This window comes from Sporosarcina luteola, from assembly GCF_007991495.1.
Taxonomy (GTDB): domain Bacteria; phylum Bacillota; class Bacilli; order Bacillales_A; family Planococcaceae; genus Sporosarcina; species Sporosarcina luteola.
On sequence record NZ_BJYL01000015.1, the window covers coordinates 57,672 to 115,342 of the forward strand.

Consider the following 57,671-nt stretch of genomic DNA (forward strand, 5'->3'; position numbering starts at 1 on the left):
AAGGGGCTTTAACGCCATAAGAAGCACCCGTTTTTCATTATCGGGCCAAGCAAAAGAGGGGGAGTATTGAAAGGTGCCGAAACATTATGTTGCAGTGACGTATGATCTCTGCAAGCACAACGATTTCTGTGTAGATATGAATGAGTATATTTTAGATGCTTCCGTTGACATGGAGAAGCAAGTGAGGAAATTCGCAGAAAAAGATGTGGCTTCCTTAGTTAAAGTTTATGAATCAGATACAAATGACATTGAGGAATTAAAAAAGTTTTGGGAATTAAAAATGTACAAGGAATATACATTTAGTGAGTATGAATGTGGTTGTGAACAGTAGTCCGCTAGGGTGTAATTGGACACGATTCTGGGATAGCATTTTCTGTGTAGATTGAAGCGGAAGACGTCAGCTCTCAATGCTTTGCTTTTGTTCGCGAAAGCCATGCTTCGTGACGACTATTCCGCGGGATTTAGCGTGAAAGAAAATGTTGATTGAACAGCGGGTTGCCGTGCCTCGTTCTCATCGGTTTTATACTATGAAAACTACAAAACCAGCTCCAATCATTAACGTAAAGTGATTGGATCCGGTTCTTTGCTTATGACGGATGCATATCCATTCACAAGGGCAGTTGTGCTTCTGTTTTAATCCTGTCGTTATGATAAATAAGTTGGACAACACCTGAAGAGAAAGGTTTTGTAGCAATTAATTTTAAATCAAGCTGTTTATTAATATTAGTAAACAAAGCTTTTCCTTCACCTAAGACAACTGGATGAACAGATAACCTGAATTCATCAACAAGATCTAGCTCAATGAAAGTAGTGATTAAGTTTGCTCCGCCGTATAACCAAATATCCTTTCCAGGCTCGTTTTTTAGTTTGTTTACTTCTTCGGCAATGTTTTTATTGATGTATTTTGTATTGCCGTCAGTTCTATTTTCAGTTTTGGAAAATACATATTTATCTTTACCGTGAACCAATCGCCACATTTCTATTTCATCATCTGTGGCGTTAGCTGGAGGGATATATTGCCCCCATTCGTCATAACTTTTTCTTCCGTATAAAATGGTGTCAATCTGATTTAGGAAATCTGTAAATTCCATTTCAGGATCCATAATGCACCAATCTGTCTCGCCGTTTTTACCTTCAATGTATCCATCTAGAGTCGTTGCTAAATCTAAAACGATTTTTCTTGGGTTTGATCTGGACATTGTTTACCTCCTCTGATTGATATGCATGATAGAAGAATTAATCGTATATCACATTTTTCCCTTGTTCACTTAACTTTTGTAAAGATGTCAGCATATGATTGATTTCTTCTTCAGAATGCCGGTCCCAAGAACCTAATTCAGCTATTATTTTCAAAGGAGATGTAGACCTATAGGAGCGTGTGGGGTTTCCGGGAAATCTTTTGTCAGTTACGTTCGGATCATTTTCAAAATCACCTAGTGGTTCTACGATATAAATTCTTTCTTTTGAATTTGATTTTGCTAATTCCGCACCCCATTTAGCAGCGTCTAATGTTGCAGTAAAATAGATATGGTTGGATTTTTTATCCTGATAATTGGAGGCATACAAAGGTTCAAGCAAATCTCCTATTTCCAGTTTTGCCTTTGTACCGTGAAAGAACGGACCGCGATCTAAAATACTTTTGTTGTCATTCATTTAGATACACCCCTTAATCTTATTGATTTGCGTATTACAGTATAAGGTAAGGGGTGGGTGGAAAAGTAGTCTATAAATAATTTTTGTACGATGTTATAATGGATGTAGAGAGTAAGATGTGAATCGTACCAATCCGGAAGAGTGGCATATGCTGCTCTTCTTTTCTTTTTCTTTGGAATCATGGTGCAGAAGGGTTACGGACAATAAAACCCCTCCACCGGCTTATCAAACAGCATAAAAATATCCTTGAAATACGTCTCATCCACTAACTTGTCCAGCACTCCCTTATAATACCCAGGCAAATTACGAACTACCTTCTTCTTTGTAGCCATCACTGTAATCATCAATGCACGATACGCAAGGTCCTCGAATACACGGTGATCATCTTTGTATATTTCATACTTCAACATACGTCCTGATATTGCCTTATGAATTCCGAAGAATTTACGGGCTAGTTTTGTCTCTCCAATTGTTGAGACTAACAAGTCTTTCATCCGACTGAATAGACTTGTGGATAACTTTGGCCATTCCGTAGGAGACGTGTAGTTAAGATCTTTAGATTTTAATAGAGATTTAGAAAGAAGAGCTTCGTCTACTGGAAGTTGCTTGTTTTCCTCGTCCTCATGCGGTTTGTCGTCGTGGTCACGGTCGATCATTTTCCCCTGGTCATCGAAAGGTAAAATGATGTAAATGTTAGCGCCAAGCCCGCTCATGACCGGTCGTATGTAGTGGACTTTCTCGATGATGCCTAGGTTGACAAGTTTGCGGATTGCACGTCGTACCGTCACGTTGGATTTACCGATCGCTTCTTCGATTGTTCCGTGTTTCAAATGAGCAGCCCCATATTTGACGGAGTAACGGCGGATGACGTCTAAGACTTGGCGATCAGACTTTGTCATTTCATCCCAATGGGTCATCAAATGCTGTTTAGCTGCAACGTCCATTTCCTCAATCGTATTAAAACGTGTGTATTCTTTCAGATAGTGTGTCATTTTAATTCCCCCTTTACCCTCTATATAGAGAGGAGGGGTCAAAAAGGATACTCTTCATAGCGAAAAAACTAATACAGTTCTAAATACCTATGATAATATCGTCTAAAATAATTTGTATTAGTCAGGCTTTGATTAGATGATATATACTTAAAAATAGGAATTAACTAAACTACTGCAAGGGTGGATGATAATAAATGATACGTTTTGAAAGTGACTATTTAGAAGGTGCTCATACACAAATTCTGAAACGACTACTGGAGACCAATGAAGGACAGACGCCTGGGTATGGCATGGATGACTATTGTGAAAGGGCCAGGGGGTATATTCGAGAAGCGTGTGATGCAGAGAATGCAGATGTACACTTCTTAGTTGGCGGAACACAAGCCAACACTACGATCATCTCTTCCATATTGCGCCCGCATCAAGGAGCAGTGTCTGCAATTACAGGTCATATCGCAGGACACGAAACAGGAGCAATTGAAGCTACTGGACATAAAGTGCTTACTTTGCCGAGTGATGATGGGAAGATTAAAGCAAAACAAGTAAAAGAATTATATGATGCCCATTGGAACGATGCTACTCATGAGCATATCGTTCAGCCAGGTTTGGTTTACATATCTCACCCCACCGAGAATGGGACGACTTACAGTAAAGCCGAATTGGAGGAATTAAGCAAAGTTTGTCGAGAATGTGGTTTGCCATTATTTATGGATGGCGCTCGATTAGGGTATGGTCTCGCTGCAAAAGGCAACGACCTATCTTTAAGCGATATCGCAAGACTTTGTGATGTGTTCTATATCGGCGGAACGAAAATCGGAGCATTGTTTGGAGAAGCTGTTGTCATCCTAAATGATGACCTTAAAAAAGACTTCCGGTATATGATCAAACAAAAAGGCGGGTTGCTCGCTAAGGGAAGATTATTAGGGATCCAGTTTGAAACTTTGTTTGAAGATGGCTTATACTATGAGATTTCTAAGCATGCGGTAGACTTGGCAATCATGATTCGGAAGGCGTTTGAGGAAAAAGGGTATTCATTAAGATATGACTCCAAGACAAATCAACAGTTTCCCATTTTACCGAATGATGTGTTGAGTGAGTTGAGTAAAAAGTATTCTTTTTCTTATTGGGAGAAAGTCGATGATACGCAAAGTGTTGTGAGATTTTGTACGAGTTGGGCTACAAAAAAGGAACATGTTGAACAATTGATTGAAGATATTAGTGACAGTTGCCTGTGCATGGTTGAATTCAGGTAATTCACTACAATTATATGAAAATAAGTTTAGAACATTTAGTTGGTTGATTTGTTTTTATTATTATTCTAATTGGTTGAATTTACGTGAATGTCTCTTGCACAGGTACGGGACATTGAATAAGGCTGTTTTACTGTTCTAGTGCTGTAGGATAGACATGAATGAAAATGTATTAAGAATGTGTCCCGTTTTTGGATGCAATCTTGATACTTTTTTTAATTATTTTCCGATTTGAATGGTGAATTAGTAATAGTGAATTACACCTAACCTGTTTCTAGAGAGGCCTAATAATAGCCATGTTAATGGAAGACGAGAATAATTATTGAATGTAGAGAACTAAGATTAGAGTAGATGATTGTCGAACTAAAACGAATTTCCCAAAGTTCTATTGGGAAAACTTGATAGGTATATGGGTAGGTGGATGAAAAAAATTATGATTTTATAATGAATTTAATTCGTTTTAACTAATGAAATTAGTGTTGACATAGTAAATAACTTGTATCTATAATTATGTTATAAATATTCAGAAATCAAGTTGCTTTCATTTATATTCACTCGTTTTGGTAGTTGGCTATGTATGATTAATCAAAGTAATGAGGAAAGAGGTTTTAGTAATGCCACTAGTAGAATTACAGCAAGTATCTGTGGTGAAAAAGGACAGAATCATACTGGATTTAAAAAACGTTGAAATATCGATTGAAAAAGGAGATAAAATAGGCATTATCGGAAGCAATGGATCAGGAAAGACGACGATGATTCGAGTGATTCTGAACTTAATTAATTACAAAGGCACCGTTCATCGGCATATTCAAACGAAAGACGTCGGTATACAAATGCAACACAATCAGTTCTCCGATTTAATGAAAGTTAAAGAGATCATTTCGCTCGTGTGTAATTGTTCTTTAGCAGATTCACGCATTCAAGAAGGGTTACAGCGATTTAATCTACAGAAGCTTGTAGATAAAAGACTCTCTTATTTGTCTGGCGGGGAAAAACAGAGACTAACGATTTTTCTAGTAATTTTCCACAATCCCGCTCTATTAATATTCGATGAGATTACATCAGGCTTAGACTTCGATAGTAGAAATTCAATTATTAAGCTCATACAATCACTCACCTCTGATAAAACACTCCTAATTGTTTCCCATTACTTTGAAGAAATCGAGAAATTGGCAGATAAGCTATTAATCTTAGATGATGGGAAATTGCTAGCCTTCGATACCATCGAGAATTTATGTGAAACCCATCAATTTTTCTCGGCAATCAGCATCGATCGGGATGTGGCATTCGAGAATTCATCGCTCCGTTTTGTACAAACTGATAGCCAGAAGATTTTTATGACGAAAAATCAAGAGGAAGAAGAAAAAGTCATGGAGAAATTGCGACATGACAATATTCCTTTCACTTATAAGCCGAAAGATATTAAGACGCTTTATACGTATATACGAAAACAGACTCAGAGAGAAATCGTATGAGATATTTACGATATATATGGATAGAGTTAAAGGTCATTTTGCTACGAATACCAATCGTATTATTTTTCAGTATACTTTTCCCCCTTATGATGATGGTGATCGTAGTGGGTAGTACTGGAAATATTGAAATAGGAGACGGTTTTCATCTCTCTGATAAATATATCATGATCGCTTCTGGAATCGGGTTAATTCCGTTATGTTTGGTTTCACTTCCTGTTTCAATTACAGCTGAAAGGGAGTCGGGCGTGATGGAGAGGTACCTTCTTTTTGGTATCAATCCGTTTGCGATTCTTGGTTCAAAAGTTGTCGTACACATGATGATCGCGATTATTCAGTTTGTCCTCGTCTGTGTGTTTGCAAAGATTGTTTTCTCGCTCACCATACCAGGAGGCTTGGCCTTGATTAGTTTCATCTTACACTACTTGCTCGCAGCCATTTTTACTTTGTCGTTAGGCGTTATGTTGGGACTCCTCACCGAAAGAGTACAAATCGTACAAGTTGCTGGGTTAGCGCTTATGTTTTCCATACTTGCTCTAACAGGCGGATTCAACGAATATAGCACGTTACCGGAAGGTGTCCAAAATGCAATGACCTATTTTCCGGTTAAGTATTTGATGAATGATTTCATCAATATCTGGTTTACTACTGACCTTATTTTAGAAGATTTCGTTCAAATGACGCTTCTGTATTTAGTTGTCATAGGAGTAGTTATTTATATGCTTATGCGAAAAACGTTTAAATTCCATTATAGTTTTCAATCATTAGGAAAAATAGATAAGTAACAGAAGGAATTTAAATGAATACCCATGTCTCTTTAAAGGAGGTGAGGTAAGTGGATGTGAAAGTTAGCACTATTCAGTCGCATAGTTTTCTAAGCACCGAAGAGCAGACTCAAGCACTGAACTACGCTGCTGGATCTTGTAGCTGTAGCTGTTCGTGTTCTTGCTGCTGTAGCTCGTCGTCTTAATTCATCATCATGAGAAATTACTATCAAAGGGGTGTCAGTTCCCTTGACTCTTTGTAATGAAGAGGGTCAAGGGAATAATTACATTGAAAAAAGAGGTGCTACCCATGAATATGAAACGCATTTCAGTTTCTTTTGTGTTGGCCATTATTATTACGATAGTTGGATTTTACTTTCTCATTACTTATGGTTACCAACAGGTCGATGTACAGAAACTTGAAAAGGATAAATCGTTAACAATCCTAGGTTTGGAATATTTCAGATTTGAACCAGTTGAAGGCTCTGCGGCACGTGGTATACCAAATAACTTTAATATGGCCCTAATAGGAATGGGAATGGGAATCCTTCTGTTTTTCTTCTTAGAAATTTGGGGTAGTCGGCGAAGAGGGGGAGGTGCTAAGAGATGAACAAAGGATTGATGAATCTTCACAGTCTTGTTTATGAGGACAGAAACAATATCGCGAACCTCTCTAATACGAAGTTGTTCGCCAATATCGTAAAAGGCTATGCAGATTCGAATGCATTTAACTACTTACTTGGCATGACCAATATAGGAATTAGTGATATCCGTTCTTTGAACTTTTTTAATGAAACAGGATTGGCAGATAAGATTAATGCCCAAAGAAGTATGGAAGAAGTTGAAGAGGATTCATCCATTATTGCATTACCTAAACCGAAAAACTTGAAAGGTTCACTTAGTCAGGCCTTAAAATCACGCCAAAGTACGCGAGAGTTCAGCAGTTACAGAATGAATTTGGATGAATTATCGACACTGCTAACCTATTCAGTTGGGATTAGTAATCGCTATTCAAAAGATGCGGAGGGGAATCGTTCCTATCGTCGCTATCATGGATCTGGGGGAGGAATCTATCCAATCTCAGTATATTGTGTTGTGAATGCAATTGAAGGCTTACGGAATGGTATCTATTTATATCGACCGTATACACATGCACTTAAAAAGATCACTTATACTGGCAGTCTTGAGGAACTCTATCAGAATGCCCCCATTGATACACAGAATGCCAATATGAGTTTGCTATTTTCGTACGAGCTTAATAGGAATTATTTAAAGTACGGAGAACTTGGTATGTTGTTGGCTTTTCTAGAAACAGGCATGATGGCGCAAAATATTCATCTTGTTACAAAAAGTGTGGGTTATAGCTCTTGTGATGTAGCAGGGTTTGATAAGAAATACGCGGAAAAATCAATCGGTTTAGATGGTGTGAATTCACATATCATCTATTCCATTATGGTTGGAAAGGAGCAGTAAACATGACAAGCATCCAAATTGAAGTACGAACAGGAGTTACGTATAAGAAAACGAAGGGCATTCAGATAACGAAAAATGGTACGGAGATTATTTTGAGAAAAGGTGCTCTCCATCAGACAGAGTTGGTAATCGATAAAGAGAGCAGTTCTCCAACATTTATTGAACTTCTTGAAGCGATATTGGATGGTGAGGAAGTGACGATTGAATCCAATCATATCCATCAAAATGATTTTAAAACGTTATACAATTATGGAATAATACGTAACAAGATTAACTCAGGCACAACACTTGTGATGGTTGAAGACCAGCAGGTGTTTGACATGGTCAAACAAAGCGTCCCAGGCAGTAACGTTTTCAAAAGATCAGAAATCATTTCAGACGTTGATATGGATTTACTCAGCTCTGGTACTAACTTTTTGAAGGTAGACGCTTTTATGGAAAAGGCCCGAGAAGTCTTTTCGTCGTATTCATCAGTGTATTATATAGCTACTCTTAATGAACGACGTAATGTACAAACCGTAAATAAGCTGTTGGTTACTTTAGATCAGAGCTTTTTTATGGCACTGTTTGATAATGAAAACTTTTTGTTGTTCGGTGTAGAACCCAAACTGACTGGCTGTTACGAATGCCTAGAAAAGAAAATTTTGTCTCGTCTTCAATATCAAGAAGAAACCCATTTTGTATATGATGATTTTGAAGTGACTAGTGCAGAATTGCTAGTTGGTTTAGGGTTGATGATGAAAAATATCGAGCAAACAGAAGTGAATGGAATGTCTATGCTAACGGGAGCTGTCCTCTATTATTATTTCCCAAACTTTGAGTATTCCTTTGACTTTAATCGAAGAACAATACTATGCAATACGTGCGCTGGTATTCACCAAGTAGATTTTGATGAACAGAATGTAGCATCAGTCAATATAACAAAGGAGTTACTTGCAAATGAAAATTAAATTGACTGATAAGAATATTGATGATCGTATGCGCCATTTCGATGGGAAAATTGCTGGACTGTGGAAATCTCCTGATAAGTTTTACCGACTACGGTCCTTTCCTTTGCCGGATTTTCATTTTATTACTTCTAATTATCCAAGCTTCGAAAAGTTTGTATATAATCAAGATATCCATTTTACCTATCACTTAAGCGGTTATGGCAAGTTATATAATGAGACAAGAATGTCGTTTTTAGGGGAATCAGCCGAAAGGTTTGCTTATGCTTCGCAATTTAGAGGGCTTCAGCATTTAGTAGTAAAAAGAGACTATGAAACGCTTAAAAAAGAGGTGGATGCTGGGGATCACATATGTCCACTTGAATATGTGAACTTACTATATGACGATCAAGATTGTCGTTGTATTCAGCCGACGGATGAACTATCATGGGTGAAAATGAATGCACTAAATGAGCCAGGCAAGTTTGTTTATATCCCATTGCAATTGATGGTATCAGGAACTCACTTTTTAAAGAAAGATGAAAAGATTGCTGCTCCGAATGCAGTGTCGACAGGAACTGCCTCTCATGAGACATTTGAACAAAGCCTTGAAGCTGCAATCATTGAAATTTTTCAATTGGATTCATACAATTTATATTGGTTTGGGGGATTGCGGTGTGAAGATATTACAGATACCTGGAGAGGATTAATCGATAAGATACTTGGCGATTCATCTTTTTATGAGTATTTTGATGTCAATATCATTGATATAACATTGGACAAGCCTATACCTATTGTAATGTGTGAAATAACATCTACTCTTCCCTATATGCCTAAATATACAGTTGGTATTCAAGGGTCCTATTCGCTAGAACGTGCAGTATATCGAGCATTGATGGAAACGCTTGCTATCGTAGAATATAATATGAATGCGAGTTGGACGCATACAAACACATTCCATTCGGTTTTGAATCAAAAAGTTTTTGACAACCTTGATGACAATGTTCTTTTTTATGCTAGAAAGGGAAAACCAGAAGTTCTAAACTTCCGAGAAAGTCCGATACCAACTAGCAGAAAGAGCGAAAATCTTAATGACTTATTAAAAAGTGTTCCAACCTTCAGTAAATATGCGGCGTTTTTAAACATCACCCCTTCTGATTTCATAGGATCTCAGCAAGTGATTACCCGAGTTGTCATACCAGAATTACTTCCTTTGTGTACACCGAGTTTTCCACAAAGATATCATCCAAGATACAAGGGTATCGGAGGCATTTTAAATGATCTGGTCCATCCTCTTCCATAGAATTGTTACCATACTCATCTTTTTTCCAGGCATTTTTTATTTACTCTTTGATAAAACAAATATCGCACGAAAAGGGACAACCGACAAATTTGTCTATGCGTTACTAAGTTCTATTTTTCTTAGCTTTGTATTTGTCAGGGATATGAATATTCTTCTATTGTTAGGTTTGTGTATCTTTATCCCTTCAGTTCAGACCATACTTGAACTGAACAGCGCGAAGAACTTTTTTAAAGCCTGTAAAGAGAAAAAGTTCCTTTTGCAAACACTTATCCTCATTCCAATATTAGAAGAATATATTTTTCGTTTTGTTATGTATGAGTTGCTTGCAGCTCACGAAATTCCACCCCTATTTTATATAATCTTTTCGTCTTTAGCATTCACATTTATTCATTACTTTCAGCTTAAAGCAAAAAGTTATTACAAATTAGTGTTAGGGATTATGTTGGCAATCGTCTATGTATATACAACTAATTTATTTGTTGTTATTCTTATGCATGTCCTATTTAATGTACTCGTTTATTTGTTTAAATACACCAATCATTACAGAGGCTTTCAGACGTAAACGATAGTCAAAAAAATGCAGCTGAATCTGTTCCGCGAATAATTCATTGGAAATCGGTGCTGCCCATTGCGCAAATGCAGTTTTTTCAGTAATCTTATCTATGTATATGTCCTTTATTTTGGGTTTAGATGAATTACTGCCTCCACCCCATTCTAAAGGACTTTTTTGTGGGGAAGAATAGTTAAAGAGTATTCAAAATACATCATTTCGGCTCATTATTTTGATGTATATGGCAATGAACAACAAGTGATGTAGGGGGAGAAACGGAGATGGGCAGGAAGAGAAAAACCTTACCGAAAAATTTTGATGAACTAATTGAGGCGGGTGACATAACAGCATTAAAAGAGGTATTTGCCCGATGCGAATTGGATGCCCGATTTGGATACAGTAAATCAACAGCTTTGAGCTTCAATATACCAAATGAATTGTTTCGGTGGCTCGTTGAACAGGGGGCTGACATTAACGCGGGGGACAATTACGGAAGAACGGCTTTACATAAACATGCGAGCAGTTGGTGGGGGAATTGCGAGTTGCTGCTTGAGTTAGGTGCAGAAATAGAAGCGCTCGATTATCAAAACGAGACACCTTTATTTGCCGCTGCAGGTTCTTTTAAGTCCAATGCAGTGCAAACATTGGTTGCTAATGCTGCTAATCTTAGCGCGGAAAATAAGATGAAACAGACGCCGTTAGAAAAAGCGTTGGCTATGTGTAGAAATATAGATATTGTTCATATGGCGGAAGTAGCCGATATTTTGCTAAATGCTGGAGCAACTGTAACGCAAAAAATGAAAGACTCGGTTAAGCGGATCGGGGATGTTTTTGAATTTCATAGAGAAGGATTTAATAAGGAATATTTGATCGAAACGGATGAGGCACTGTACCGTCTATATGAATTATTTGATGTTCCCCCGGTAGGGAAAAGGAAGACGCACGATGGAACATCTCCAATAACAGTTTCGACAAAGGGATGGCAGGCGCAGCATCATGAACTGTGGAATTACCTAATTCCTTCACAAGGACATGCGAACACCGTGCAAGGTGAGGTGATCCGTATTACCGGAAAAGTGTCCTATGAAGTTTTAGATAATGGTGGCATCAACTGGGATAATGAATTTCGACAGATGCTTAAGTGTTTGAACCATTACTTTAGCCTAGGTACGCCATTACATCCCACTGAACTTCAGGAAGCAGCAACATTAGTAAAAGAACTTCACAACGGCCATGGTAGTGATGAACCTGCGCGACTGTGCGAAATGGCAGTGCAATGGGTACTAAAAAATCCGAAACCAATTACGATGGAACGGCCCGATTATAAGCGATAAACAGAGTTTACCATCTGTGAAAAAAGCATAAGGATGAACACACAATCGAACGTAAAAAAGATCAACTTTGTGGGACGATCTTCAGAGCGTTCGTGTTATACATATTTTTCGGTACATTGCTACGATCTTTTGGTTTTCCATTTTCCATTCCTTGCTTCGCTTGGGAAGCTTGAATTGTTTTTCCATTTCGGTCATTAGACCTGCTAACAGTATATCCTTTTGCGGTTGGTCGAAAAAGATGATTCGTTCATATTCTTTTTGATAATCTGCTAGTGACTTGCCTGTCATTGTATTGCACCTACCTTTTGACCTTTTGCACTATCATCTATAACCAGGATAATAAATGTGGATTTTTCAACATTCCAAAGGAGAATTTAACATGATAATACGAGAAATTCAACCAACAGATAATGAAGCGATCAAAAAAGTCATTCAACGTTCTTTAGAAAAATTAGGTTTGAATGTACCCGGGACAGCTTACTTTGATCCTCAGCTAAGCGATTTATACAGTTACTACGCCAACTTAAAACACGCAAAATATTGGATTGTAGAAATGGAGAATACAGTGGTTGGTGGAATTGGTATTGCCCCTTTCGACAAAGAACATACGATTTGTGAACTTCAAAAATTGTATTTGGATGAAACTGCGAAAGGTCTAGGGCTAGGCAAAAAATTAGTGGAAATAGCCTTGTCGTTCGCGGAAGAGCATTATGAGCAATGCTATTTAGAAACGATGCATGAATTGAAAACAGCGTGTATTCTATATGAAAAACATGGATTTGAATTATTAAATAGTCCCTTATCAGGTTCTGAGCATTCCACAATGGACGCTTGGTATATTAAAGAGACTAAAGGTAAGAGGCTGACTAAAAAATGATGGATTATAAGGGTCCATAGTATAGGATCTGCTAACCTACGCTAACAAGAATGAAGAAGAGCTCGCTTTAAAAGCAAGCTCTTCATGAACCTGATCGGCAATTAAGTATCATATTGTTCATCATTCACCAAGCCTTTGATAAACGCCTCAAAATTAGCCGCAAGGAAGGTAATCTTATAATCATCTTCCTGATCGACATGAATAACTGCAGGTTCTCCATTTGTACCGCATGCCCGATAATCTAACATGACGACATCATGACCGGCTGAAGGACAATCACAGATCACCACGCCGATGTCAGGATATCCCCATTCCTCAACCATAAATGGACTGCCAAGATCCCCGCATAGTGAATAGCTTTTCTCGCGACCAATTCCCATAATCCCTGAGATGGCAATATGATCCTCTGCCCAGGAAGTCGATTCCTCTGTTGGAAAGTTGGTGTTCTTCGGCACTCCGCCATTCCGATGCTTCATCAGTTGGATATAAGAGGACGGAAGCTTGTAACCAAGCTCTTTCTCAATCGAATCAATTAGTTCATCCGTTAGCGGCTCAGATTGATAAGATTCTATTGCATACTCGCTGTCCTCCCAGAAATCGGTTAAAAACACTTCTGAAAAAAGATGGTTGTCTGCCTCGTTGCCTATACGCTTTTTTTCCATTTCTGCCTCCCAATAATATCTATTATAGTTGGTAGTTTCTACCTTCAAATAATAGTACCATTTACTATTGTATATCCAAAGCCGCTGATTTGGATTTAGGACAAGTGGCCTTTATTTATTTCATTCAATTTTGAGTATAATTAATAGATTACTAGACCAGGAAACAGGAAAAGATGGAGGGGAAATCATGTCGGAAGAAATGAACACTGCGGGATGGGACGCAATTGAAGAAGCTGTAACGAAGCTATACGGGGAGCAGGAACCGAAGCATTATGGCACCGCGATTCCTTATATGCTTGGCGGGCAAGATCCGTTGGATGGCTTGAGTGCGTATAAAGCGGAAACGCCTTCTCCGCACTGGTATATCGTGACGTTCGGTTTTTCGGAGCTTTATGAGAAGGAATCGGCGGATAGCGAATATAGCGGTTATGGGTTTGAGCTTTCTTTTCGGGTAGCCCGTAGTGAGGATGAGGAGGAGCCACCAGCGTGGGCATTGAACTTGCTCCAAAACATGGGGAGATATGTGTTTAGCAGCAACAATGTTTTCGCTCCTGGTGATTATTTGGATGCGAATGGTCCAATCTGCTTGGGAGCTGATACAGAGCTGACCGCTCTTGCCTTTATTCCCGATTCGGACCTAGGTACGTTAAATACGCCGAACGGACGCGTTGAGTTCCTTCAAATGGTTGGAATCACTGAGGATGAGTTGGAGGCTATGAAAATATGGAATACAAGAGGTTTGCTTGAAGCTGGAAAAGCGGAGATGCCGGGTTATATAACAGATTTATCCCGAACTTCCATGCTGCACAATCCTGCTGTTCAGGAAAGTGTCCAAGTAGGAATAGACCGTGACGGTTCAAGCACCGGGTTTTTATTCGTGGATCAATAGGGTTGGGAACCCGGTAAGAATGGGCTGTTCAAAAAGAAGCCGTCTGTGCTCACACTAGGAGCGAAGCAAGCAGATACGGTTGGAAAGCTGCTGCGCGGCCGACTGCTGAAAGGGAAAGAGTTGCGGTTAGTGAGCAATGATATTAGCGTAACATTAGAGCCTACTTCAACGACTAGTGTTAAAACAGAAGAGGGTGCGGTCCATCTACAACTGGATGAAACGGTTGTTAATGAACTCATGGGCAATCTACTCCCAAAAGAGGGGGAAATTCGTTTGACTTCTTATAATGATTTAATCATCCAAGTCGTTAAAACATATATTAAAGATCAAGATGGACAGGTGGTCTCTACTGTTGGGTAAGAGCATAAGAAATGACTGACTTAAAGTAGACACGATCGGCTAATCCAGTTGAGCCTTGGACACAATAGCCGGCATGATATAAGTGGCAACTTGCAACTTATATCATGTCGACTTATTGACGTAGTTTATTGGAAAAGCTGCATGCGCTGATTGAACAGGCTTCGGTAGGATAACAGGTCGTACTGTTGGAATTATGAAACTACTTTCGATCTCATTTCGTCTTAATTAATAAGGGCTTTCAGTGTGAATGGAGGTAAAGGTATTATGTGGTTAATCTTAGGACTGATAGCAATAATGGCAACTTGCATAAATCTATATCTGTACAGAGCCGGCAAAGATTATAAATTGGCAATGGCGATGGGGTTATCATTTACAGCACTAACACTTGTTGCAGATTACAGTATGGTCTCCAATTGGGTGAAGGCGGAAGATTGGGCTGCTTTATCAGATGTGGTGCCCACGATGGAAACTGCGTTATGGGTGTTAACGAGTATATCGATTTTATTGAATATAACTCCTATATTTTTAGAGAAAATCAAAAAATAACTATTTTACATTTGCCAGATTGAAGATTAATCAGTAATTATTCACAGGGAGTAAGCTACATTGTTACTTTAATAATATTTGCATCCATTCAAATAATACATATTGATGGGAGGGTCATATCCATGATTGAAAAGAGGAAACAGTCGACAGAAGGAACGGTCTATTATTGGACAAATAAAATAAACTCACCAACCGATGTTGCCATAGTGTTTTGCCACGGTCTAACCGCAGACCATACACTTTTCGATAAGCAAGTAAAATACTTAGCTGATGAATACAAATTGATAACATGGGATTGGCCATTACACGGAAAATCAAGAGCCTATAATAATTTCTCTTTCTCAAACGTCAACAAAGAATTGGTTGCTATCCTTAAACAGGAAAGTATAAATAAAATTATCTTAGTTGGGCAATCAGCAGGAGGATATATAGCGCAATCCTTCATTCGTGAGTATGGAAACATGGTAGTAGGGTTCATTGGGGTAGGTACAACTCCTTTTGGAAAAAGTTATTATAAAAACTCAGAGCTTTTTTGGATTAAACATTATTCTGCCATTGCGAAATTGTACCCTTATAGGTACTATTCAAAAGCTGGGGCAAAAGCCATTACGGTAACAGAAGAAGCAGAGACAAGCATGTACAATTCGCTAATCAAATTAGGCAAAAAAGGGGTGCTGACGGCAGCAAGTGCGGTCTACAGCGAGTTTTTGAAAGTTGAAGATGAAGTCCAGTTCAATTGTCCGGTCTTAATCACTTATGGAGAGCATGACAAGACAGGCTATGTTAAAAAATACTGTAATAACTGGTCGGATAAAACAGGTTTCCCATTAAAGGTGATAAGTAATGCCTCTCATAATGCAAATTATGATAACTATGAAGAATTTAATGAATTACTGATATCCTTTATTCAATCGTTATAAATAATATTCTACAAATGAAATTGTAGGTTTAGCTGGAAAGGAGAGAATCGTGAAAAGGAAAAAAGTAATGATAATAGCGATCACAATTATGTTAACGATTATGTTAATTAAAGTTTTCAAAAAAGACGTATGGGATGTGAATGAAGAACTTTTGAAACAAGAGGTAATGAATATTGGAAGTTCCGTTAAATACGTGAATCTATCCGATATCACTCCATTTGAATGGGATTTAGTGTATTCGTTTGACCCGTACACACCTAAAGATTTAATTTATCAAACCGTTGGCTATAAGTGGGATTCCATCAGTGAAACGGTAAACGGTGGTATGAATCAATTAGTATTTATGAAAAATGAAAAAGTGGTTTGTTATTTGTATGGTTATCCTGCAAATAATGGTTATGGAATCTTCTTTAGCAGCGAAGGTAAAGACGTCTCCGCTCCTGCTTCTATACTGAGCGTTGAGGATGATTTGATATTCCAAGTTGTAAGAGGGGACAACGTTATTCTTCTAACGAATAATGAATGACAGGTCTGCAATCCAAATCTCTCTAAGTTGACTTCCTTCACGTATGGTGATAATCTTATTTTCATTAGAGATATAAGGAGTCTCTAATATCTGCTTTAGGAGAAGGAGGATATGTATGAGGTATTCAAACGCGACAAACTACGCCTTGCACACAATGGTCCATTTAATACTACAGCCAAGGGAGAGCTTGGTGGGAGTGCAGGAGTTAGCCGAAATGCAACATCTTTCCCCGACGTACCTGTCTAAGATATTAACCAAACTTACGAAAGCGGGTTTGATCGAGTCGACACCAGGAGCGAAGGGAGGCTATAAAATCTCCAGAACAAAACATGAAATATCCTTTTTAGATGTTATTCATGCGACTGAAGGAGATACAAGCTTATTCGACTGCTCCATTCATCATGAAGGCTGCTTAATTGAGAAAGTCATGTGGCAGGCAGAGGAAAATATGAAAAGTGAATTGAAATCAAAGCTTTTAATCGATATTGCTAAAGAGGCAGAATCCAAACAGAACGGAATGGCTACAGGCAGATTCTTTTAAAACTTCCCTAGGATATACATTGAACGAACATGGCGGGATTGCAACTGACAGCATGCAACGCACGAAAACGAAAGGGGTATTTGCTTACGGAGATACGCGAATTGCTGGTCCCTCCCAATTAATTATGGCAGCGGCAGAAGGCAGTATGGCTGCCATATCTGTGATAGCAGCACTGACAGAAGAAAAATTCAACCAGGATAAACAGCACGCTTAAACAGCTGCTTAGAAAAGGAGGATATATATGCATCACACACATGGTAAGCTTAGCAAAGAAAAAGTATCGTACTTGGAAAGTCCCGAACGAAGAAAAGAATTTTCCCCGGAGCAGTTGCTGAACATGATTCCTTTAAAAGAAACGGACAACATCTTAGACTTCGGCGCTGGAACCGGTTATTTTTCCATCCCGGTGGCAAAAAGGACCAAGGGTAAAGTATACGCACTAGATATCGATGCCGCAATGCTGGAAATCGTAAAAGAGAAATCCTTGAAGGAACAGCTTACGAATATTGTTCAGGTGGAAGAATTTTCTTTACCTGATGGCACGATCGATATAATCATTGCTTCTCTCGTACTGCATGAAATTCAGCCGCTAGGACCACTGTTACAGCAAATGAGAAATGTATTGAAAAAAGAAGGCTATCTTATCTGTCTGGAACTTGAGCCAAAAGGAAGTTCCGATAAAGGACCAAGAATTAACATGGAAGGTATGGAGCGAGAAATGAAGGAAGCGGGATTCCAGGTAACGGAGAAATACTTCCCCTCGGAATCGCTATACATGCTCGTTGCGCAGAAAATGGATTGATTGATTATTTTTTTGCTTAATTGGAGATATTGAGTATCTGTAAAGTCCTTAATTTATTCGTCACTATAAAAAGTAATTGAAGAGCTATTTGCTTGTTCGAAAGTGGGAGGCATCCTTAGATGAAAATGCGTAAGGTGCTATACCGCCAATATTTGAGGTTCTTACCATAATCATTTGGGTTCCTGAAAATACGGAGTGGTAAGAGCTAAGTCACAAGCCATCTTTTTTTCTTTGAATGAATAACCCTTTGACATTCCCCTCCATTCGATATACTATATGTAAAATTAACAAATTATTCAATGACGAGAAAAGTAGGCTGTCATCCTTGTCCACAGAGAGTCGCTGGTTGCTGAAAGGCGATGACGGGTTGGAGCTGAAGATCATCTCTGAGAAGTTCTGCTGAAATCACTTAGTAGGCAGAATCGGCAGGCGGCCGTTATCCGTTCTGTTTACCGAGCGCCGTGTGGAAAGTGACACGGAATATGGGTGGTACCGCGGATTCAATCCGTCCCTATTTTTTATATAGGGGCGGATTTTTGTGTTTTTTAATAGGGGAACGATGTGTCGTTATTATAAATAAAAGGAAGCGGAGTGGGGAGTATGCGTAGTGTGAATACGAAAGAAGCGGCGTTGGAACGTGAAAACCGGGTCAAAGAGTATTGGAATGCTGAAGAAGTGTTTAAGCGCTCGATGGTGGAGCGCGAGGGTGCGGAAACGTTTGTGTTTTATGAAGGGCCTCCGACCGCGAATGGCCTTCCGCACGCGGGTCATGTGCTTGGCCGGGTCATCAAGGATTTTGTTGCGCGTTATAAGACGATGCAGGGTTATCAAGTTTGGCGGAAAGGGGGATGGGATACGCACGGGCTGCCGGTGGAGCTTGAAGTGGAGAAGCAGCTTGGCATTTCGGGGAAGCAGGAAATTGAAGAGTATGGGGTCGAGAAGTTCATCGAAGAATGCAAGAAGAGTGTCTTTAGCTATGAGAAGCAATGGCGTGAGTTCACAGAGTCGATTGGTTACTGGATCGATATGGACGATCCGTATATGACCCTCGAAAACCGGTACATTGAAAGTGTCTGGTATATCTTAAGCGACCTGCATAAACGCGGGCTGTTGTATAAGGGCCACCGGGTGACACCGTATTGCCCAAGCTGTCAGACGACGTTGAGTTCCCATGAAGTTGCCCAAGGCTATAAAGATGTCAAAGACCTTTCCGCAACGGCGAAGTTTAAAGTGAAAGGGACAGAGAATGAATTTTTCCTTGGATGGACAACGACGCCTTGGACTTTGCCTGCAAACGTCACACTTGCCGTGAACCCGGCACTTACGTATGTAAAAGCAAGGAAAGGGAATGAGGTGTTCATCGTTGCGAAAGAGCTGGCGGAGAAGAACTTGGGTGAGGAGTTTGAAGTCATTTCGACTCACAAAGGCAGCGACTTCAAAGGTGTTGAATATCGCGCGCCATTCCCGTTCATGACGCCAGAGCGCGGACACTTTGTTGTGGAAGCAGATTTCGTTAACGCGGAAAGTGGTACAGGGATTGTGCACGTCGCGCCTGCGTACGGTGAAGATGACTACAACTTAGCGAAAGAACATAATCTTTCCTTCTTCAACGTTGTTGACAGGCAAGGACGCTATACCGAGGACATCCCTCCATTTGCCGGCCGATTCGTGAAAGACTGCGATGTGGATATTGTGAAATATTTAGCGAATGAAGGGCTCTTGTTCGAAAAGGAAAAATACGAGCACAGCTATCCGCACTGCTGGCGTTGTGACTCGCCATTGCTTTATTACGCGATCGAGAGTTGGTTTATTCAGACGACGGCACTTAAAGAACAATTCCTGAAAAACAACCAGGAAGTTGAATGGCATCCGGCACATATCAAAGATGGACGCTTCGGGAAGTTTTTAGAAAACATGGTTGACTGGAATATCGGACGGAACCGTTACTGGGGGACGCCGCTTCCGATCTGGATCTGTGAGGCTTGTGATCATCAATATGCCCCGCACAGCCAGGCGGACCTTCAAGACAAAGCGATTGGGGATATCGGGGACGTGGAGCTCCATAAGCCATACGTCGACCGGGTTCAGCTGACGTGTGAAAAATGTGAAGGCACGATGAATCGTGTTTCGGAAGTGATTGACGTCTGGTTTGACAGTGGCTCCATGCCGTTTGCGCAGCAACATTATCCGTTTGAGAATAAAGAGCAGTTCAAGAAGCAATTCCCGGCTGATGTTATCTGCGAAGGAATCGATCAGACGCGTGGGTGGTTCTACAGCCTACTCGCTGTATCTACACTGTTTACTGGAAAGGCTCCTTATAAGCGAGTACTTTCAACAGGACATATCCTTGATGAAGAGGGACGGAAGATGTCGAAAAGTAAAGGGAATGCCCTGAACCCGGTAGATATCGTCGACAAATTCGGTGCGGATGCTTTTCGCTGGGCATTGCTGGCTGATAGTGCACCGTGGAATAATAAACGCTTCTCTGAGCGGGTTGTTATCGAAGCGAAATCGAAAGTGATTGATACGCTCGTAAATACACATGGTTTTTATACATTGTATGCAAACATCGATGGGTATCGTTTCGATGAAAAGGAAACAGGTGAGAAGACGCTGTTGGACCGCTGGGTATTGTCTCGTTTAAATAGTGTCTCCGCTGTCGTAAGGGAAGCATTGGATGACTATGATTTCACGAAGGCAGCAAAAGCACTTGAGAAATATGTGGATGAAATCAGTAACTGGTACATCCGTCGTTCCCGTGACCGTTTTTGGAAGGAAGGCATGACAGAGTCCAAAAAGGCAGCTTATCATACACTTCATGAAGTACTTGTCCGAGTAAGCAAGCTTTTGGCTCCTTTTATCCCATTCTTGGCCGAGGATATCCATGTGAATCTCACTGACGAAAGCGTCCATCTTGCCCGCTTTCCGGAAATCAATGACGAAGAAGTGGATACGCAACTGGAGCAAGATATGGATGCTGTCCTGCAAGTCGTGGAACTGGCGCGCGGAATCCGTAACGCTGAAGCCATTAAGACGAAGCAGCCGCTTTCCGAGCTGGTCATCATCCCGGTCAATGCTGCGCAAGGAGATGCATTGGAGCAGTACAGCAGCATCATCCGCAATGAAATTAACGTGAAAAACATCGTCGTTAAGCAGTCTTCGGACGATCTTGTCCGGTACGACGTGAAGCTGAACTTCCGGGCGGCAGGGCCTGTTCTTGGAAAACAAGTCGGTATCGTCAAAAGCTTCTTGGAAAAGCTCTCCGAGAAGGAGGCGGCAAAAGTTATCCTGGACGGGAAGGCAGTTGTGCCAACCGAAGACGGGGATATTGAAGTGCCAATGGAGTTATTAAACGTTGAACGGGTAGCTGATTCCGGCCTCTCCATGGGGTCCAACCAGGACTTCCACGTTATGTTAGACACCACAATAACAGAAGAGCTGCGCCTTGAAGGTTTGGCGCGCGAAGTGATCCGTGTCATCCAAGATGAGCGAAAGACGCAAGATCTGCCAATCGATCTTCGCGTTGACATCGTACTGGATGGGGATGAAGATGTGAGGAAAGCAGTTCAACAATATGAAAAGCTGATCGCAGAAAACATTCTTGTGAACAACCTCACTGTAGGGAAAGCGGAACACATGAAAGAGTTCACGATGGGAAGTAACCGAGTTGAGGTTGCGATTTTGAAATGAGTTAAATGAAAGAAGCATGAATTCTCAAGTTTGGGAATTTATGCTTCTTTTTTTAGGAAACATCACTATGTAAGCAGAAGAAAAACACACTTTTCAGAAATGTGGATGTTATACTTGCTATATGCAAATATGCTAGATCACTGTATAAGAAGGAGGGAATGTTTGATGAATGAAGAAGTCAAAAACCTGTCGGATGTGCTTTTGAAAAGTCTTTATGACTACCACTTTGCGATGAACGGAGGAAGTTATAACTTGCCGAAAGCGATGTTGAATGCCGATATCAACAGCAAGTTGGCGATTGATCATCTGATTGAGGCGGGATACGCGACTGATAGCGGGCAAGGGTCGGATCATTTGGTTTTGAATATTACACAGCAAGGCATGGATTACATCAACAATAAATGAGGGCTTGGTGAGAAGCATGAGCTTTCCGATTGGGGAGTTCATGCTTCTTCTTTTATTTCTGTCAATAGACTGCGTAGATAGCAAATTACCTGTATACTACAGTAAAAGTGATAGCGAAGGGGTGGGACTTCAACATGCAATATGATGCGAAGAATCCTGAAGAGTATTTGGAGTTGCTTGAAGACGATTGGCGAAAAGAGAAACTGCTCGCAATTCGGCAAATGATTATTACGTATGCACCTGAGTTGGAAGAGGTAATTCGCTATAAGATGTTGAATTACGGGAAAGAGGACTATATCCTTGCGTTGAACGCGCAAAAACATTATGTCAGCCTCTATGTAGGTACGATCGATAAGGTGGAAAATGCAGAAACTCTATTGGCAGGCTATAATTATGGAAAAAAGGTTGCATTCGCGTCAAAAAGTCGATAAAGATGGAAGAGACGGGATTGGAACAATTCATCCATAAAACGATTGATATGTGGCGAGCTGGGGAAGATACGGCTTGTTGATGGAATGGATAAACTGAGCAGCTTGATTGGTCCAAAAGGAAAAGCCATCCTCGTAGGGTGGCTTTTGACGTTTTTCTAAGTTTCCTATCGATTATTAAAAACCTGGTACTAGAAATAAAATGACCGCTACGAGGAGTGAAGAGCTTGCCCACGTTATTACGATTTTTTTCTCGATCTCCATCGAATGAGTAACTGCGATATGTACAATTGATAGAACAAAAAGATTCATGAAGAATAAAAAGTAATAGACGACAATGAGCATAATCCATGCATGTCCTGAAATCAAATCACCTAGGGGAGTCGTAAAGAACAAAAGAATAAATAGGATGAATGAAATCATTAACCATCCTAAAATGATGATAAACATTTTATTCCATATTTTATGTTGCATAAAGGTGTCTTCTTTTTTGGCGTAATTATATAGGAGTTGATTGCAAACCAAGAGAATAATTGAAAGGGTTATAAACAATCAATTGCTTAAAGACGACATTTTCTATACTTACGTTTTGACTGTAATAATCAACGGCAAAAGCAAGGAGAACTAAAATCAGGACACTAACAGACTGCTTGAAGGCGTAAAATTTCATGATGTTTCAACTGATGATCTAGCGTTTTTCACTAAATTATTCAGTTTGTGAATACTCCAAAGGGCAAAGGTTACCGTTATAGCTGAAATGATATATTGTAGATAGGTCGCCATTTCCTGGCCACTTTGTGAGTAAAGATTCGGTGTGTATATTACTGTTAAAATAACCCCTTTTAACATATCGGCTACCCCTAGTGAAATCAGTACAACAATGAATACCCCAATTATTTTCTTCATATGTTTTTCCTCCTTTTCATTTTACTTACGCATTATGTATGTAAAAAGTTTCGCGATTTTATTAACTACTGTTCATGGTTAATCTTAACGACTTGACGTATGTGGAAAATAGGAGTAATATACACTGGTTGCAGGAAAAGTTATTTTTAAATAACACTTTTTTATGCCTTGCAGTCACTAACTCAAATGACTAAAGATGAAAATTTATAAAGTAAAAGGTTGGTGTGAAGATGAGAAATCTAGGAAATAAAAAAGATAATCTTTTAAACAACTTTTTGATGATGTATTTCTTTGCTGTTTTGATGTTATGGGTTAAAACATATATCACTCAAACCTCACAATTTGAACTGGGTGTAGAAGGACCTCTTCAACAATTCCTTTTACTCCTAAATCCATTAGGTTCAGCATTGCTCTTCCTAGGAATTTCATTTCTATTTAAAGGAAAGAAAAAATATACATCACTCCTTATTGTTTACACGCTTATGTCTATTCTTTTATATGCAAATGTCGTCTATTACCGGTTCTTTAGCGATTTCATTACATTGCCGACGCTCTTCCAAACGCAGAACTTCGGGGATTTAGGCGGAAGTGTTCTTTCATTACTAAAATCTTATGATATCTTGTTCTTTGTCGATGTTTTTGTACTGTTTTATCTGCGCTTCTCAAGTAAGATTCAAAAGGAAGAAAATCGTGTTGGATATAAAAAAGCAACCGCAATTATTGCTGGCGCATTACTACTATCGATCATCAATCTAGGACTAGCTGAAGCCAGTCGTCCGCAATTATTAACGCGGGGCTTTGATAGAAGTTATATTGTGAAATATCTAGGAATGTATAACTACTCGATCTACGACTCGGTAGAAACAATGGCAGCCTCATCGCAGAGAGCTTTGGCGGATAGTAGTGATATTACAGAAGTGATTAACTATACTCAATCCACTTACGCCGAACCAAATGAAACGTATTTCGGGGCAGCAAAAGGGATGAACGTCATTTATTTACATCTAGAATCATTCCAAAACTTTGTGATCAACTACAAATTGAACGGTGAAGAGGTTACACCATTTCTAAATTCATTAACAAAAGACGAGAATACAACATATTTCGATAACTTTTTCCATCAAACAGGGCAAGGCAAAACGTCCGATGCGGAATTCATGTTGGAAAACTCTTTATTCGGGCTCCCGCAAGGATCTGCTTTTATTACAAAAGCACAAAATACGTACCAGGCAGCCCCAAGTATTTTAAAGGATTATGGTTATACATCAGCTGTATTTCACGGCAATAACGGCAGCTTCTGGAATCGAAATGTCATTTACAAATCATTTGGCTTCGATCATTTCTTTGACGCGAGTTATTATGATACGAGTTCCCCGATCGACATGGCTGAATACGGATTGTTAGATAAACCTTTCTATGACCAATCTGAAAGTCTGTTGAGCTCATTGCCACAACCGTTTTATACGAAATTCATTACGGTCGGAAACCACTATCCGTATGATATGGATCAAGACTTAGTAACAATTGATAAAGCCCAAACCGGAGATGCCAGTGTTGATGATTATTTCCAAACTGCGCGTTATACCGATGAAGCGATTGAAAAAGTCTTCACTCGATTAAAAGAACTAGGCTTATATGATAATTCGATGATTGTTCTGTATGGCGACCATTATGGTATTTCAGATAATCATAAAAAAGCGATGGGACAAATTATGGAGAAAGAAATCACACCATATGAAAGTGCGAATTTGCAACGCGTCCCATTATTCATTCATGTTCCCGGAATGCAAGGCGGTATAAACCACACGTACGGCGGCCAAACAGACCTTCTGCCAACGTTGTTACATTTACTTGGAATTGATACGAAAAACTTTATTCAATTCGGTTCAGATCTACTCTCTGAAGAGCATAACGAAGTGGTTCCATTTAGAAATGGCGATTTTATCAGCCCGACAATCGATTCAATCAATGAAAAGCTTTATGATCATCAAACAGGCTTACCACTCGACGATAGCCAATTGGAGCATGCGAATACGATGAAGAAAGACGTGGATTATAAGTTGGAGCTTTCTGATAGAGTTGTGAATGGAGATTTGTTGAGATTCTATACGCCGAAAGGGTATACGTCAGTCGATCCTTCTACGTATAATTACACCGAAGATATACATGCGACATCTAACGAATGACATTAGCTTTATGGATAAATCAAAAGAAGCATGATCTTTCCCCAATGGGAATGCATGCTTCTTTTTTGAATTTTAATTGGTGAAATCATAGTAAGCGTGCTGATCTCCTCAAAGGCTTCTTTGGAAGCGGAACTTTCCATTGCAACTACCTCCTTTGCTTTTTGATCTCCTTTGAAGAACTACAGCCATTTTTCAAAGTGATTGAAGAAGATCACGCCGGACGATGGATCTATTAATAGGAATGTACTAGGAATTCCACTGGACGGCAACAGTTCAAAATCAGTGATGATGAAGTTAAAAAGAGAAAGCTTCCCGATATTCCTATAGAATAGAAGATAACTGACGGGGTGAGAGAAAGGGGTTTATTTCAATTGATAAATACACGGAACGAAAAAGCTATTGGATGCAATACCATTTGACGTGATGCTTGATAACGAGGAAGAGGAAAACGAGCTGTATGCATGGCATGCCAATTTGCTGGTGATTGATCGACGGAAGACGCTCGTGCTTATGAACAACAGCAACCGGTAATGCCATTGGAAGGGCTTTCCGTCTGGCGGCGTGTATGCGTTCCGCTCAATATGCCATTTACCGAGTTCCATGATATGCTGCAAATCCTTTTCGGGTGGACAAACAGCCATCTCCATGAGTTTTACGTGTTCGATCAAACTGAAACGGTGGAGCCGTATTCCCACTTCTCGCCCTATCATGTCACGGGCGATTACAACCCGGTCTTGAATATCGTCATGAACGAGGACTTGATGAGCGATTCGGAAGAAGTGGAGCGGGTACTTGAGAAAGACATGCTGTTATCTGACATCATTCCGAAATATACGGTGATGAAATATATATATGACTTCGGTGACTTTTGGCAGCATGAAATTATTGTGGAGGAGATTGTGAATGACGAGACTGTGGAATCACCGATTTGCCTGGACGGCGAAGGTGATGCGCCACCTGAAGATTGCGAGGGAGAGCCGGGCTTCCGTGAGTTTTTAGCCGTTATGGGGAATCCATCCCATCCAGGGCATGCTTCCATGAAGGAATGGGCAAGGGGGCAGTTGTATCAGGGATTTGATATGAGATTGGTGAATCATCTGTTGAGGGGGATGTGAGGTGTTTTTTTAGGAAAGGGGACACAGTGAAATTGGATCTGAGGTTTAATCACTTCCGGCTTTATTTCTTGTTGCCATTCTAACCGGATAACTTAAATAAAAGTTTTTAATGCTCAATCGATAATTAATCATCGATATGATAGACTAATAGTTGCAACGACATATAGCGGATGGGCGGTAGGCACTCCCTTTGGAAGGGGGGGTATATATGGTGACATATGAAGCAATGAATACGATGATCCAATTTGGAATACTCATCGTAACAGCTGTGCTAGCAATTGTAGCAATCATTGCCCTAGACACCAAAAGAAAAAAGTAACAACCCACCGCTAACGGACATGTAAGCAGGGTAGTTACTCTTTTTAATACTAACTATTCGCACTTGGCCAACCGCCTTTCAAGCGGATGTCAGTTGCGCCGGCCGGATGCTACAACATCCGGTCATTTCTTATTATATGTTCAGTTTACCACAGTCAAACGGATATTTCATATTATTACTTTTATCAACTATTATTCAATCACCACTGCCTCCTCTTCCTTCCCCCTCTCCATATACTCCTCCCGCGATTGGGAAAGCGTCTTCCCAGTTTCTTGGTGCACAGCAAAAGCATACGTCTGGACGCTGGACCAGTCAAAAACTTCCTTCAACCACTTTTGCATGGATTGCTCGATGCCGTTTACTTGCATATTCCCATTGGAAAGCAAAACCCTGCTATCTTCCTTGCCTTTGGCGACGATTACCTCACAAGCCTTCAAAACTCCCCATTCAAGCATCGCGTCGATTTTCGGTAGGGTTCGTCGGGTAATCGGCTTCCGCGAAACTTATTTTGGCCTCGTTTCCGCAAAGTCGACGAAGAAATCATTGTATGTGCTTACCGGTAATACTTTCTTTGTGCTTATGAAAAGGTCATCGTTGATTTTATAAGGAATCAGTTTATAGCAGCTAATATCTACATGATTGCTATTCAGCCATGCGACCGCAGACAAAGTCTGCTCATCATAATCGGCAGCAACTAAGAGGATTTTCTACTTCTTATTGAAATTATTCTCGGCGTTATTCCTTTGTAGAAACTCCATGACCTTCCGAGTGCCCAGCTCCATGCTCGTAAGGGGACCATTTTCGAAGCCCTTTTCATATCGCTCAATATAAGGGGCGTAAATTCGATTCACAAGATCCTCGACGTCTGCAATCTAGGCATAGCTCGCCGCATAGCGGATCGCCTGGAATTCAAACGCCTCTTTCCGCCCTTCGATATCTTTACGATCCCTCTTGATTTCAATTAAAACAATATTCCCTTCATGATCAATCGCCGTTAAGTCACTGATTCCATTGCTCGCATTCCGCACTTGCTTCCTGACAATGAGCATCAATTCCTCTTTATCGCATATCATCTCAATATTTTTCCGAAGCAGCTATTCAATATCGCTTTCCTTGTAATTCAAACTGGAGAAAGTCGTCTCATCGACTTTTGCTGCATTGGTGTCTGAAATCTTGTACATGTTGGGCGCCTCCGTTGTTTTCGGTATATTGACTTAATTTTACTGTAACATGAGTTTTAGGTTTATGGGAGGTTATTCCGAAATAGCAGTATTGGGGGTGTGCGGTAATTGAGCCTTTTCTCTAATCAGGTATAAAATAAAAGAGCAAAGAGGAAGTGAATATAATGGAACCAATCAAAATTGAAAATGATGAAGTGAAGAAGGCAATTCAATCTGGGCGTCCGTATATTCAAGTGGATGCGAAAAAGTACTTGCTTATGGAAGTGGAGGTAGTAAACGAGTATGCGGCTTATGTTGTCACGGACCCGGTGGAGGAAAAACGTCTGAGGGCAACGTTGGATAGAGAGAATCCAATCCTTACAGATGAGGAAATTAATGCAATGTTAGGGATTGATTCATGAAGGTAACCTGGCGAAGATCAGCCATCGAATCCTTGTTGGAATTGGATCTATGGAGGCGAATGATTGAGTTACCAAACGTCGCACCGCATCTGAAAGAGACTATACAAGCGTATTTCAAAAACCAAGATCTTTCTTTATATATTCCTGGCTGACCAGTTTATATTCAACAAGAGCAGGTTGACTTAAGAATGGTGCTAATTGCTCTGGGCAAGGCGGATCCGTATAAAGTTTTCTATCGGGTGGAAAAGGAGACTATCGAAATATACTTGGTTCGTCATGCTAGACAGAAGCCGGTGAAATAACGACTGGTTTAGCGGTCCCCTCTTTTAACCGATTCTAACTTAACTGTGAACAGTGGGGACAAAAAGAAGAGTGTTTAGTTGCATGCTAGCACAAAAAAGGATATGACAGCAGCGGATGTCTGTTGGGAAATGAACTAATTCATTTTCCAGCAGGCTTCTTTTTTAGTGTTTGTTCAAAAAAATCCGACACCTATAAGATAACCATTTAAAGTGTGTTGTCTGAACCTTTTTTCATTGGTATTATAATAATAAGTCATAGAACACTACAATTTGACTAATAGCATCTTTGAGACGGAGCGAAAATAATGATCAATTTTCAAGATAAAGTAAGTTTCATCTGGTCGATTGCAGAAGTTTTGCGTGGACCATACAAGCCGGAGGACTATGGAAAAGTAATACTTCCCCTAGCAGTTTTACGGCGGTTTGACTGTGTATTGGAGGAGACGAAAGAAGAAGTGTTGACAAAGTATGCTGATTTGAAATCAATCAATGAAGATGCCCGTGAGCCAATCTTAAATCGTCTTGCCAAGCAAAACTTTCACAATACAAGTAACTACAACTTCAACAACTTGTTAAGTGATGCGGATAATATCGGGGACAACTTACGCGATTATATGAACGGCTTCTCCAAAACAGCACGTGACATCATGGAGTATTTCGAGTTTGATAAGCAAATCGATAAAATGAACGACAATGATTTATTGTATTTAACAATCAAGCGTTTTAGTGAATTGGACTTGCACCCGGAAGTCGTTTCGAATATTGAGATGGGATACATATTCGAGGAATTGATCCGCCGTTTCTCGGAACATGCCGAAGCAGGGGATCATTACACTCCACGTGAAGTTGTGCGTTTAATGGTTAGTCTGTTATTCATGCGTGATGATGATATTCTGACGAAATATGGACTGACGCAAACGTTATATGACTGTGCTGCAGGGACGGGCGGCATGGGTTCGGTCGCGCAGGAATACTTGCATGAATTCAATCCAAATGCCGACCTTGAATTCTTCGCCCAAGAAATAAACGGGGAATCCTATGCAATCTGTAAGGCGGATATGTTAATCAAAGGCGCGGATGCACGAAATATCCGCCTAGGTAATACATTATCGAATGACCAATTCAAAGGGGAGAAATTCGATTACCTAATCAGTAATCCTCCATATGGCGTGGATTGGAAGTCATATGAAAAACCGGTTAAAGCGGAGCATGAAGAACTAGGTTACAACGGTCGATTTGGACCCGGTACTCCCCGTACAAGCGACGGACAGCTATTATTCCTGCTTCACCTGGTTTCTAAAATGAAACCAGTGACCGATGGAAATCCACAAGGTTCACGAATGGCAATCATTATGAATGGTTCGCCATTATTCACTGGGGATGCTGGGTCTGGGGAAAGTGAAATCCGCAGATATGTGCTCGAAAATGATCTTGTGGAAGGTATCGTAGCACTGCCGAACGACTTATTCTATAACACAGGTATTTCAACATACATATGGATTTTGACGAACAATAAAACGGACCATCGCAAAGGGAAAGTTCAGCTGATCAATGCCGTTGATTTCTCAAAGAAAATGAAAAAAAGCTTAGGCAGTAAGCGTAATGAAATCACGCAAGAACAAATCGATGAGATTGTCCGGTTATACGGGGAGTTTAAAGAAGGCGAGTATGTAAAGATCTTTGATAATGAAGACTTCGGCTATCACAAGATCACGGTAGAGCGTCCATTACGATTGAATTTCCTTATTTCAGAAGAACGTATTGCACAAGTTGTCGAACAAAGAGCATTCCAAAATCTTGCTACATCGAGGAAAAAAGATGAAAGCGGAATTGCGGAAATAGAAGCAGGAAAAGAGCTGCAAGAAAGTATTCTTAAAGTGTTACGCAATCATATAAATGACACAGTTTATAAGAATCGTGAGGACTTTGAAAAGAAATCAAAAGCAGCCTTTAAAGGGTCGGGAGTAGCTATTGGGGCGCCTATCTTAAAGGCAATTTTGGCTGGGCTTTCTGAAAAGGATGAAACAGCGGATACTTGCCTGAAGAAGAAAGATGAGATTGAAGTAGATACGGATTTGCGAGATACGGAGAATGTTCCATTGAAGGAAGATATAATTGAATACTTTAAGCGAGAAGTGTTGCCCCACGTGCCGGATGCTTGGATTGATCATAGTAAAACTAGGGTTGGGTATGAGATTCCATTTACGAGGCAGTTTTATAAATACACGGCACTGCGAAGTTCGGAAGAGATTATGGCTGAGATAAAAGAGCTGGAAAAGAATATAACTAAGCAATTAGAGAAGGTGTTGATATGACGAAACTTTCTTCACGTTTTATGGATGAAAAAACTGAGAAAGTAAACGAGATACCTAGTCACTGGAAAGTCTCAAAGTTAAAATATTTATTTGATAACTTGGATTATAAAAGAATACCATTAAGTTCTGAGGAAAGGGGGAATATGGTTAATAGAAAATATGATTATTATGGGGCTTCAGGTGTAATCGATAGGGTTGAAGATTACCTATTTGATGAGCCTCTAATCTTAATAGGTGAAGATGGAGCGAATTTATATTCCCGCTCAACCCCATTGGCTTTTGTAGCCGAAGGTAAGTATTGGGTCAATAATCATGCACACATTCTTAGACCTAAAAATGGTAATCTGTATTTTTGGGCAAACTTATTGGAGTCTATCGACTATTCAATATATATTACAGGTTCTGCTCAACCAAAGTTAACACAAGACGCACTAGCAAATATACAATTACCGGTGCCTCCATTAGTTGAACAAGAAACTATTTGGAGTTATTTAGAACAAAAGTTGTCTAATCTAGACCACCTAATTAATTCTAAACAGGATTTAATAGTTTTAATAGAGGAAAAACGCCAAGCAATCATCAAAGAAGCAGTAACAAAAGGCTTAAATGCAAATGTGAAAATGAAAGGTTCAGGTGTTGAATGGATTGACCAGATGCCCGTAAATTGGAAGCGTGGAAAACTATCTTATTTCTCAAAAGTTAGATCAGGTGGAACCCCTGATAAAAACAATGAAGCCTATTGGAATGATGGAAATATTAATTGGATGTCATCTGGAGAAATAAATAAAGAATTTGTAAGCAAGGTGAACAATAAAATTACTTTTGAGGGATTTAATAATTCCAATGCAACAATGTTGCCAGTAAATACAGTGATGATGGCACTTAATGGACAAGGGAAGACAAAAGGTAAAGTTGCGGTCCTGGAAATAGTAACTACCTGTAATCAATCGTTGGCAGGTTTTATAACTGATGAAAGCAGATTGCATTATTTGTTCTTATACTACTATTTAAAAAGCAAGTATCGCGAACTACGTGGTCTAGTTGGGGATGGTTTGAGGGATGGCTTGACAATTGGTTTGATAAAGTCCTTGCAGATACCTTTACCGCCCATAAAGGAACAAAAGGAAATAGCATCGGTGTTGAAAAAACAGGACGAAGAATTCAATGAATTGATAAAAAAAGTATCGGAGTCAATTGAAAAACTCAAAGAATACCGCCAATCCCTAATCTACGAGGCGGTAACGGGAAAAATCGACGTACGAGATTATGAGGCAATACAGTAACGGAGGTGAGAATGTGGCGATTGATGCGACGGAGAAGGGGTTTGAGGAAAATATTGAAACCTCCCTTGTCGGGAATGGTTATGAGAAGCGTGTGTTGGAAGGAGAAGCGAGCCGGCTTTTTAAAAGGTATGCTCTTGATGTAGAAAAGCTGTTTGAGTTTTTGGAGGCAACGCAGGATAAGCAGTTAAAAATGCTGGAGAAATCCTATGGAGCAGATTATAAAAAGAAGGTGCTTGATCGCATTTGCGATAGCTTGAAAAAGCATGGGGTCGTTCACTGTTTACGCCATGGTGTTAAGGATCGCGGCGTGACGTTGAGGCTTGTTTATAATAAACCTCCGACAACGATGAATCAGCTGATGAATGAGCTGTATCAAAAGAACATCTTCACGGTGAGCCGCCAAGTTTATTATAGCGACAAGCATACTAACAGCTTGGATATGGTTGTTTTCATTAACGGCTTGCCGCTCGTTGTGATGGAGCTGAAAAATCAGTTCACGAGGCAAACGGTCGAACATGCGATGGACCAATTCAAGAAAGACCGTGATCCAATAGAGCAACTTTTCAAAGCAAATGAGCGTACAGTTGTTTACTTTGCTGTGGATCCTGATGAAGTGTTCATGGCGACGGAGTTGAAGAAGTCAAAAACGTACTTCCTTCCTTTCAATAAAGGGAATGACAGCGGTAAAGGGAATCCAACTGTTTATAACAACTACCGTACGCATTACCTTTGGGAAGAAGTATTACTGCCGGATAGTTTGCTCGATATTCTATTCCGTTTTGTTTTCGTGAAAAAGGATGATATTTTGGACTCGAACAATGAGGTCATTGGCGAGCGTAAAATGGTAATCTTCCCACGTTACCATCAGCTTGATGTCGTACGGAAGCTTGAGGCGAATGTGATTGATAAGAATGTTGGTCAAAATTACTTGATTCAACATAGTGCAGGTAGTGGGAAAACGAATTCGATTTCCTGGCTAGCTCACCGTTTGGCAAAGCTGCACGATGAAAATAATGAGGCAATCTTTAGCAGTGTCATAGTCATAACGGACCGCCGGGTGTTGGACAAGCAATTGCAAGACGCTGTGTACCAATTGGAGCATAAGGCGGGGATGGTTGAGCGGATTGATAAGGACTCGAACCAACTAGCGAATGCGATTACAGGTGAAACGCGCATCATCATTACGACGTTGCAGAAGTTCCCGTTCATCCTTGAAAAAGTATCGGATCTTGAACGGAAAAAATATGCCGTCATCATTGATGAAGCGCATTCCTCGCAGGGCGGAAAGGCATCGACAGCACTAACGAATATATTATCAGATAAGACATTAGAAGATGCTTACGAAGAGGATCGGATTGCGGAAGAGAATATGGATAATCTTGACGAGCAAATCGTCGAGACAATCATGAAAAGTGGTAAACAGGATAATGTGTCGTTTTTCGCTTTCACTGCAACTCCTAAGCCGAAAACGCTCGAAAAGTTCGGGACAAAGGGGACTAATGGGAAGCCGCATGCATTCCATGAATACACGATGCGCCAAGCGATTGAGGAAGGATTTATCCTGGACGTTTTGAGCAATTACACAACGTATAAGACATTCTATAAGATTGCGAAACAAGTGGATGATGATCCGCTCGTATCGCAAAAGCAGGCGACGAAAAAGCTGGCGCAATACGTATCATTGCATCCCCATAATGTTTCACAGAAGACTGAAATCATCATTGAACATTACCGCAATTTCACGAGACATAAAATTGGCGGACGTGCAAAAGCGATGGTCGTTACCGCAAGTCGTTTGCATGCAGTTCGGTATAAAATTGCATTTGACCGCTATATTGACAAAATGAACTACGACGATTTGAAAACGATTGTAGCATTCTCTGGGATTGTAAAAGACGGGGAACTACCTTACACGGAGCCGGATATGAACGGATTTAGCGAAAAGGAGCTCCCAGATAAGTTCAATTCTGATGAATATAAAGTGCTGCTCGTTGCCGAGAAATACCAAACAGGCTTTGATGAACCATTGCTTCATACAATGTACGTGGACAAGCCCCTAAGTGGAATTAAGGCCGTTCAAACATTATCACGCTTGAATCGCACATGCCCGGGCAAGGATGATACATTCGTTCTTGATTTCGTAAATGATCCGGAAGATATCAAAGCAGCATTCCAGCCTTACTATGAAACGACAGGGCTTGAGGAAGTGACGGACCCGAACATTTTATACGACTTACAAGCTGAGCTCGCACCTTATCAAGTGTATACGGAAGAAGAAATGAATGCGGTGAATGAACTTGAAATCAAAGGTGGATTTACAAAGTCGGCGAAAGAACAAACAGCATTGAACGCATGGATTGATAAAGGGGTAGAGCGTTTTAAACGTGACTTGTCAGCCGAGGAGCAGGAAGCATTCAAAGGCTCCGCGACTAAGTTTACGCGGACATATGCATTTGTCCTCCAAATTGCAACATTTATCGATGCGGAGCTGCATAAACAGTACATTTACTTGAATTATTTATTGCGCAAGCTTCCGCGCGACAATTCGGACAAGGATATTTACATGGCGGATGACGTAGCGTTGCAATATTATCGCAATCAGAAGGTGTTCGAGGGAAGCATTGAGCTGGAGAAAACGGGCGGCGAGGAATTGAAGCCTACTTCACATGGTACAGCGGGTGTTGTGGAGGATGAAAAGGTTCGGTTATCGTCTATTTTGGACAAGCTTAATGATCGTTTTGGGACTGAATTCACCGAGACGGATTTCTTATCCCGTGATCAAGTGAAGGCGGATATGCTTAACAGCGAAGACATCCAGCAAAAAGCGAAGAACAATACAAAGGACAATTTCAAATTTGCTTTTGAAAAGTCATTTATGGACTTTGTCATTGATCGGATGGAAAGTAATGAAAAGTTCTTTATGAAGATATTGGAGAATGAGGAGTTTAAGGCGTTTGTTATGGAAGATATGATGGATGAAGTTTTTGCGGAGGTTAATGGGTGATATCATTATATAGTATAAAATTCAAAAAATGTTCATGGAGAAAATTATCATTCAGGGGAGCATGTTATGATAAAAAGTCTTTCAATCAGTGAATGGAATCAATTTAGTGATATAAAAATAGACTTCCATTCAAAAGTAACGATTATTACTGGCGCCAATGGAGCAGGTAAAAGCACTATCCTAAGACTTTTAGCAAAAGAAATAGGATGGCATTATTCTGAAGTCGCAACTTTGCCTGAGTATAATAATAATTCGAAGTTTGTAGCAGGTTTGTTTGGTAATACTTTAAAAAGATTAAAACAGATAATGCCCTATCTAAATAATTTCGAAGAATATGATATAAGTAACGATAATGTGGAATTTGGCGAAATTGAATTAGATAAAGGCACTTTAAAACTATATGTCCCTAAAAGAGTAGATGCCTCTTATAATATTATCACAAACTTTATCTCGCATGAAGAAGAATACTATTATCCTATAATTGAGGGGATTAATATAGCATCCCATAAGGAACCATATGGATATACGAAAGTTAGTGATATATCTTTAAATCCTTCGGAAATTGACGTATTACTATCAAAGTACACGGATTCAATAAAAGATAGAATTGTTAATCAGATTCAATACTCCAACGATTCTCCAACATACTTATTGAAAAAGTCGCTTATTTCTTTGGCAATCCTTGGTGAGGGGAATATGTATGTATCACCGAACGAAGATTATAAGAGGTGGTTTTTTGACTTTCAAGAAGTTTTAAAAAAGATCCTACCCTCACATATTGGTTTTAGTAAACTTGTTGTTAAAGATGGAGAAGTATTTCTAATAACTAAGACTGGAAACTTTTTAATCGATGCATTATCGGGGGGCTTAGCAGCTGTTGTGGATTTATGTTGGCAAATATATGTACATGAAATAAACTCAAAAGATAGTTTTGTCGTATTGATAGACGAAATTGAGAATCATTTACATCCTTCATTACAAAGAGAAATTTTGCCAAAATTAATTAATGCATTTCCTGACCTTCAATTTATTGTAACAACCCATAGTCCATTTGTTGTGAATTCATTGGAGAATTCAACTGTTTACGCATTAAAGTTTAGGGATGACAATAAAGTAATGGCTACAAAGCTTGATTTTAAAGCACAGGCAAAAGATGCTTTTAAGGTTTTGAGGGATGTTTTGGGGGTGCCAGTTACTTTTCCAGTGTGGGTTGAAGAAGAATTAAATAAAATTACAGGAAAATATCTAAGCGAAGGACTTAAGGTTGATAATTTACAGGTAATGAAAGAGGAATTAAACAGAAAGAATTTGTATGAATATTTACCTGAAATGTTATCTTACTTTCATGAGGATAAATATGATAAAGATTGATAAAACAGTGAAACCAGATATTTTAAAACATAATTTTAATCAATGGACTAGCGAATATATAAAGTTCAAAAGTGGAGACCCAGCATTCACTAAAAGTACTGAAAATAAATATCGCCATGTTGATATTAAAAATGCTTTAATTGCCGAAACAAAAGGGAAATGTATTTATTGTGAATCAAAAGTAATGGATATAAGTGATGGAGATATTGAGCATATTTTACCGAAATCGAAACGCTGGGATTTATGCTTTGAGTGGGAAAATCTTACGCTGGCATGTAGAAGATGTAATAGAGCGAAGTTAGATTACTATGACGAGTCGCAGAGTTTGATTAATCCTTATATTGATAACCCTAAAATGCATTTTCACTTCGCAGGATCGCTGTTAATTGCCCTTACCGGCCGAGGAAAAGTAACATTAGATAAAGTTGATTTAAATAGGGTGGATTTACTGGAGAGTAGACTAAGATATCTTGAGAGAGTTGAGTCTATTACCATGTTGATTGGTCAACAAACGGGGGAACTTAAAGAAATACTTTTTAAAGACTTGCAAGGATATGCCAAAGAAGACAAAGAATTTAGTGGAATGATGGAGGCGTATATAGAAGGGGTTAAGACAAAATTATTCCAAGTTAACTAATGATTATCCCCTATATATGAAAAAATTCAGAGTTAATATAGGGCACCAGCATTCTCATTGAATTATGAATTGTGTCAGAAACTGGCCACCTACTAATTACAATCAAATTGGCTCCTATACTATTGCGAAGAGCAGGTCATTTTCATGAAATAGGTACATTGTGTATGGCCTCATATTTTCGTTTCTAGCCGGTATAATGGATGAAAAGATGTCTTAAATATCGGGTTCTCATTAGGTTCAGAATTGTCCCTGAACATAAAATCCATCACTATTATTACACATAACAGACGCCTATTGCTTGCAACATTAGTCGGTCCATTATAAATTAGCTTTCAAGAATCTGTGGTCCCATGCCGGTGATTTTGGAATGAAAGATGAAGAAGGAAACCTATACTTTGTTGACAGTAAATAGGATGCACTACGACGTAGTGGAGAAAATATCCCTTCGTTTGAAGTGAAATGGTCATCAATTCCCACCCGGGTGTGTATAATTCAGGCTATCTCATTCATCGCCATCGCCTAGTAAATGAGAAGGATTTGCGAATGTTAGAAAATACAATGCCAACGCTTGATAAAAGCTCCTATGAAATGATTCCGAGTTTAGGACAAGGTGATAATCATCACTGGCAGTGCAATGCAAGTGCCGGTTTTTGCTAAAATACCTAAGGAAGAGAGTATACGACCTAACAGCGATGGTGTCTTACTGACGGAAATGTGGTTGGATTGATTGGATTACCTCAAAAGAGAATTGGTTAGATGACTAGCGAGAGTAACTGAAGAACCATCAAATGTCTCTTCGACTAAATCGAGGCTGGGGGATTAATATTGGGCGCCACGTACTCATTTAATTCGTAAGCGTTAAATAGCCCCCAGTTAATTCTATGTAGGGGCTATTTGGCGCTTATATATATTTTAGCACTACTTCCCAAGGTTTAACTTCAATAAGTATGAGGTCGGATATACACGCATATATGAAGGCGATACACAAATGCTTGACCATATACTTGTTGAGACAACCTTAACCTACAAACCTTATCCGTGTGACACTAAAGATGTAAGTAACTATATAACGAAGTTTTTAGAAAAGAAAGAGCTTGGGCTGATAGAAAAGTATATTTGCAACCTTTTCAAATGCAAATTCAAACATTTGAACGGACCTTTATAGACAAAATCTTTTCTATATGTGATTACCATCATGATCGCCAGGGGACAAGGTGATTTAATCAATGAGAATTAATCGTAAGTTGGCAAGAGTCCTGAATAGCTAATAGCTTTGACAATTTAAATTTAATATGTGAAGCGATCATATTAACCGTTACAATACTGTCATCCCTCAAAAAATAATCCATCCTTGAGTGGCTGCTCATAACGGATGGATTATTTTATCGCGCTAGCTGATTCCCTTGTAGGGAACCTATTCTAAACTATCTAATGTTACTAGCATTAGGGGGCATTATTCTATTTACTAGGTTCTGTAACAATGCCATTAAACGCCGCTTTGTAAATGGTGAAAATATCGTCTCTTTCCAATACCATTGGACTGCGGGCTAAAAGGCGAGATTGTTTGGTTGCATCTTCCGTTAGAAGTTCCAGTGCGTCTTCTGGAATATTAAATCCTTGAAGCGACAAGGGGATTTCCACATCTTTGACGAGATGTCCTAACGCTTCGATGCACTTATAGGAGGCCTCCTCTTGTGATAGTCCGTCTGCAGATATATGCATAGCTTCCAGAATATCTTTCATGCGTGCTTCGCAGCTTTGTCGGATATAGCCCATTACATACGGAAGGAGTACAGCGTTGGAATCGCCATGTGCAATATGGAATTGGCCACCTAGTGGGTATGCCAAGGCATGAACCCCTGCTACCCCCGCGTTGAAAAATGCCAGTCCTGCCAGGTAGCTGCCATAGCTCATATCAGATCGAGCCATCTTATCATTCCCATCTTTTACTGCTATTCGAATGGACGAACTTATGAGTTGAATGGCTTTGATGGCAAGTGCATCGGTTACAGGGTTGGCGTTCTTCGAAACATAGGCTTCAATTGCATGAGTTAATGCATCTATTCCAGTAGCGGCAGTTACGTTGGGCGGTAATGAAACTGTCAATTCTGGATCGACAATGGCAACATCTGCTAGCAGATAGTCATGCGTTATGACGTCTTTTGTTGTTTCAAGAGAAAGAACAGCAATGTTCGTCACCTCGGAACCGGTTCCGGATGTAGTCGGTATGAGAATCTTTGGTAATCCTTTTTCTTGTAAAGTTTTGCTGCCAGTTAGATTTAAATAATCTCTGACATTCCCATCGTGTGCCGATAAAACAGCGGCAATCTTTGCTAAATCGAGTGCACTGCCTCCGCCAAGTCCGATTACTAAATCAAATTGATGTTTTCTAGTGAACTCTACTAATTTCTCTCCAATTGCAAGCGGCGGCTCGGGTACGACTTCTGTATAAATTTCAATTGTGCAGCCGATTTCCTGTAAGGGTTTTTCGATTGCATTTGTTATTCCTATCTTGTGTAAAAATGGATCTGTTACAATAAGTATTTTAGTAGCCTGTAGTCGTTTGATTTCTTCCGGCAACTTAGCTAATGAACGCCATCCTGTAAAACTAGTTGGAGTGAATGTCAATTTATACATAATTTACGACTCCAATCTTTACTCGTAATAGCCTTCAGTGGATTTTCGGAAGCTCTTGAATTGAACAGGGTCATGCCCAAACCATACATCGGAATTCGTTTCAGTCGCTAATCTGCGGATTCTTTCCACTGTTGCGTTATAGCCTACGGAATCATAGATAATACCAGGCGGTTTAATAGGTGGCCCGTAACTTTCGGCTGTATAGATGGCATCAGATGCCAAAATAATACCACCTGTATCCGGCATATTAATATGAAGTCCAAGCATTCCCCATGCATGGCCTCCCCCGAAGTTCAGGATTTCGATTCCGTCTGCTAATTTTACGTGATCTTCTCCTCGTTTGATAACTCGCCATTGAAGGTTGTTTTTAATCCACATGTCGATATCTGACCAAATATAGGCACCTTCTTTTACGTTCTTAGCGTAGGTTTGCAAAGTACCATTGAATTCATCTTCTTGGACAATGATCGTTGCATTCGTAAAATATTCCAGGCAACCTGCATGATCCAAATGCAGATGAGAAGCAACTACATATTTTATATCTTCAGGTCGGACATTCAATTCTTCTAAACGATGGAGCAGGTAACACTCTTCGGGCATATTGATTGGGAATGCTTTTTGTGTAGCTTCACTCCAACGGCCATCGTCCCCCATGGAGTTCGGATTGCATGCTGTATCGAAGAGAATTTTACCTTCAGGATGGTCTATCAAGACTGTGTAAACCGGGAATTCAACAAATTCATTTGGCTGGTTTGGGTTATCAATCGTTGCCGGATTGTGCATGGCAATCATAAAGTTCTTATCCATTCTCATTGTGCCATTGTCCATTACAAACAGCTTCGGGTTTTGTTTAACGTAATTCATTCCAATTCATCTCCCTTTTCTCTAGTTTTGATTCCAAATTATGAGCTTTAGTTCTGTCATATCTTCCATCGCATATTTAACCCCTTCTCTGCCTGTACCACTGTTTTTTACTCCTCCATACGGCATATGATCTACACGATAGGTAGGGACGTCGTTTATAAGTACACCTCCTGCCTGGATAGATTTGGAGGCTTTGAAGGCAGTCTGAATATCTTTCGTAAAAATACCAGCCTGCAATCCAAAATCCGAGTCATTAATGGCAGCGATACCTTCATCTATGGTAGTGATAGGGTTAACTGTGACAACGGGTGCGAAAATCTCTTCACATATAACACGAGTGTGTGAAGCCGCATTTTTCACTAAAGTTGGAAGGAGTATATTATTTTCAATACAACCGCCTGTTATTAGCTCGGCGCCTTCTTCGATGGCTTCATTTATCCAGGAAAGGGCCCTTTGCTGCTCCTTTTCGGATATCATCGATGCTAACTCTGTTGTTGGATCGAGCGGATCCCCGATTTTAATCGTTCCGATAGCTTTTTTACACTTTACAATGAAATCTTCCATGATGGACTCCATTACGTAGATTCGTTGTAAAGAAATACAAACCTGTCCTTGGTTTGAAAAAGCGCCCATGATGATGCGATCTATGATTTTATCTAGATCGACACCTTCATCGATAATGAGACCGGCGTTCGATCCCAATTCCAATGTAACTTTTTTGAGGCTTGCCCGGTTTCGTAGCGATATACCGACTTCAGGGCTTCCTGTAAAGGTGATCATCCGAATTTCGGGACTTTCAAGAAACACATCTCCGATGACAGGACCGCTGCCTGTTACCAGATTGAAGGCGCCTTTCGGCAAGGCAGTTTGTTCTAGTAGTTCAGCTAGAAAAATTGCAGAAAGAGCAGTTTGCGTTGCCGGTTTCAGAACAATTGAATTACCGGCTGCAATCGCCGGACCTACTTTATGTGCAACCAAGTTTTGCGGGAAATTGAATGGTGTAATGGCTGCCACTACTCCAATTGGTTCTCGGATCGTATACGCTAGTCTGCCTCGTCCGTTAGGGGAGGCTTCCATTGGAATCATTTCACCTGTAAGCCGCTTTGCCTCTTCTGCTGAAAACCGATATGTCTCTATGGTGCGGTCTATTTCAGCTAATGCGTATTTCAATGGTTTTGCGGATTCTTTGGAAATAATCTCTGCTGCTTTTAGCCGATTCTTTTTAAAAAGCTCAGCTAGTTGGATTAGTATGTCAGCACGATCGGCAGAAGTCAGGGCACGCATTGCAACCGTTGCAGAATGGGCAGCAGAGATTGCTCGTTTTACATCTTCCACTGAGGCTATTGCAATAGAGGCCAAATCTTCTCTTGTCGAAACGGAATGGATAGGAATAGCGTGAGGTGTGGATACCCACTCTCCATGAATAAAAAGTTGTTTTTTCAAATTTGCATCTCCCTATCTTTTAAGATTTAATATCAGAATACATAGTAATGAATACGTAACCATTTTAATCTAAAAAAACAAACTGGTTTTTTCAGTCTACTTTTTTACTAGTCGTATTTCTTAAAAAGAGTTTAACAGATTCTGTTTGCCGTATGCAAGCGTTTTCCTCTTTCAATGTTTCCAATAGTTGTGCAATTGCTAATGAACCTAAGTTTTTTTCACTTTTCATACCAACAGTTGTTAAATTGATCGAATGATGACGACTAAGCTCCACATTATCAATCCCAATGATATTGAAGTCTTCTGGTATTCTAAAACCTTTTTCCAAGCAAAGACTCATAACCTCAATTGCAATGGCGTCTGTAGCCGCACAGATAGCGGTAGGTCTCTTATCTAGGGAAACAATCATTTCAAACACCGCTTTGATTTCAGCCTTACTAGTGTCCGTGAAGTAAAATGGGAGCTTATCAGTGGCGATTCCTAAATTATGAAGGGCTGCACAAAACCCTTTGTGACGGCCATAGAAGGTGCTCATAGTTTGAGGACCCCCAATCCAACATAAATCGGTGTGTCCTAAAGAATACATAGTTTCAGCAACAATCCGCCCTGCATGTTCATTGTCAATCTCTACGTAATGATTATCTTTTTTATGTTTTCTATTAAACGTTATGAAAGGAATATTTAATTTTTCAAGTTTGTCGTACAGCGGGTCGTCATACAAAATCGAGGATAGAATAATTGCATCCGTCTTCGATTCCAACACTGAATTGTAGATGGTATGTAAATTATCTTCTGTTCCAAAATAGACATTTATTTTATAGCCATTCTCATTTGCATAATTGACAATTGCCGTCGTCGTATCCACAAAAAACGGATTATGTAGAGGGCCTGAAATCAATGTAATGACACCAGTCTTTTTTTGAACGAGTGATCTAGCAATGTCATTCGGTATATAATTTAGCTCTTCGATTGCATTCAATACCTTTTCCAACGTCTTTTTCGTAACAAGTTCCGGGGTATTCAACACGCGAGACACCGTCGTTTGAGAAACGCCGGCATGTTTGGCCACGTCTTTAGATGATACCAAGCATACTCACCCTTTTTTATTGGATTCCTATTGTTAATATAATACAAGATAGACGGAATGCTTGACAACACTTCGTGAAGAAATGGTGGCTGCTGGCGTGGTGTCAAGGTTTAAGATGGGTAGGTAACACTTTTACTGCACGTTCATGATGGGGTCATCCAGCAAGTTCTGAATGACAGATCACAGTTCAGTTATCTTCAACTTCCACTAAAAAGATTCGCTCCTCGAAACCGCCACGTTTAGTCGCTTTCTCCGCACGCACCACTTCCAGCTCTCCCAACGTCACCCCATGAAACTTCGCTGCTGCATGAATCAATTCCAGCAAATCAGCCAGTTCCTCAACGGCATCATCCGATGTGATCGCGCCTTCATATTCCGCCAATTCCTCATGCATTTTCTTGTTCACTTCCGTTATGTATTGCGAGTCACCCAATATATACGTGACACACGTTTTGCCGTCCGATTCGATAATGTTGGGGATTAAGTCACGCACGAGTTTATTGTAGATAGGCATATGATGTTCTCCTTTAAGTGCAATTTTCTATATTTTAACATAGGGGTTGATAGTGATGTAAATAAGCCATGTCAGCAAAGAGCAGTTTACAAGCATAATTCGTTAAAAATAAGGAACATTCTTCATGGTGTATGGTACTATTTAATTAGTGTGAATTGTACGGAAAACAAATTGGGGATTCGGTTGTTTAACATGGATAGATAGATCATTTATGTCATAAATGGTTGTCGGGAGAATTAGTTAATATGAATTATTTTTATCATAAACAAAATTCAGGAGGAGAAAGGAGTATTAGATATGGCTGATTTTTTCTATGCTGTAATTCTTGTAGTTATGTTGGTAGGTATTTTGACTTTTGTAATAATATTTAGTAGAAAGGAAAAAGAGAAAGCTAAAAAAATAGACAATATATATTCCGCTATTTCCATTTCGAACATTACTTCGATAACTGGTATAGCACAAACTTTAGGGTTAAGTATAGATGAGACAAAAGGACTTATCGAAGAAATAATAAAAAAAACAAAAAATAATAAGAGGGATTATAAATTATTGAAAAATGCTTATATAGATTACTCAAAGAATGAAGTTATCTTAAATCCTAAGGCGAATTATAACGTTTTGAATAAGACGATTGATTATGTAATAGAGGGATTCGCCCTTAAGAAAAAAATAAAAAAGGATTGGATTTGTAAACATTGTAATACATTAAACAACACTAAGTTTTATAATTGCCATAGTTGTGGTGCAAATAGAAGAGAAGTAAAATAGCGGATTCAGCATTTCGTAGCTTTCTATAGCAAGGAATTATGAAGAATTTCTATCCCTATGAATGATCAAAGTCAATTTCAAAGAGATACTTGACACTCATATGAACTTCCAATTAACACGAGTGACTAGTATTACACTGATTTGAGAGTATCAAATAATAATTGAAAGAGTAGACATATTGACGTGGTCGCCAACTGAAATGGGGGATTTCATGAGCGTGGATAACAATATGATGGTGGGATTTTATGAGGGGATTTGGATTGCGATAAAGATGTTTATGGCATCCAGCATGTTTCCGATAGTTGTCATTTTCTTGATCTTATCTATCATACTGAAATTGAAAATGCCTGTCATCAAAGGGAAGTATGGGGAGTGGGTTGTAAAGTCAAAGCTTCGGAACTTAGGAGATGCATATACGGTCTTCCATGATGTGTATATTCCGAATGGTGAGCGGGGACTGACGCAAGTGGATCATATCGTGACGTCAGTGTATGGCATATTTGTCATCGAAACAAAACATTACAACGGTTGGATTTTCGGCGATGAATATAAACCGTACTGGACACAAGTCATTTATAAACGGAAAACAAAAATGCATAATCCGATTAGGCAAAATTACGGCCATGTTCAAGCTTTGCTTACGTACATAGGACAAGAGGGAATGCAGGATGTTCATTCCATTGTCGCGTTTTCACCGAACTCGACTTTTAAGTTCAAAAAGGAATTCAAGTCCGCGCATGTTATCCAGTTTCCTGAATTGCTTGCTACTATCAAGCAGTATAAGGAGCATTGTATTAGTAAAGTTATGGTGAAGGGAATCAATGATAAGCTTGCGGGACTGTTGGTTAAAGATAAAAGTGAAAGGAAACGTCTCGAGGTAAAGCATTTACAATCGATTCAGCTAGCCAAAGGCACCAAGCAATCGATGCGCACGTGGACTCAGCGTTCGAAAAATACTTCTCAGCAGGAGAGCTCGGTTATGAATGCAGCCTGTCCAAAGTGTAGTGGGATATTGACCTTAAAGTCGGGTAGGTATGGGACGTTTTATGGATGTAGTAATTATCCGGATTGTCGGTATACGGAGAAGGTGGAGGATGAGCGACAGAGTATTTAATGAAGATGTAAGTTTAAAACGATGGAAATCTATTGCTTCATGACATGGCATCTTACCTCATGAATCTTATTGTTCTTGCATGAAAAAAGCCCAATGTCTGCTACGCAAACAATGGACTTTTTTTAAAACATATTTAATCAAGGCCTGCCACGCAAGCCATCATTAAATATATTAATTAGCATATACACAGTTAAAGTATATATGTAGAAGAAAGAATATCAAGTAAAAGGGTGATGCGGGAATAGGACGACTTATGAAGTAAATGTGTTTTTTTATGAAAGTGGAAAAGCACAAAAGCCTTTGCATTTTATGGTGCTGCATCGATTCCAAAAGCGGCTGCAAAGAAAAAATTCAAGTTGGGCGGGCATGACAAGGACGATGACGGTGATGTAATTAATATGGTGTTATAGAATTGATTTTAGAACCAGGTACCTTTTTAATATTTAGGATAAGTAAAATTAAAACCTTATTATTGAATGAAAAAATCTTTAGGCGGTGTTTACATGAAATATGTTGGTTTCGAGATAGAAAATTATCGGGCGATTGAATATATAGAGGTGAAGATTTCAAACTCTCTTATTCCAATTATAGGTATAAATGAGTCAGGAAAGACCTCGGTCTTAAAGGCAATTTTATCATTCGACAAGCTAAAAGACAATTATAACAAAGGGGAACACCTTAACTATAAAAATAAATATTCTTATAAAGATATGGAATGTAATATTGTCGCAAATATAGTGTTAGAAACTGAAGATGAAGTCGAAAGGATAGCAAGAAAAATGAAGTTGAAAGTGGGTGATAGTTTATACGATCGTCTAAAAGAATATGTCCACAGCCAAAAAAGCATCAAGGTATTAAGATCCTTGAGGGATAAAAAATACAGCCTGTTAGACTTTCCTATAGAAGAGGAAAGGAATAGAGAATTGGCCGAAAAGATATTCGATGACTTACCAATTATTTTATATTTTGATGATTTTAGCGATCGTGTTCCTGACATTATAGATTTTCCAATTAACTATATTGAAAAAGGGTTGCGAAGTAGTACAAGTATACAAGCAGAATGGCGTAGCCTTTTGGAAGAAATATTTTTGAGATCGACTAATGGGGAAGATGAATTAAAAGATTTTTTGAAAATGACAAATGAAGATGATAAAGCTGCTTTGCTTAGCGATGTAAGTGATCAGTTAAACAGTGACATCATAAATGAATGGAAAAAACTTAAAAGTAAAGGTAGCACTGCTTTAGCAAATGATGAAGACGACCTGGAGTTAATAATTAACTATATACCGCCTGTTGATGACAACTTAGTGTACAGTTTTCAGTTCAAGGTGATCGATAAAACTGTTGGAGGGAAAAAGAGACAATTTAATGTTATAGAGAGAAGTAAAGGATTTCAATGGTATTTTAACTTTATTATAAAATTAAAGTTTAACGCGAAGTATAAGAACAATCCTTCGAATGCAATTTACTTACTCGATGAACCTGGATCTTATCTTCATTCATCTGCTCAAGAAGAATTATTAAGTGAGTTGAAGGAAATCTCGGAAAAGAATACTTTGTTATATTGTACTCATTCACAATACCTATTAGACCCTGACAGTATAAATGTTTCCACTATCAAGATTGCAGTAAAACAAGAAGGAAAAGTTAATTTAATCTCTTTTAATTCTTACGGTAAAAATAACAGTCAGGGGGCACTGAGCCCTTTACTTGATGCACTTCACTTGAAGACGGGTATGGAAAATATTGACAATAAGGACATTATAGTTACTGAGGGAATAACTGATTATTATTTCATCAAAATGTTAATGGAGTACAGAGATGATTTCTTAGGGGACAATATACGTATTATCCCGGGCGTCGGTGCTGCTAATCTAAAGGAGTTAATATCTTTAAGTATAGCAAGTTCTAACAAGTATTTAGTTTTATTAGATAATGATAAAGCTGGAAGGACAGCTTATGATAATTACGTTTCATATTTTGGGGAGCATGAGAGCCGCAATTTTAAGCTTTATAATTGTGAACAGGAACCTTTTGAGTTGGAAAACTTTATCACACCCAATGATGAAGAGGTGATAAAAAAACTTACATCTTCAGAAGATTTAAAAACGGCTATAGTATCCCTGTATTTTTTATCTAATGACCGTGATAGAAGAAGAGTGATTAAAAAGTTGGAGGATAAGAATTTAAGAGTTCTACGTGAGTTAATAAACAAACATTTTCGATGAAAAATATTGTGCAGAACGAGAATAAAAGTATTCGCTTCTTAATTCGAGATGTATTTTGAGTATCAGGTTCTCATTGAACTTCGAATTGTTTTAGAACTTCATACCTTCAATAATAATCATTTCACGGCCAAAAGGATTGTATTTTCACCGCAGGCAGTGGGGGGGAATTTTGGCTGCTACTCTATCGTTGATTTCTAAACGATATATGATGTTGTACGGCATTCGGAACGTACGTGTGGTATAATAAAAGAGTAATAGAATAGGTGACTCAAGGGTGGTCGGCCATTTCCCGTTAGGAGGGAGGTGGTCGTATGACAGTATTTGAAGCATTAATGCTCGCATTTACATTCACAGCATTAATCGTAGCAGTATTGTCGTTCCACAATAAAAAATAATCCATCCTTGAGTGGTAGCTCATAACGGATGGATTATTTTTATCTAGCCAGCTGATCCCCTTGAAGGGAACCTATTGCTATTACTTACTTCAGACCGCCTAATGTTACTAGCATTGGGTGGTCTTTTTTAGTTTATTCACCTTGCACAAAAGTATTCTGATTACCTTTATTGTAATATATATTATTCTTTATAACAACCGGCAACACTTCTTTCACGCCGGACTTCATCAGGAAGGCGGTCATCCTGTAGATCGTATCGGCTTAGGCAGTCAGCCTTTTCAAGTCACTCAGTAGGTTCTGCGCGACTAATCGCAGCTTAATCATCTTCCGCTTCCACAAGGTATATCCGTTCCTCAAAACCACCGCGTTTAGCCGCCTTCTCCGCACGAATAGCCCCCAGTTCTCCCACCGTTACCCCATGAAACTTCGCCGCAGTGTGAATCAATTCCAGCAAATCGGCCAGTTCCTCAACGGCATTATCTGATGTAATTGCCCCTTCATACTCCACCAATTCCTCATGCATCTTATTATTCACTTCAGTTATGTATGGCGAGTTGTCCAATATATATGTCGCAAATGTCTTGTCGTCCGATTCGATAATGTTGGGGATCAAGTCACGGACAAGTACAATTCCTTTAAAATAAGGAATATTCTTCGTGTTATATGGTACTATTTAATTAGTATGAATTATATAGAAAAGGACGGGAGATTCGGTTGTTTAACTTGTTTAAATCAAAATGTGGAATCTGTAAAAGGAAAATATCAGACTACCAACGATATAGATTGCCGAACAATAAGGTAGGAAAGGTATGCTTGGCTTGTTGTGTGTATGCGGAGAGAAGGGCTTATCGGAAGTGCTGAAACCCGAAATCATCCTATCTACATGGAGAGGTGTCTTTGAGCAATCGGATCTTAAAACACAATCGAGCGGATCAGAAGATTGATATTGCTTTCAATACCAAATCAAAAAGGGTGATTAATTTTGAGTGTACGCGGTAAAAGTATAAATTTGTTTTTGATCGATGGTACTCCAAGTGGACGTATCAAGTGCACGCTTGCCAACTGGACAGGAGTTGCCTATCAAATTCCTCGCACTGAACTAGATAAATGCAAAGGAAGGCGTGATTTATCGCAGAGTGGTGTATATTTTTTATTTGGAACATCCGAAGAAACAGGGGGAAATGCGGTCTATATCGGTCAAGCTGGAGTGAGAAAAAATGTGAGGGTATCCTTTACCGTCTGCTGGAACATAAACGTAATCAAGAAAAAGATTATTGGACAGAGGCTGTAGTATTTACGACCTCAAACAACTTCTTTGGACCGACTGAAATTAGTTATCTTGAGAATCGCTTCTGCACTATGACCATGGTTGCAGGTCGTTACATTGTCAAAAATGGAAACGAACCAACCTCCGGCAACATAACAGAAGAAAAAGAAAGTGAACTTGAGGAATTCATTGATTATGCCAAACTAGTTATGGGTACGTTGGGTCATAAGGTTTTCGAAAAGTTGGCAGACATGAAGGTTAAAAGTGAGACGCAGGAGACCCCAGATACTGATGAGCTTTTATTATACCTGAAGCGCAATAGCGGTAAAAGCGGCATTTTAATTGAGGCTAAGTGCAAACAAACCAACGAAGGCTTTGTAGTATTAAAAGGTAGTCATATCGAAACAATTGATTCTAACAGCATACCGCCAGCTATTAAAGTTAGCCGTGAAAAAGCACGAATTGATGAGAATGGAATATTGCAGGAAGATGTTCTCTTCCGTAGTCCATCATATGCGGCTGCGTTTGTAGTTGGCGGCCATGCCAACGGTTTAAAACAGTGGAAAACAGAAGATGGAAAAACATTAAGAGATCTAGAAAGTAATGAATAAGTATGAGATTTTTACATGGAAGAGGGTAGGGGCTTTTCATAGCACTGTCAAAGATGCTTCTATCATCAATAGCTGAATTTATTGATGAAAACTATGTCGACGAATTTATCTTTCATAATCTTGAAAGTGAGATTGAATTTTTTCCGATGGAGGGAGCTATACGTGAGAGTAGACGAAGCTTGAACGATGTTGTAAAGCAGATGGATGAAACGTTTTCCCAACGGTTGCTCCGTTGGATTGATGAAAAAGGGATGGCCGATGTGCAAGCCTATAAAAGGGCGAATGTGGATCGGAAACATTTTTCGAAAATCCGTAATGATGTCCACTATCGACCTAGAAAATCGACTGCTATTGCATTTGCGATCGCGTTGCAATTGTCGAAGAAATAGAGAACTCACCCGGTGACCTTTAGGGCGTTGTTAAAAGGCGAGCTTGATGGCGGTTGATATGTGTGTGATGATTCATTTGTTTGATTTTTTAGGAAGCTGAAATGGAACATAGGAGATTATTAAAATGCTAAATTACGGACTTCTAAGCGATTTTGATTTTGAAATTTTATGTAGAGATATTCTCTCGAAAAGGTTGAATACTGAGTTGTATTATTTTTCAAAAGGGCCCGACCAGGGTATTGATTTAGCCGATAGTATAGTTAAACCAACAACGATTGTTCAAGTGAAACATTATATGAACAGCTCTTTTTCGCAACTAATGGCATCCCTAAAGCAAGAGAAAGAAAAGCTCGAAAAATGGCAGCCGCAAGCATATTATGTATGTACTTCTAAGAGTTTAACGAGGGGAAATATAGAAAGTATATATAACGAGTTTCAAAACTATATGGCATCTACCGATTGTATTATCTCGAAAGAACAAATTGATACGTTCTTATTAGATAAAAACAACGAAGATATTTTAAGAAAGCATTTTAAACTTTGGATTACAGCAGATTTAGTGTTAAATGATTTGTTACACCAAGATGTTTTTATCGATTGTGAGTATTTAATGGACGAGATTGAAGATGAATTGCCTTATTTTGTTCAAACAACAATATTTAATCATGCATTGGAAGCATTAAAAAAGTATAGAAAAATATTGTTGTTCGGAGATCCGGGAGTAGGCAAATCCATTACTTCAAAAATGTTAGTACTAAACTTTGTAAAAGAAGGATACGCAGTTAGATATGCTACAAATAGTAGTTTATCGGATATCAAAAAATCCATGTCCGTAAATAAAGCTAAAAAAGAAATTGTTTTTTTAGATGATTTTTTAGGTCAGCATTATATGAACCTCAGAAGTGGGCAAGATTCTGAAATCCTTTCGTTATTACGTTATATAGATAGAAATAAAAATAAAATCTTAGTATTAAATTCAAGAGTGACAATATTAAATACAGCAATGGAAATATTTACGGATTTAGATAGATACTTTAATTTCAATGGGATAAAAATGTATCGAATTGATTTAAATCAAATTACAGACGTTGAAAAAGCTAAAATCTTTCTAGCCAAGCTAAAAAGATTTATGGTACCGGATGAGTATTATAAAGATGTAAGAAAGAATAAGCGATATCGAAATATCATTAAGCATAAAAATTTTAATCCCCGTGTGGTAGAGTATATTTGTATGCCTACAAAATACCAAGATAGAAAACCTAATCAATATTTCGAATTCATAATGGAGAATTTTGATAAGCCAAAAGAGATTTGGAAAAACGAATTTGAAAGTCGTTTAAGTGAAATGGATAGATTATTTATGTTTACTCTCTATTCAATAACAGATAATAGTGTTGCTATTGATCGGTTAATAATTGCATTTAATTATTTGACACGCGATATTTTAGATACAACAATAGATCATTTTAATGTTATTCTAAAACGTCTAAACGAATCTCTAATAAAAGTAGAGGATAATTATGGGGAATTAAGAGTGAAAGTTTTAAACCCCTCAATAAATGATTACTTGAAATCTTCACTCTCGAGTAATTCGAATCTTGAAAAACTTTTAAAAGCTAATGCTGTTTATTATGAACAAATATCTCGAATATCACCTAAAGAAGAGTTTGAGTATAAATTAAAAGAGTTGATTTTAAATCATAAAAACCATGGTTTAACAACAGTTTCACCACTCAAGGATTTTGATTTAATTATTCATGGAGTAGCTAAATATAAGATTTTAGAAGAAGACTTTACTGATATTATTCACCAAGTCTTAATGCGGTCTTTAAATGATTTTCAGATCGGTCATTTAAGAATTTCAGCTATACAAACCATACTAGTTTTCCTAAGAGAAGACTCATTATGGGACTTTTATGAATTAAAATCAATTGAATATGATGAAGAGATAATTGAGGATTTTTTTTACGAATGCACTGAGCTTGACGAAGCAGTCGATTTAACAAATTTATTGAAAATCAGATTAGAACAATTTTTTATTGGGACTGAGAATTTAGTGGATTGTTTAGGCGAAAAGCTTAAGGAAATGTTTGATCGGTACTTCGAAGACTACGAATATTACGGAGAAATGATATCCGAATATGACTCAGACGAATTATCCAGTGTTTATCCAAGTTTATATGATGACTTTATAAGTGAAACACAAAAATTCTTAGATCAAGTTCAAGAAAATGATATAAAGTCTTCTGTTAACTTAAATGAAATATTTTCATACAGTCAATTTACTTCTACCATGGATGAAATTGTAGATAACGAGAGAGAAAAACACTTGTATGATCCCGAACGAGTCGGGGTAGAAGACATAACGATTGATGATGTTTTAAACAGGTTGATTTAGAAACAGACTCCACATTCAAAAATAATTAGATTAACATGACAAGAATCAGATAATGGGCTTTGCAAATTTTGAAAGAGATAACAAACGTGCACGTAGCGTAAAAAACACTAAAAATAGAACCCTCCGCAGTTCGATTTGCTAATGCTCGCTTTTACATTCGGGGCATTGTCGTTCAACCATAAAAAAATCCATCCTTGAGTGTCCGCTCATAATGGATGGATTATTTTAATACTCAAGCTGATCCCCCTCGTAGGGAACCTGCTATTACACTTTACAGACCGCCTAATGTTGACGCATTGGGTGGTCCTTTTTAGTATATGCCTGTTATTCTTAGTATAATGTAGTTTTTTCATCATCACAACGAAACCACTTTCCAAAATCAATCAATCAGGAGGAACCCCCATGCCCAACCACCAACAACAAATCCTATCCCTCATCGAGGATTCTCAGGATTTCACCCAATTACATAACCACTTCAACCGTTTCAATCCATTCAAAGTACTTCAAGTCGATAATTATGAAATCCGTCACTCCAATGTGCTTGCGTGGCTGATGGATCCGCAGCAGAATCATGACTTGGGTTCTTATTTTATTAAGAAGCTTATTGCAAAAGTCTTTGTCAATCCTGCCAATTATGAGGATGAGGACAAGATTGCCAATTATGATGTACTTCAGTTGAGCCGCCATTCGTACCATGATCTTGTCGTGTATAAAGAGTTGGCGACGCCTAACCGAAAGCGGATCGATCTGTTAGCTGTATCCGACTTGCATCAAGTGGTGGTTTTGATTGAAAACAAGTTTTGGTCCAATGAATCGGAGGGGCAGCTTGAGGAATATATCGAGTTTGTCCGGACGGCTTATGCTGGCTATAAAATTATCCCGGTGTTTCTGACGTTGCAGGATGAGGAGCCTACGCATGAGGACTATCTGATGCTTGGTTATTCAGATGTGTTGGACATCCTCAACAATATGACAGACGCGAATAAAGAGTATATGCATCCAGATGTGCATTCTTTCATTTCCTATTACATCGATATTTTAGAGGATCAGTTGGTTCAAAATGATGAATTGAATGCGAAGGGGATGGCTCTTTATAAAAATCATAAGGAAGCTGTCGACCTTCTTGCTAGTGCTGGAAAGAGAAGGTTGGCAGAAAGCAGCTTTGCAAATGAATTGAGCCGGATTTACGGTCAATATAAGGAGACAATCGATTTTGTTGTGAAGGTCGGCAGCAGCTTCTTACGGGAGGCATTTATTCGATTTGCCCGAAAGTTAGAGTGGCCGGAGCATTTGTATACGCCCCATTTCCGCGTGCCGCACTTCATTGAGCAGACGTGGGACGAGCATTTTGACGAGAGCGACTTGCGCAAGAAGTGGTGGATGAATAAGGGGCTGATTGCTTGGTTTGAACAATCGGACGAACGATTGAAATTGAAGGTGGAGGTTGGACCTTTGCATCATGAGGATCGAGTCCGGCTTTTACAGGCGTTAAAGGTAAGAGGGGGTGACGTGAAGGAGCAGGCGTTTGAAGAGGGCAGGCAGTATACGAGGATCTATATGGATGCTGATCGTCCGACTTCGTGGGAAGATGTCGATTCGTTAATGGATTGCATGCTGCATCTATATGAGAAGGAGTCTTTCCAGTCCTTATTACGATTGACGAACGAGGCGGTTGTGATGGGCAATGACCAAAGCAATCCGATCATTGAACCTGCTCAGTTTAAGGTGGATTCACCATTGGAAAAAGCGTTTACTCTGTTTGTGAATGAACAGCGAATTGCTTCTGACTATTATAATGTCAATCATACTGTGCCTAGTTTTATGGAGCAGGAGTGGACACAGTTGCCTTCGGCGTATCGAGTGACGGAAAAGTACTGGCTCGGCTATCCGCTGATTGCCTGGTTTAGAAGACGGAATTCGACTGTGCGGTTGATTGTTGAAGTCGGACCGCTGCCACATATGGAAAGAACGCATTTATTGAAGAGCTTGGAGGAACAAGGTATTCCGGTGCGAGCGCTTGCCTTTGAAGAAGGGAGACGTTTTACACGGATTTATTCTAAGGCTATTCCTGTTGAAAATATGGAAGATGCTGAAGAGCTGAAAGCGGCGATGGATGGGCTGATTGCTGATCATGAGTATGTAGCTGTGCGGGAGAGAATTGCGAGGGTGGTTGAAGGTTTGCGTGTGAAAAAGTAGTCTGCCTGCATGTATACAGGAATCCTTTATTTAATAATTTCTAGAAATAAGGTCTGCCCACAACTTGGGCAGACCCTCCCTCAAACAAGCTTCTTAAACGGATGAAAAAACAACCTACCAAAAAGCACTGCAAAAATACACATTGATATGAAGAACAAAATCCTGATCGGGAACCATTCCGCCCATAGGCCGGCGATGAACAACCCTAATGGAAGGGTTAACTTCATTAGCATGGATGATGTCCCCGCGACTCTTCCAAGCAAATGATTCGGTGTGAATTCCTGGCGAATTGTGAAGTAGACGATATTGGAAATTGTCGTTGAGAACGTACGGATCGCAAGGGAGATGCCGATTGTCCACCACGTTTGTGCGAACAGCAGCAGGCACATGGAGATGATGTCAAAGACGAGCGAGTATGTATAAATGACGCCACGGCCGAAACGTTTGCGGATTCTGCTGATGAGGCTTGCGCCGATAAGTCCTCCGATTGCAGAGATCGTGAACATGAAACCGACTTGCTTGGAATCGGCACCGATCTGATCGGTGGCAAAGAAGATGAGTATGCCGATGACGAGACTGGATGCGAAATTACTGAAAAGCACCGTGATGGTTGGCGTTAACAGGATTTTATTGTTAACCAGCTCGACGATTCCTTCCTTCATATCCTTCCAGATTGAATGCGAGGCGTCCTCCCGTTTCGCGGTTGGCGGGACATTCAAAAATTGCATGAATACGTACATGATCAGCAGGCAGACAAGGTAAATCGTTAATGTCGACGTGTAGGAAAACACGGCGATCAGTACACCTGCAATTCCCGGGCCAATCATCCGGATCAGCGTATCAATGAACGACAGCTTGGCATTGGCTGATGTCAACTGGTCCTTTGAGACGATTTGAGGAAGTACCGAGTGATTGGCATTGCCGAACGTATATCCTGCGGAGGACAAGACGAAGCCGAGGATGTATAGATGCCATAGTTCAATATGATTTGTCAGCAGCAACGTGACAATTCCACACATCGAAATCACTTGAATGAAGCTTGTCCACACCATCATGGTCTTCCGATTTAGCCGATCGACTAACGCCCCTGCAAGCATCCCTAAAAAGATATTCGGAAAAAATTCAATCGCTCGCATCATGCTCATCGCCAATGCGGATCTGCTTAGATCGTAAATTAGCAATGGAATCGCAATGCTATACATTTGCATGCCGAAACTCGATATCGTGGAACTCCCCCATAACAGCAGGAAGTTCCTATTTTTAAACAGTGAAATCTCTGAAGCAACTGCCTTCATTTTCATCCCTCCGATTGTTCTGCCGCATAGAAGAAGTGTAGAATAAGAAAAGGTGCAGTAAAAGTGTCCGTTATTTATTTTGCAGTTCACCTTTTCGTATTTTGAACAACTGAAGGAGGATGGCTCGTGAAGTATGTGGATCATTTGCTTGAATTGACGAAGCATTTTACAGAAGGAATTGAAGAGGAAACCTCAGTCGCCTCGCTTGCTGGGATTTTGAATTGTTCGGAACGTCATGTGAAAACGGTTGTGAACGTATTGCATAGTGAAGGTGCCATCAAGTGGGTGACGCAAAAGGGGAGGGGGAAGAAACCGAAGATCACCATCCAGTTTACGAGTGATGAGATTTTATTGAACCAGACAAAGGGGATGGTACGGGCTGGGCGATATCAGGATGCGTTTTTGCTTGTGGATTCAATGGCGGAGCATGGGAAAAAGAAATTTCAACAATGGTTTGCCCATGATTTAGGGCTCGCACAACAAACAGAAAACGATCGGGACTTGGATATTTTACGCTATCCGTTCTATGAAACAAGATTGGTCATGGATCCCATGAAGATTATTTCCCGCCACGATGGCCATATGGTCCAGCAGCTATTTGATCGACTAGTCGAATACGATGCCGCAACGAACGAGTTAAAGCCGGGCATTGCTCATCATTGGGAGACAAAAGACGGAAAGCAATGGACGTTTTATCTTCATAAAGGAATCACTTTCCATCATGGGAGGGAGTGTACTTCTTCAGATGTTAAGTTAACGTTTGATAGGCTGATGGATGAAACCGGGCTTTTTGCGAATATCGAAAAGGTGGATACCTATAGCCCGGCCATTGCGCATTTCGTTTTAAAAGAAGTGGATTTTTTATTCCCACGTATGTTGGCGGGGGTAAAGGCTTCTATTGTACCGATTGAGATGGTCAGTGAAAATCCCGAGAAATTTAAAATGTTCCCTGTCGGCAGCGGTCCTTTTCAATTGACGCAGAATGATGAAAATATCATTCGATTGGAAGTGAATCATTCTTATTTTTCAACGAGGCCTTGGCTGGATGAAATACATATTATTAAAACGCCTTCTGATTATGA

57 protein-coding genes, 2 pseudogenes and 1 other annotated feature (1 of these 60 only partly in view) are annotated in these 57,671 nt (G+C 39.4%); of the genes and pseudogenes, 42 read left to right on the plus strand and 17 right to left on the minus strand.

Annotated features, from left to right (window positions below; translation table 11 throughout):
- Positions 1 to 73 precede the first annotated feature (73 nt).
- A complete protein-coding gene (locus SLU01_RS05635; protein ID WP_147056203.1) occupies positions 74 to 331 on the plus strand; it encodes a hypothetical protein in 258 nt (85 codons plus the stop codon).
- Positions 332 to 608: 277 nt separating this feature from the next.
- On the opposite strand, the gene SLU01_RS05640 is transcribed toward SLU01_RS05635, so the two are convergent.
- The 3 genes from SLU01_RS05640 to SLU01_RS05650 all read right to left on the minus strand — a co-directional run bounded on the left by SLU01_RS05640 (position 609) and on the right by SLU01_RS05650 (position 2,645).
- A complete protein-coding gene (locus SLU01_RS05640; RefSeq protein ID WP_147056205.1) occupies positions 609 to 1,199 on the minus strand; it encodes a dihydrofolate reductase family protein in 591 nt (196 codons plus the stop codon).
- Positions 1,200 to 1,236: 37 nt separating this feature from the next.
- Positions 1,237 to 1,653: an NAD(+)--rifampin ADP-ribosyltransferase gene (arr, locus tag SLU01_RS05645; protein WP_147056207.1), complete on the minus strand. Its 417-nt coding sequence runs from the start codon at positions 1,651 to 1,653 to the stop codon at positions 1,237 to 1,239.
- A 194-nt stretch (positions 1,654 to 1,847) separates the two neighbouring features.
- On the minus strand, positions 1,848 to 2,645 hold the full coding sequence (locus SLU01_RS05650; protein WP_147056209.1) for a helix-turn-helix domain-containing protein: 798 nt from the start codon (positions 2,643 to 2,645) through the stop codon (positions 1,848 to 1,850).
- A 194-nt stretch (positions 2,646 to 2,839) separates the two neighbouring features.
- On the opposite strand from SLU01_RS05650, the gene SLU01_RS05655 reads away from it, so the two are divergent.
- The 10 genes from SLU01_RS05655 (at position 2,840) to SLU01_RS05700 (ending at position 11,717) form a co-directional block, all read left to right on the plus strand.
- A complete protein-coding gene (locus SLU01_RS05655) occupies positions 2,840 to 3,898 on the plus strand; it encodes a threonine aldolase family protein (protein ID WP_147056211.1) in 1,059 nt (352 codons plus the stop codon).
- Positions 3,899 to 4,509: 611 nt separating this feature from the next.
- Positions 4,510 to 5,370 carry an ATP-binding cassette domain-containing protein gene (locus SLU01_RS05660; protein ID WP_170232602.1) on the plus strand — a complete coding sequence of 287 codons (861 nt, stop codon included), beginning with the start codon at positions 4,510 to 4,512 and terminating at the stop codon, positions 5,368 to 5,370.
- The gene (locus tag SLU01_RS05665) at positions 5,367 to 6,152 is read left to right on the plus strand and encodes an ABC transporter permease (protein ID WP_147056214.1); all 786 of its coding nucleotides are present in this window, start codon (positions 5,367 to 5,369) and stop codon (positions 6,150 to 6,152) included. Before SLU01_RS05660 ends, SLU01_RS05665 begins: the two co-directional genes overlap by 4 nt.
- A 56-nt stretch (positions 6,153 to 6,208) precedes the next feature.
- Entirely contained in the window at positions 6,209 to 6,337 is a 129-nt protein-coding gene (locus SLU01_RS18510) for a listeriolysin S family TOMM bacteriocin (RefSeq protein ID WP_147056307.1), read from the plus strand.
- 104 nt (positions 6,338 to 6,441) lie between these two features.
- Positions 6,442 to 6,741 carry an LlsX family protein gene (locus tag SLU01_RS05675; RefSeq protein WP_147056216.1) on the plus strand — a complete coding sequence of 100 codons (300 nt, stop codon included), beginning with the start codon at positions 6,442 to 6,444 and terminating at the stop codon, positions 6,739 to 6,741.
- Positions 6,738 to 7,604, plus strand: coding sequence for a SagB family peptide dehydrogenase (locus SLU01_RS05680; protein WP_147056218.1), 867 nt, complete (start codon positions 6,738 to 6,740; stop codon positions 7,602 to 7,604). The genes SLU01_RS05675 and SLU01_RS05680 overlap by 4 nt, the downstream gene beginning before the upstream one ends.
- Before the next feature lie 2 nt (positions 7,605 to 7,606).
- The gene (locus SLU01_RS05685) at positions 7,607 to 8,554 is read left to right on the plus strand and encodes a hypothetical protein (protein ID WP_147056220.1); all 948 of its coding nucleotides are present in this window, start codon (positions 7,607 to 7,609) and stop codon (positions 8,552 to 8,554) included.
- Positions 8,544 to 9,833, plus strand: a complete 1,290-nt coding sequence (locus tag SLU01_RS05690) for a YcaO-like family protein (protein WP_147056222.1) — start codon at positions 8,544 to 8,546, stop codon at positions 9,831 to 9,833. Before SLU01_RS05685 ends, SLU01_RS05690 begins: the two co-directional genes overlap by 11 nt.
- 142 nt (positions 9,834 to 9,975) lie before the next feature.
- Positions 9,976 to 10,395, plus strand: coding sequence for a CPBP family intramembrane glutamic endopeptidase (locus tag SLU01_RS18440; RefSeq protein WP_373866392.1), 420 nt, complete (start codon positions 9,976 to 9,978; stop codon positions 10,393 to 10,395).
- A gap of 269 nt (positions 10,396 to 10,664) precedes the next feature.
- Complete coding sequence (locus SLU01_RS05700) at positions 10,665 to 11,717, plus strand: ankyrin repeat domain-containing protein (protein ID WP_147056226.1); 1,053 nt, start codon at positions 10,665 to 10,667, stop codon at positions 11,715 to 11,717.
- Positions 11,718 to 11,798: 81 nt separating this feature from the next.
- Here the strand turns inward: SLU01_RS05700 and SLU01_RS05705 are convergent, their stop codons facing one another.
- Positions 11,799 to 12,005, minus strand: a complete 207-nt coding sequence (locus SLU01_RS05705) for a hypothetical protein (RefSeq protein WP_147056228.1) — start codon at positions 12,003 to 12,005, stop codon at positions 11,799 to 11,801.
- Positions 12,006 to 12,096: 91 nt separating this feature from the next.
- On the opposite strand from SLU01_RS05705, the gene SLU01_RS05710 reads away from it, so the two are divergent.
- A complete protein-coding gene (locus SLU01_RS05710; protein WP_147056230.1) occupies positions 12,097 to 12,594 on the plus strand; it encodes a GNAT family N-acetyltransferase in 498 nt (165 codons plus the stop codon).
- A 104-nt stretch (positions 12,595 to 12,698) separates the two neighbouring features.
- Here SLU01_RS05710 and SLU01_RS05715 read toward each other — a convergent pair.
- Positions 12,699 to 13,256 (minus strand): annotated as a pseudogene (locus SLU01_RS05715) (SMI1/KNR4 family protein); the annotation flags it as partial.
- Positions 13,257 to 13,443: 187 nt separating this feature from the next.
- Here SLU01_RS05715 and SLU01_RS05720 point away from each other — a divergent pair.
- The 10 genes and pseudogenes from SLU01_RS05720 to SLU01_RS05765 all read left to right on the plus strand — a co-directional run bounded on the left by SLU01_RS05720 (position 13,444) and on the right by SLU01_RS05765 (position 22,366).
- A pseudogene (locus tag SLU01_RS05720) lies at positions 13,444 to 14,505 on the plus strand (suppressor of fused domain protein).
- Positions 14,506 to 14,769: 264 nt separating this feature from the next.
- Complete coding sequence (locus tag SLU01_RS05725; protein ID WP_147056232.1) at positions 14,770 to 15,051, plus strand: hypothetical protein; 282 nt, start codon at positions 14,770 to 14,772, stop codon at positions 15,049 to 15,051.
- 122 nt (positions 15,052 to 15,173) lie between these two features.
- On the plus strand, positions 15,174 to 15,971 hold the full coding sequence (locus SLU01_RS05730) for an alpha/beta fold hydrolase (RefSeq protein WP_147056234.1): 798 nt from the start codon (positions 15,174 to 15,176) through the stop codon (positions 15,969 to 15,971).
- 67 nt (positions 15,972 to 16,038) lie between these two features.
- Positions 16,039 to 16,497, plus strand: a complete 459-nt coding sequence (locus SLU01_RS05735) for a hypothetical protein (RefSeq protein ID WP_246110886.1) — start codon at positions 16,039 to 16,041, stop codon at positions 16,495 to 16,497.
- 115 nt (positions 16,498 to 16,612) lie between these two features.
- Positions 16,613 to 17,038 carry an RrF2 family transcriptional regulator gene (locus SLU01_RS05740; RefSeq protein WP_147056238.1) on the plus strand — a complete coding sequence of 142 codons (426 nt, stop codon included), beginning with the start codon at positions 16,613 to 16,615 and terminating at the stop codon, positions 17,036 to 17,038.
- Positions 16,983 to 17,252 carry an FAD-dependent oxidoreductase gene (locus tag SLU01_RS05745; RefSeq protein ID WP_373866391.1) on the plus strand — a complete coding sequence of 90 codons (270 nt, stop codon included), beginning with the start codon at positions 16,983 to 16,985 and terminating at the stop codon, positions 17,250 to 17,252. The genes SLU01_RS05740 and SLU01_RS05745 overlap by 56 nt, the downstream gene beginning before the upstream one ends.
- Positions 17,253 to 17,279: 27 nt before the next feature.
- Entirely contained in the window at positions 17,280 to 17,840 is a 561-nt protein-coding gene (locus SLU01_RS05750) for a class I SAM-dependent methyltransferase (RefSeq protein ID WP_147056242.1), read from the plus strand.
- Between the two features lie 290 nt (positions 17,841 to 18,130).
- Positions 18,131 to 18,356: a binding site (T-box leader), on the plus strand.
- 84 nt (positions 18,357 to 18,440) lie between these two features.
- On the plus strand, positions 18,441 to 21,530 hold the full coding sequence (gene ileS / locus SLU01_RS05755; RefSeq protein WP_147056244.1) for an isoleucine--tRNA ligase: 3,090 nt from the start codon (positions 18,441 to 18,443) through the stop codon (positions 21,528 to 21,530).
- Positions 21,531 to 21,695: 165 nt separating this feature from the next.
- Positions 21,696 to 21,935 (plus strand): hypothetical protein, encoded by a 240-nt coding sequence (locus tag SLU01_RS05760; protein WP_147056246.1) that lies wholly within the window; start codon positions 21,696 to 21,698, stop codon positions 21,933 to 21,935.
- A gap of 134 nt (positions 21,936 to 22,069) precedes the next feature.
- Complete coding sequence (locus tag SLU01_RS05765; protein WP_246110888.1) at positions 22,070 to 22,366, plus strand: DUF1801 domain-containing protein; 297 nt, start codon at positions 22,070 to 22,072, stop codon at positions 22,364 to 22,366.
- Between the two features lie 174 nt (positions 22,367 to 22,540).
- On the opposite strand, the gene SLU01_RS05770 is transcribed toward SLU01_RS05765, so the two are convergent.
- The gene (locus SLU01_RS05770; RefSeq protein WP_147056248.1) at positions 22,541 to 22,837 is read right to left on the minus strand and encodes a hypothetical protein; all 297 of its coding nucleotides are present in this window, start codon (positions 22,835 to 22,837) and stop codon (positions 22,541 to 22,543) included.
- 192 nt (positions 22,838 to 23,029) lie between these two features.
- Positions 23,030 to 23,269 carry a hypothetical protein gene (locus SLU01_RS05775; RefSeq protein ID WP_147056250.1) on the minus strand — a complete coding sequence of 80 codons (240 nt, stop codon included), beginning with the start codon at positions 23,267 to 23,269 and terminating at the stop codon, positions 23,030 to 23,032.
- A 230-nt stretch (positions 23,270 to 23,499) separates the two neighbouring features.
- Between SLU01_RS05775 and ltaS the strand changes: the two genes are divergently transcribed.
- Positions 23,500 to 25,455: a lipoteichoic acid synthase gene (gene ltaS, locus SLU01_RS05780; RefSeq protein WP_147056252.1), complete on the plus strand. Its 1,956-nt coding sequence runs from the start codon at positions 23,500 to 23,502 to the stop codon at positions 25,453 to 25,455.
- An 8-nt stretch (positions 25,456 to 25,463) separates the two neighbouring features.
- Here ltaS and SLU01_RS18335 read toward each other — a convergent pair whose 3' ends face one another.
- Positions 25,464 to 25,595 (minus strand): hypothetical protein, encoded by a 132-nt coding sequence (locus SLU01_RS18335; protein WP_281288365.1) that lies wholly within the window; start codon positions 25,593 to 25,595, stop codon positions 25,464 to 25,466.
- A 238-nt stretch (positions 25,596 to 25,833) separates the two neighbouring features.
- Here SLU01_RS18335 and SLU01_RS18340 point away from each other — a divergent pair, with 238 nt between their 5' ends.
- The 3 genes from SLU01_RS18340 (at position 25,834) to SLU01_RS18205 (ending at position 26,889) form a co-directional block, all read left to right on the plus strand.
- A complete protein-coding gene (locus SLU01_RS18340) occupies positions 25,834 to 25,986 on the plus strand; it encodes a DUF6933 domain-containing protein (RefSeq protein ID WP_373866393.1) in 153 nt (50 codons plus the stop codon).
- Positions 25,986 to 26,570: a plasmid pRiA4b ORF-3 family protein gene (locus SLU01_RS05785; RefSeq protein WP_147056254.1), complete on the plus strand. Its 585-nt coding sequence runs from the start codon at positions 25,986 to 25,988 to the stop codon at positions 26,568 to 26,570. The genes SLU01_RS18340 and SLU01_RS05785 overlap by 1 nt, the downstream gene beginning before the upstream one ends.
- A gap of 208 nt (positions 26,571 to 26,778) precedes the next feature.
- Positions 26,779 to 26,889, plus strand: coding sequence for a putative holin-like toxin (locus tag SLU01_RS18205; protein ID WP_246110890.1), 111 nt, complete (start codon positions 26,779 to 26,781; stop codon positions 26,887 to 26,889).
- 191 nt (positions 26,890 to 27,080) lie between these two features.
- On the opposite strand, the gene SLU01_RS18210 is transcribed toward SLU01_RS18205, so the two are convergent.
- Both SLU01_RS18210 and SLU01_RS18215 read right to left on the minus strand, forming a co-directional pair.
- Positions 27,081 to 27,326 carry a hypothetical protein gene (locus SLU01_RS18210; protein ID WP_246110891.1) on the minus strand — a complete coding sequence of 82 codons (246 nt, stop codon included), beginning with the start codon at positions 27,324 to 27,326 and terminating at the stop codon, positions 27,081 to 27,083.
- Positions 27,327 to 27,761: 435 nt separating this feature from the next.
- Entirely contained in the window at positions 27,762 to 27,962 is a 201-nt protein-coding gene (locus SLU01_RS18215) for a hypothetical protein (protein ID WP_246110892.1), read from the minus strand.
- A 272-nt stretch (positions 27,963 to 28,234) separates the two neighbouring features.
- Between SLU01_RS18215 and SLU01_RS05795 the strand changes: the two genes are divergently transcribed.
- The 6 genes from SLU01_RS05795 (at position 28,235) to SLU01_RS05820 (ending at position 37,383) form a co-directional block, all read left to right on the plus strand.
- Positions 28,235 to 28,471: a hypothetical protein gene (locus tag SLU01_RS05795; RefSeq protein WP_147056256.1), complete on the plus strand. Its 237-nt coding sequence runs from the start codon at positions 28,235 to 28,237 to the stop codon at positions 28,469 to 28,471.
- Between the two features lie 607 nt (positions 28,472 to 29,078).
- Positions 29,079 to 31,088 carry a type I restriction-modification system subunit M gene (locus SLU01_RS05800; protein WP_147056258.1) on the plus strand — a complete coding sequence of 670 codons (2,010 nt, stop codon included), beginning with the start codon at positions 29,079 to 29,081 and terminating at the stop codon, positions 31,086 to 31,088.
- Positions 31,085 to 32,371 (plus strand): restriction endonuclease subunit S, encoded by a 1,287-nt coding sequence (locus tag SLU01_RS05805; protein WP_147056259.1) that lies wholly within the window; start codon positions 31,085 to 31,087, stop codon positions 32,369 to 32,371. The genes SLU01_RS05800 and SLU01_RS05805 overlap by 4 nt, the downstream gene beginning before the upstream one ends.
- 13 nt (positions 32,372 to 32,384) lie before the next feature.
- Positions 32,385 to 35,375, plus strand: a complete 2,991-nt coding sequence (locus tag SLU01_RS05810; protein ID WP_147056260.1) for a type I restriction endonuclease subunit R — start codon at positions 32,385 to 32,387, stop codon at positions 35,373 to 35,375.
- 66 nt (positions 35,376 to 35,441) lie between these two features.
- Complete coding sequence (locus tag SLU01_RS05815; protein ID WP_147056261.1) at positions 35,442 to 36,746, plus strand: AAA family ATPase; 1,305 nt, start codon at positions 35,442 to 35,444, stop codon at positions 36,744 to 36,746.
- A complete protein-coding gene (locus tag SLU01_RS05820; protein WP_170232603.1) occupies positions 36,733 to 37,383 on the plus strand; it encodes an HNH endonuclease in 651 nt (216 codons plus the stop codon). The genes SLU01_RS05815 and SLU01_RS05820 overlap by 14 nt, the downstream gene beginning before the upstream one ends.
- A gap of 1,458 nt (positions 37,384 to 38,841) precedes the next feature.
- Here the strand turns inward: SLU01_RS05820 and SLU01_RS05830 are convergent.
- The 5 genes from SLU01_RS05830 to SLU01_RS05850 all read right to left on the minus strand — a co-directional run bounded on the left by SLU01_RS05830 (position 38,842) and on the right by SLU01_RS05850 (position 43,928).
- On the minus strand, positions 38,842 to 40,020 hold the full coding sequence (locus SLU01_RS05830; protein ID WP_147056263.1) for an iron-containing alcohol dehydrogenase: 1,179 nt from the start codon (positions 40,018 to 40,020) through the stop codon (positions 38,842 to 38,844).
- Positions 40,021 to 40,038: 18 nt separating this feature from the next.
- On the minus strand, positions 40,039 to 40,884 hold the full coding sequence (gene ahlS, locus SLU01_RS05835) for an AhlS family quorum-quenching N-acyl homoserine lactonase (RefSeq protein ID WP_147056264.1): 846 nt from the start codon (positions 40,882 to 40,884) through the stop codon (positions 40,039 to 40,041).
- A 21-nt stretch (positions 40,885 to 40,905) separates the two neighbouring features.
- Positions 40,906 to 42,327: an aldehyde dehydrogenase family protein gene (locus SLU01_RS05840; RefSeq protein ID WP_147056265.1), complete on the minus strand. Its 1,422-nt coding sequence runs from the start codon at positions 42,325 to 42,327 to the stop codon at positions 40,906 to 40,908.
- Positions 42,328 to 42,418: 91 nt separating this feature from the next.
- Entirely contained in the window at positions 42,419 to 43,414 is a 996-nt protein-coding gene (locus SLU01_RS05845; protein WP_147056266.1) for a LacI family DNA-binding transcriptional regulator, read from the minus strand.
- A 187-nt stretch (positions 43,415 to 43,601) separates the two neighbouring features.
- Positions 43,602 to 43,928 (minus strand): nucleoside triphosphate pyrophosphohydrolase, encoded by a 327-nt coding sequence (locus SLU01_RS05850; RefSeq protein ID WP_147056267.1) that lies wholly within the window; start codon positions 43,926 to 43,928, stop codon positions 43,602 to 43,604.
- Between the two features lie 297 nt (positions 43,929 to 44,225).
- Between SLU01_RS05850 and SLU01_RS05855 the strand changes: the two genes are divergently transcribed.
- The 4 genes from SLU01_RS05855 to SLU01_RS18445 all read left to right on the plus strand — a co-directional run bounded on the left by SLU01_RS05855 (position 44,226) and on the right by SLU01_RS18445 (position 48,433).
- On the plus strand, positions 44,226 to 44,696 hold the full coding sequence (locus SLU01_RS05855; protein WP_147056268.1) for a hypothetical protein: 471 nt from the start codon (positions 44,226 to 44,228) through the stop codon (positions 44,694 to 44,696).
- Between the two features lie 178 nt (positions 44,697 to 44,874).
- Positions 44,875 to 45,810 carry an NERD domain-containing protein gene (locus SLU01_RS05860; RefSeq protein ID WP_170232604.1) on the plus strand — a complete coding sequence of 312 codons (936 nt, stop codon included), beginning with the start codon at positions 44,875 to 44,877 and terminating at the stop codon, positions 45,808 to 45,810.
- A 503-nt stretch (positions 45,811 to 46,313) separates the two neighbouring features.
- Positions 46,314 to 48,038: an ATP-dependent nuclease gene (locus SLU01_RS05865; protein WP_170232605.1), complete on the plus strand. Its 1,725-nt coding sequence runs from the start codon at positions 46,314 to 46,316 to the stop codon at positions 48,036 to 48,038.
- Positions 48,039 to 48,349: 311 nt separating this feature from the next.
- Positions 48,350 to 48,433: a putative holin-like toxin gene (locus tag SLU01_RS18445; RefSeq protein WP_373866394.1), complete on the plus strand. Its 84-nt coding sequence runs from the start codon at positions 48,350 to 48,352 to the stop codon at positions 48,431 to 48,433.
- A 316-nt stretch (positions 48,434 to 48,749) separates the two neighbouring features.
- Here SLU01_RS18445 and SLU01_RS05870 read toward each other — a convergent pair whose 3' ends face one another.
- Entirely contained in the window at positions 48,750 to 49,046 is a 297-nt protein-coding gene (locus SLU01_RS05870) for a nucleoside triphosphate pyrophosphohydrolase (RefSeq protein WP_246110893.1), read from the minus strand.
- A 369-nt stretch (positions 49,047 to 49,415) separates the two neighbouring features.
- Between SLU01_RS05870 and SLU01_RS18220 the strand changes: the two genes are divergently transcribed.
- The 5 genes from SLU01_RS18220 (at position 49,416) to SLU01_RS05890 (ending at position 55,294) form a co-directional block, all read left to right on the plus strand.
- On the plus strand, positions 49,416 to 49,724 hold the full coding sequence (locus SLU01_RS18220) for a GIY-YIG nuclease family protein (RefSeq protein ID WP_246110894.1): 309 nt from the start codon (positions 49,416 to 49,418) through the stop codon (positions 49,722 to 49,724).
- 68 nt (positions 49,725 to 49,792) lie between these two features.
- Positions 49,793 to 50,311 carry a DUF4357 domain-containing protein gene (locus SLU01_RS18225; protein WP_246110895.1) on the plus strand — a complete coding sequence of 173 codons (519 nt, stop codon included), beginning with the start codon at positions 49,793 to 49,795 and terminating at the stop codon, positions 50,309 to 50,311.
- Positions 50,312 to 50,490: 179 nt separating this feature from the next.
- Positions 50,491 to 50,700 (plus strand): hypothetical protein, encoded by a 210-nt coding sequence (locus SLU01_RS17910; protein ID WP_170232606.1) that lies wholly within the window; start codon positions 50,491 to 50,493, stop codon positions 50,698 to 50,700.
- A gap of 124 nt (positions 50,701 to 50,824) precedes the next feature.
- Complete coding sequence (locus SLU01_RS05885; protein ID WP_147056273.1) at positions 50,825 to 53,098, plus strand: nSTAND3 domain-containing NTPase; 2,274 nt, start codon at positions 50,825 to 50,827, stop codon at positions 53,096 to 53,098.
- 402 nt (positions 53,099 to 53,500) lie between these two features.
- Positions 53,501 to 55,294 (plus strand): PDDEXK-like family protein, encoded by a 1,794-nt coding sequence (locus SLU01_RS05890; RefSeq protein WP_147056274.1) that lies wholly within the window; start codon positions 53,501 to 53,503, stop codon positions 55,292 to 55,294.
- 80 nt (positions 55,295 to 55,374) lie between these two features.
- Here SLU01_RS05890 and SLU01_RS05895 read toward each other — a convergent pair whose 3' ends face one another.
- Positions 55,375 to 56,589, minus strand: a complete 1,215-nt coding sequence (locus tag SLU01_RS05895; protein ID WP_170232607.1) for an MFS transporter — start codon at positions 56,587 to 56,589, stop codon at positions 55,375 to 55,377.
- A 126-nt stretch (positions 56,590 to 56,715) separates the two neighbouring features.
- Between SLU01_RS05895 and SLU01_RS05900 the strand changes: the two genes are divergently transcribed.
- Positions 56,716 to 57,671, plus strand: partial view of an ABC transporter substrate-binding protein gene (locus tag SLU01_RS05900; RefSeq protein ID WP_147056276.1) — the 5' portion only. The gene runs 769 nt beyond the window's last position; the window shows 956 of its 1,725 coding nt (coding positions 1–956); it begins with the start codon at positions 56,716 to 56,718; its stop codon lies beyond the right edge, outside the window.

Coding starts and splice junctions, on each gene's coding strand:
- SLU01_RS05640 (WP_147056205.1), bottom strand. CDS start 1,199: ATGTCCAGATCAAACCCAAGAAAAATCGTTTTAGATTTAGCAACGACT.
- arr (WP_147056207.1), bottom strand. CDS start 1,653: ATGAATGACAACAAAAGTATTTTAGATCGCGGTCCGTTCTTTCACGGT.
- SLU01_RS05650 (WP_147056209.1), bottom strand. CDS start 2,645: ATGACACACTATCTGAAAGAATACACACGTTTTAATACGATTGAGGAA.
- SLU01_RS05655 (WP_147056211.1), top strand. CDS start 2,840: ATGATACGTTTTGAAAGTGACTATTTAGAAGGTGCTCATACACAAATT.
- SLU01_RS05660 (WP_170232602.1), top strand. CDS start 4,510: ATGCCACTAGTAGAATTACAGCAAGTATCTGTGGTGAAAAAGGACAGA.
- SLU01_RS05665 (WP_147056214.1), top strand. CDS start 5,367: ATGAGATATTTACGATATATATGGATAGAGTTAAAGGTCATTTTGCTA.
- SLU01_RS05675 (WP_147056216.1), top strand. CDS start 6,442: ATGAATATGAAACGCATTTCAGTTTCTTTTGTGTTGGCCATTATTATT.
- SLU01_RS05680 (WP_147056218.1), top strand. CDS start 6,738: ATGAACAAAGGATTGATGAATCTTCACAGTCTTGTTTATGAGGACAGA.
- SLU01_RS05685 (WP_147056220.1), top strand. CDS start 7,607: ATGACAAGCATCCAAATTGAAGTACGAACAGGAGTTACGTATAAGAAA.
- SLU01_RS05690 (WP_147056222.1), top strand. CDS start 8,544: ATGAAAATTAAATTGACTGATAAGAATATTGATGATCGTATGCGCCAT.
- SLU01_RS18440 (WP_373866392.1), top strand. CDS start 9,976: ATGAATATTCTTCTATTGTTAGGTTTGTGTATCTTTATCCCTTCAGTT.
- SLU01_RS05700 (WP_147056226.1), top strand. CDS start 10,665: ATGGGCAGGAAGAGAAAAACCTTACCGAAAAATTTTGATGAACTAATT.
- SLU01_RS05705 (WP_147056228.1), bottom strand. CDS start 12,005: ATGACAGGCAAGTCACTAGCAGATTATCAAAAAGAATATGAACGAATC.
- SLU01_RS05710 (WP_147056230.1), top strand. CDS start 12,097: ATGATAATACGAGAAATTCAACCAACAGATAATGAAGCGATCAAAAAA.
- SLU01_RS05725 (WP_147056232.1), top strand. CDS start 14,770: ATGTGGTTAATCTTAGGACTGATAGCAATAATGGCAACTTGCATAAAT.
- SLU01_RS05730 (WP_147056234.1), top strand. CDS start 15,174: ATGATTGAAAAGAGGAAACAGTCGACAGAAGGAACGGTCTATTATTGG.
- SLU01_RS05735 (WP_246110886.1), top strand. CDS start 16,039: ATGATAATAGCGATCACAATTATGTTAACGATTATGTTAATTAAAGTT.
- SLU01_RS05740 (WP_147056238.1), top strand. CDS start 16,613: ATGAGGTATTCAAACGCGACAAACTACGCCTTGCACACAATGGTCCAT.
- SLU01_RS05750 (WP_147056242.1), top strand. CDS start 17,280: ATGCATCACACACATGGTAAGCTTAGCAAAGAAAAAGTATCGTACTTG.
- ileS (WP_147056244.1), top strand. CDS start 18,441: ATGCGTAGTGTGAATACGAAAGAAGCGGCGTTGGAACGTGAAAACCGG.
- SLU01_RS05760 (WP_147056246.1), top strand. CDS start 21,696: ATGAATGAAGAAGTCAAAAACCTGTCGGATGTGCTTTTGAAAAGTCTT.
- SLU01_RS05765 (WP_246110888.1), top strand. CDS start 22,070: ATGCAATATGATGCGAAGAATCCTGAAGAGTATTTGGAGTTGCTTGAA.
- SLU01_RS05770 (WP_147056248.1), bottom strand. CDS start 22,837: ATGCAACATAAAATATGGAATAAAATGTTTATCATCATTTTAGGATGG.
- SLU01_RS05775 (WP_147056250.1), bottom strand. CDS start 23,269: ATGAAGAAAATAATTGGGGTATTCATTGTTGTACTGATTTCACTAGGG.
- ltaS (WP_147056252.1), top strand. CDS start 23,500: ATGAGAAATCTAGGAAATAAAAAAGATAATCTTTTAAACAACTTTTTG.
- SLU01_RS18335 (WP_281288365.1), bottom strand. CDS start 25,595: ATGGAAAGTTCCGCTTCCAAAGAAGCCTTTGAGGAGATCAGCACGCTT.
- SLU01_RS05785 (WP_147056254.1), top strand. CDS start 25,986: ATGCCATTGGAAGGGCTTTCCGTCTGGCGGCGTGTATGCGTTCCGCTC.
- SLU01_RS18205 (WP_246110890.1), top strand. CDS start 26,779: ATGGTGACATATGAAGCAATGAATACGATGATCCAATTTGGAATACTC.
- SLU01_RS18215 (WP_246110892.1), bottom strand. CDS start 27,962: ATGATATGCGATAAAGAGGAATTGATGCTCATTGTCAGGAAGCAAGTG.
- SLU01_RS05795 (WP_147056256.1), top strand. CDS start 28,235: ATGGAACCAATCAAAATTGAAAATGATGAAGTGAAGAAGGCAATTCAA.
- SLU01_RS05800 (WP_147056258.1), top strand. CDS start 29,079: ATGATCAATTTTCAAGATAAAGTAAGTTTCATCTGGTCGATTGCAGAA.
- SLU01_RS05805 (WP_147056259.1), top strand. CDS start 31,085: ATGACGAAACTTTCTTCACGTTTTATGGATGAAAAAACTGAGAAAGTA.
- SLU01_RS05815 (WP_147056261.1), top strand. CDS start 35,442: ATGATAAAAAGTCTTTCAATCAGTGAATGGAATCAATTTAGTGATATA.
- SLU01_RS05820 (WP_170232603.1), top strand. CDS start 36,733: ATGATAAAGATTGATAAAACAGTGAAACCAGATATTTTAAAACATAAT.
- SLU01_RS05830 (WP_147056263.1), bottom strand. CDS start 40,020: ATGTATAAATTGACATTCACTCCAACTAGTTTTACAGGATGGCGTTCA.
- ahlS (WP_147056264.1), bottom strand. CDS start 40,884: ATGAATTACGTTAAACAAAACCCGAAGCTGTTTGTAATGGACAATGGC.
- SLU01_RS05850 (WP_147056267.1), bottom strand. CDS start 43,928: ATGCCTATCTACAATAAACTCGTGCGTGACTTAATCCCCAACATTATC.
- SLU01_RS05855 (WP_147056268.1), top strand. CDS start 44,226: ATGGCTGATTTTTTCTATGCTGTAATTCTTGTAGTTATGTTGGTAGGT.
- SLU01_RS05865 (WP_170232605.1), top strand. CDS start 46,314: ATGAAATATGTTGGTTTCGAGATAGAAAATTATCGGGCGATTGAATAT.
- SLU01_RS18445 (WP_373866394.1), top strand. CDS start 48,350: ATGACAGTATTTGAAGCATTAATGCTCGCATTTACATTCACAGCATTA.
- SLU01_RS18225 (WP_246110895.1), top strand. CDS start 49,793: ATGACCATGGTTGCAGGTCGTTACATTGTCAAAAATGGAAACGAACCA.
- SLU01_RS05885 (WP_147056273.1), top strand. CDS start 50,825: ATGCTAAATTACGGACTTCTAAGCGATTTTGATTTTGAAATTTTATGT.
- SLU01_RS05890 (WP_147056274.1), top strand. CDS start 53,501: ATGCCCAACCACCAACAACAAATCCTATCCCTCATCGAGGATTCTCAG.
- SLU01_RS05895 (WP_170232607.1), bottom strand. CDS start 56,589: ATGAAGGCAGTTGCTTCAGAGATTTCACTGTTTAAAAATAGGAACTTC.